General features: G+C 71.2%; 49 protein-coding genes, 1 tRNA gene, 1 pseudogene and 1 riboswitch (1 of these 52 only partly in view). Of the genes and pseudogenes, 26 read left to right on the top strand and 25 right to left on the bottom strand.

Annotated elements, in window-relative coordinates:
* Together ACT3SQ_RS08270 and ACT3SQ_RS08265 are read right to left on the bottom strand one after the other, a co-directional pair.
* Window positions 1–1199 carry the 5' portion of a S9 family peptidase gene (locus tag ACT3SQ_RS08270; RefSeq protein ID WP_441443987.1) on the bottom strand. It extends 928 nt beyond the left edge of the window, so only the first 1199 of its 2127 coding nucleotides appear in the window; it begins with the start codon at window positions 1197–1199; its stop codon lies off the left edge, out of view.
* A complete protein-coding gene (locus tag ACT3SQ_RS08265) occupies window positions 1196–3328 on the bottom strand; it encodes a prolyl oligopeptidase family serine peptidase (RefSeq protein WP_441443988.1) in 2133 nt (710 codons plus the stop codon). Before ACT3SQ_RS08265 ends, ACT3SQ_RS08270 begins: the two co-directional genes overlap by 4 nt.
* Window positions 3329–3850: 522 nt before the next feature.
* Here ACT3SQ_RS08265 and ACT3SQ_RS08260 point away from each other — a divergent pair.
* The 3 genes from ACT3SQ_RS08260 (at window position 3851) to ACT3SQ_RS08250 (ending at window position 5942) form a co-directional block, all read left to right on the top strand.
* Window positions 3851–4771 (top strand): helix-turn-helix domain-containing protein, encoded by a 921-nt coding sequence (locus tag ACT3SQ_RS08260; RefSeq protein ID WP_444601040.1) that lies wholly within the window; start codon window positions 3851–3853, stop codon window positions 4769–4771.
* Between the two features lie 160 nt (window positions 4772–4931).
* Complete coding sequence (locus ACT3SQ_RS08255) at window positions 4932–5792, top strand: universal stress protein (protein WP_441443990.1); 861 nt, start codon at window positions 4932–4934, stop codon at window positions 5790–5792.
* Window positions 5793–5856: 64 nt separating this feature from the next.
* Window positions 5857–5942: transfer RNA gene (locus ACT3SQ_RS08250), tRNA-Ser, on the top strand.
* Between the two features lie 113 nt (window positions 5943–6055).
* Here ACT3SQ_RS08250 and ACT3SQ_RS08245 read toward each other — a convergent pair.
* Window positions 6056–6337 (bottom strand): HPr family phosphocarrier protein, encoded by a 282-nt coding sequence (locus ACT3SQ_RS08245; protein WP_441443991.1) that lies wholly within the window; start codon window positions 6335–6337, stop codon window positions 6056–6058.
* Window positions 6338–6651: 314 nt separating this feature from the next.
* Complete coding sequence (locus tag ACT3SQ_RS08240) at window positions 6652–7506, bottom strand: hypothetical protein (RefSeq protein WP_441443992.1); 855 nt, start codon at window positions 7504–7506, stop codon at window positions 6652–6654.
* Window positions 7507–7578: 72 nt separating this feature from the next.
* Between ACT3SQ_RS08240 and ACT3SQ_RS08235 the strand changes: the two genes are divergently transcribed.
* Window positions 7579–8262, top strand: coding sequence for a TetR/AcrR family transcriptional regulator (locus tag ACT3SQ_RS08235; protein ID WP_441443993.1), 684 nt, complete (start codon window positions 7579–7581; stop codon window positions 8260–8262).
* 17 nt (window positions 8263–8279) lie between these two features.
* Here the strand turns inward: ACT3SQ_RS08235 and ACT3SQ_RS08230 are convergent, their stop codons facing one another.
* Window positions 8280–9638 carry a M20/M25/M40 family metallo-hydrolase gene (locus ACT3SQ_RS08230; protein WP_441443994.1) on the bottom strand — a complete coding sequence of 453 codons (1359 nt, stop codon included), beginning with the start codon at window positions 9636–9638 and terminating at the stop codon, window positions 8280–8282.
* Between the two features lie 187 nt (window positions 9639–9825).
* Between ACT3SQ_RS08230 and ACT3SQ_RS08225 the strand changes: the two genes are divergently transcribed.
* Window positions 9826–10695 carry a hypothetical protein gene (locus ACT3SQ_RS08225; RefSeq protein WP_441443995.1) on the top strand — a complete coding sequence of 290 codons (870 nt, stop codon included), beginning with the start codon at window positions 9826–9828 and terminating at the stop codon, window positions 10693–10695.
* Between the two features lie 24 nt (window positions 10696–10719).
* Here ACT3SQ_RS08225 and ACT3SQ_RS08220 read toward each other — a convergent pair whose 3' ends face one another.
* A complete protein-coding gene (locus ACT3SQ_RS08220; protein WP_441443996.1) occupies window positions 10720–11199 on the bottom strand; it encodes a SufE family protein in 480 nt (159 codons plus the stop codon).
* Window positions 11196–12110, bottom strand: a complete 915-nt coding sequence (locus tag ACT3SQ_RS08215) for a sulfurtransferase (RefSeq protein ID WP_441443997.1) — start codon at window positions 12108–12110, stop codon at window positions 11196–11198. Before ACT3SQ_RS08215 ends, ACT3SQ_RS08220 begins: the two co-directional genes overlap by 4 nt.
* 214 nt (window positions 12111–12324) lie before the next feature.
* On the opposite strand from ACT3SQ_RS08215, the gene ACT3SQ_RS08210 reads away from it, so the two are divergent.
* Window positions 12325–12747, top strand: a complete 423-nt coding sequence (locus ACT3SQ_RS08210) for a VOC family protein (RefSeq protein WP_441443998.1) — start codon at window positions 12325–12327, stop codon at window positions 12745–12747.
* Between the two features lie 259 nt (window positions 12748–13006).
* Complete coding sequence (locus tag ACT3SQ_RS08205; RefSeq protein ID WP_441443999.1) at window positions 13007–14353, top strand: alkaline phosphatase family protein; 1347 nt, start codon at window positions 13007–13009, stop codon at window positions 14351–14353.
* Between the two features lie 36 nt (window positions 14354–14389).
* Here ACT3SQ_RS08205 and ACT3SQ_RS08200 read toward each other — a convergent pair whose 3' ends face one another.
* The 3 genes from ACT3SQ_RS08200 to rlmC form a co-directional block, all read right to left on the bottom strand.
* Entirely contained in the window at window positions 14390–15493 is a 1104-nt protein-coding gene (locus tag ACT3SQ_RS08200) for an asparaginase (RefSeq protein ID WP_441444000.1), read from the bottom strand.
* Entirely contained in the window at window positions 15490–16188 is a 699-nt protein-coding gene (locus tag ACT3SQ_RS08195) for an SRPBCC domain-containing protein (protein WP_441444001.1), read from the bottom strand. The genes ACT3SQ_RS08200 and ACT3SQ_RS08195 overlap by 4 nt, the downstream gene beginning before the upstream one ends.
* Before the next feature lie 63 nt (window positions 16189–16251).
* Window positions 16252–17418: a 23S rRNA (uracil(747)-C(5))-methyltransferase RlmC gene (rlmC, locus tag ACT3SQ_RS08190; protein ID WP_441444002.1), complete on the bottom strand. Its 1167-nt coding sequence runs from the start codon at window positions 17416–17418 to the stop codon at window positions 16252–16254.
* 83 nt (window positions 17419–17501) lie between these two features.
* Window positions 17502–17618: riboswitch (SAM riboswitch) on the top strand.
* A gap of 29 nt (window positions 17619–17647) precedes the next feature.
* On the opposite strand from rlmC, the gene ACT3SQ_RS08185 reads away from it, so the two are divergent.
* The gene (locus tag ACT3SQ_RS08185; protein ID WP_444601039.1) at window positions 17648–18736 is read left to right on the top strand and encodes a hypothetical protein; all 1089 of its coding nucleotides are present in this window, start codon (window positions 17648–17650) and stop codon (window positions 18734–18736) included.
* 111 nt (window positions 18737–18847) lie between these two features.
* Here the strand turns inward: ACT3SQ_RS08185 and ACT3SQ_RS08180 are convergent, their stop codons facing one another.
* The gene (locus ACT3SQ_RS08180) at window positions 18848–19315 is read right to left on the bottom strand and encodes a DUF3817 domain-containing protein (protein ID WP_441444004.1); all 468 of its coding nucleotides are present in this window, start codon (window positions 19313–19315) and stop codon (window positions 18848–18850) included.
* 119 nt (window positions 19316–19434) lie between these two features.
* Between ACT3SQ_RS08180 and ACT3SQ_RS08175 the strand changes: the two genes are divergently transcribed.
* Complete coding sequence (locus ACT3SQ_RS08175) at window positions 19435–20082, top strand: GOLPH3/VPS74 family protein (RefSeq protein WP_441444005.1); 648 nt, start codon at window positions 19435–19437, stop codon at window positions 20080–20082.
* A 6-nt stretch (window positions 20083–20088) separates the two neighbouring features.
* On the opposite strand, the gene hrpB is transcribed toward ACT3SQ_RS08175, so the two are convergent.
* Window positions 20089–22689, bottom strand: coding sequence for an ATP-dependent helicase HrpB (hrpB, locus tag ACT3SQ_RS08170; protein WP_441444006.1), 2601 nt, complete (start codon window positions 22687–22689; stop codon window positions 20089–20091).
* Window positions 22690–22869: 180 nt separating this feature from the next.
* Here hrpB and ACT3SQ_RS08165 point away from each other — a divergent pair, with 180 nt between their 5' ends.
* Window positions 22870–25425, top strand: a complete 2556-nt coding sequence (locus tag ACT3SQ_RS08165) for a lamin tail domain-containing protein (protein WP_441444007.1) — start codon at window positions 22870–22872, stop codon at window positions 25423–25425.
* A gap of 28 nt (window positions 25426–25453) precedes the next feature.
* On the opposite strand, the gene ACT3SQ_RS08160 is transcribed toward ACT3SQ_RS08165, so the two are convergent.
* Window positions 25454–26023, bottom strand: a complete 570-nt coding sequence (locus tag ACT3SQ_RS08160) for a hypothetical protein (protein WP_441444008.1) — start codon at window positions 26021–26023, stop codon at window positions 25454–25456.
* A 73-nt stretch (window positions 26024–26096) separates the two neighbouring features.
* On the opposite strand from ACT3SQ_RS08160, the gene ACT3SQ_RS08155 reads away from it, so the two are divergent.
* Complete coding sequence (locus ACT3SQ_RS08155; RefSeq protein ID WP_444601038.1) at window positions 26097–26900, top strand: hypothetical protein; 804 nt, start codon at window positions 26097–26099, stop codon at window positions 26898–26900.
* Between the two features lie 7 nt (window positions 26901–26907).
* On the opposite strand, the gene ACT3SQ_RS08150 is transcribed toward ACT3SQ_RS08155, so the two are convergent.
* The gene (locus ACT3SQ_RS08150; protein WP_441444010.1) at window positions 26908–27564 is read right to left on the bottom strand and encodes a MerR family transcriptional regulator; all 657 of its coding nucleotides are present in this window, start codon (window positions 27562–27564) and stop codon (window positions 26908–26910) included.
* Between the two features lie 103 nt (window positions 27565–27667).
* On the opposite strand from ACT3SQ_RS08150, the gene ACT3SQ_RS08145 reads away from it, so the two are divergent.
* Entirely contained in the window at window positions 27668–28165 is a 498-nt protein-coding gene (locus tag ACT3SQ_RS08145; protein ID WP_441444011.1) for a DUF2306 domain-containing protein, read from the top strand.
* A 340-nt stretch (window positions 28166–28505) separates the two neighbouring features.
* Here ACT3SQ_RS08145 and ACT3SQ_RS08140 read toward each other — a convergent pair whose 3' ends face one another.
* A complete protein-coding gene (locus ACT3SQ_RS08140; protein ID WP_444501849.1) occupies window positions 28506–29171 on the bottom strand; it encodes a DUF4352 domain-containing protein in 666 nt (221 codons plus the stop codon).
* A gap of 214 nt (window positions 29172–29385) precedes the next feature.
* Here ACT3SQ_RS08140 and ACT3SQ_RS08135 point away from each other — a divergent pair, with 214 nt between their 5' ends.
* Window positions 29386–31188: a BCCT family transporter gene (locus tag ACT3SQ_RS08135; protein WP_441444013.1), complete on the top strand. Its 1803-nt coding sequence runs from the start codon at window positions 29386–29388 to the stop codon at window positions 31186–31188.
* Between the two features lie 93 nt (window positions 31189–31281).
* Here ACT3SQ_RS08135 and ACT3SQ_RS08130 read toward each other — a convergent pair whose 3' ends face one another.
* The 6 genes from ACT3SQ_RS08130 to ACT3SQ_RS08105 all read right to left on the bottom strand — a co-directional run bounded on the left by ACT3SQ_RS08130 (window position 31282) and on the right by ACT3SQ_RS08105 (window position 36950).
* Window positions 31282–32286: a bile acid:sodium symporter family protein gene (locus ACT3SQ_RS08130; protein ID WP_441444014.1), complete on the bottom strand. Its 1005-nt coding sequence runs from the start codon at window positions 32284–32286 to the stop codon at window positions 31282–31284.
* A 112-nt stretch (window positions 32287–32398) separates the two neighbouring features.
* Window positions 32399–33067: a hypothetical protein gene (locus tag ACT3SQ_RS08125; protein ID WP_441444015.1), complete on the bottom strand. Its 669-nt coding sequence runs from the start codon at window positions 33065–33067 to the stop codon at window positions 32399–32401.
* A gap of 35 nt (window positions 33068–33102) precedes the next feature.
* Window positions 33103–33978 carry a hypothetical protein gene (locus ACT3SQ_RS08120; protein ID WP_441444016.1) on the bottom strand — a complete coding sequence of 292 codons (876 nt, stop codon included), beginning with the start codon at window positions 33976–33978 and terminating at the stop codon, window positions 33103–33105.
* 54 nt (window positions 33979–34032) lie between these two features.
* Window positions 34033–34923 (bottom strand): WXG100 family type VII secretion target, encoded by an 891-nt coding sequence (locus ACT3SQ_RS08115; RefSeq protein ID WP_441444017.1) that lies wholly within the window; start codon window positions 34921–34923, stop codon window positions 34033–34035.
* A gap of 17 nt (window positions 34924–34940) precedes the next feature.
* Window positions 34941–36443, bottom strand: coding sequence for a glutamate--cysteine ligase (locus ACT3SQ_RS08110; RefSeq protein ID WP_441444018.1), 1503 nt, complete (start codon window positions 36441–36443; stop codon window positions 34941–34943).
* Between the two features lie 93 nt (window positions 36444–36536).
* A complete protein-coding gene (locus ACT3SQ_RS08105; RefSeq protein ID WP_441444019.1) occupies window positions 36537–36950 on the bottom strand; it encodes a DUF2695 domain-containing protein in 414 nt (137 codons plus the stop codon).
* A gap of 159 nt (window positions 36951–37109) precedes the next feature.
* Between ACT3SQ_RS08105 and ACT3SQ_RS08100 the strand changes: the two genes are divergently transcribed.
* From ACT3SQ_RS08100 to ACT3SQ_RS08065, 8 genes are all read left to right on the top strand, one after another.
* A complete protein-coding gene (locus ACT3SQ_RS08100) occupies window positions 37110–38342 on the top strand; it encodes an NAD(P)/FAD-dependent oxidoreductase (protein ID WP_441444020.1) in 1233 nt (410 codons plus the stop codon).
* Between the two features lie 33 nt (window positions 38343–38375).
* Window positions 38376–39215 (top strand): nucleotidyltransferase family protein, encoded by an 840-nt coding sequence (locus tag ACT3SQ_RS08095; RefSeq protein WP_441444021.1) that lies wholly within the window; start codon window positions 38376–38378, stop codon window positions 39213–39215.
* A complete protein-coding gene (locus tag ACT3SQ_RS08090) occupies window positions 39212–40498 on the top strand; it encodes a galactokinase family protein (protein ID WP_441444022.1) in 1287 nt (428 codons plus the stop codon). Before ACT3SQ_RS08095 ends, ACT3SQ_RS08090 begins: the two co-directional genes overlap by 4 nt.
* Before the next feature lie 115 nt (window positions 40499–40613).
* On the top strand, window positions 40614–41408 hold the full coding sequence (locus ACT3SQ_RS08085; protein ID WP_441445328.1) for a hypothetical protein: 795 nt from the start codon (window positions 40614–40616) through the stop codon (window positions 41406–41408).
* A gap of 152 nt (window positions 41409–41560) precedes the next feature.
* Complete coding sequence (locus ACT3SQ_RS08080; RefSeq protein ID WP_441445329.1) at window positions 41561–42898, top strand: DNA/RNA non-specific endonuclease; 1338 nt, start codon at window positions 41561–41563, stop codon at window positions 42896–42898.
* A gap of 62 nt (window positions 42899–42960) precedes the next feature.
* On the top strand, window positions 42961–43443 hold the full coding sequence (locus tag ACT3SQ_RS08075; RefSeq protein ID WP_441445330.1) for a hypothetical protein: 483 nt from the start codon (window positions 42961–42963) through the stop codon (window positions 43441–43443).
* Window positions 43444–43612: 169 nt separating this feature from the next.
* Entirely contained in the window at window positions 43613–44677 is a 1065-nt protein-coding gene (locus ACT3SQ_RS08070; RefSeq protein WP_441445331.1) for a hypothetical protein, read from the top strand.
* Window positions 44678–44830: 153 nt separating this feature from the next.
* Window positions 44831–45727 carry an aminodeoxychorismate lyase gene (locus ACT3SQ_RS08065; protein ID WP_441445332.1) on the top strand — a complete coding sequence of 299 codons (897 nt, stop codon included), beginning with the start codon at window positions 44831–44833 and terminating at the stop codon, window positions 45725–45727.
* A 180-nt stretch (window positions 45728–45907) separates the two neighbouring features.
* Here ACT3SQ_RS08065 and ACT3SQ_RS08060 read toward each other — a convergent pair whose 3' ends face one another.
* Complete coding sequence (locus ACT3SQ_RS08060) at window positions 45908–46864, bottom strand: sugar-binding transcriptional regulator (protein ID WP_441445333.1); 957 nt, start codon at window positions 46862–46864, stop codon at window positions 45908–45910.
* A gap of 124 nt (window positions 46865–46988) precedes the next feature.
* Between ACT3SQ_RS08060 and ACT3SQ_RS08055 the strand changes: the two genes are divergently transcribed.
* The 4 genes from ACT3SQ_RS08055 (at window position 46989) to ACT3SQ_RS08040 (ending at window position 49677) form a co-directional block, all read left to right on the top strand.
* Window positions 46989–47540, top strand: coding sequence for a PTS sugar transporter subunit IIA (locus ACT3SQ_RS08055; RefSeq protein WP_441445334.1), 552 nt, complete (start codon window positions 46989–46991; stop codon window positions 47538–47540).
* Window positions 47537–48010, top strand: coding sequence for an NUDIX domain-containing protein (locus ACT3SQ_RS08050; RefSeq protein ID WP_441445335.1), 474 nt, complete (start codon window positions 47537–47539; stop codon window positions 48008–48010). The genes ACT3SQ_RS08055 and ACT3SQ_RS08050 overlap by 4 nt, the downstream gene beginning before the upstream one ends.
* Window positions 48011–48073: 63 nt before the next feature.
* Entirely contained in the window at window positions 48074–48922 is an 849-nt protein-coding gene (locus tag ACT3SQ_RS08045) for an aldo/keto reductase (protein ID WP_441445336.1), read from the top strand.
* A 167-nt stretch (window positions 48923–49089) separates the two neighbouring features.
* Window positions 49090–49677: a PTS sugar transporter subunit IIA gene (locus ACT3SQ_RS08040; protein WP_441445337.1), complete on the top strand. Its 588-nt coding sequence runs from the start codon at window positions 49090–49092 to the stop codon at window positions 49675–49677.
* A 50-nt stretch (window positions 49678–49727) separates the two neighbouring features.
* Here the strand turns inward: ACT3SQ_RS08040 and ACT3SQ_RS08035 are convergent, their stop codons facing one another.
* The 3 genes and pseudogenes from ACT3SQ_RS08035 to ACT3SQ_RS08025 all read right to left on the bottom strand — a co-directional run bounded on the left by ACT3SQ_RS08035 (window position 49728) and on the right by ACT3SQ_RS08025 (window position 54403).
* The gene (locus ACT3SQ_RS08035) at window positions 49728–50705 is read right to left on the bottom strand and encodes a hypothetical protein (RefSeq protein ID WP_441445338.1); all 978 of its coding nucleotides are present in this window, start codon (window positions 50703–50705) and stop codon (window positions 49728–49730) included.
* 157 nt (window positions 50706–50862) lie between these two features.
* Window positions 50863–52341, bottom strand: coding sequence for an NAD-dependent succinate-semialdehyde dehydrogenase (locus ACT3SQ_RS08030; RefSeq protein WP_444599111.1), 1479 nt, complete (start codon window positions 52339–52341; stop codon window positions 50863–50865).
* A 90-nt stretch (window positions 52342–52431) separates the two neighbouring features.
* Window positions 52432–54403 (bottom strand): annotated as a pseudogene (locus ACT3SQ_RS08025) (glycoside hydrolase family 15 protein).
* A 51-nt stretch (window positions 54404–54454) separates the two neighbouring features.
* Between ACT3SQ_RS08025 and ACT3SQ_RS08020 the strand changes: the two are divergent.
* Window positions 54455–55948 carry a dihydrolipoyl dehydrogenase family protein gene (locus tag ACT3SQ_RS08020; protein WP_441445340.1) on the top strand — a complete coding sequence of 498 codons (1494 nt, stop codon included), beginning with the start codon at window positions 54455–54457 and terminating at the stop codon, window positions 55946–55948.
* Window positions 55949–56130 lie beyond the last annotated feature (182 nt).

Genomic DNA, 56130 nt, shown 5'->3' with positions numbered 1-56130 from the left:
AGCTGATAGCGCACCGTGCTCTGGTCCCAGTTCGGATTCGCGTCCAGCTCAACGGTGTCCAGCTCCCCGCCGTGGGTGATGTCGGCGGCCTCGGCGACCAGCAGCGACCCGTCGGCCGCCCGAGGGATCAGCCGTACGCTCGCGAGCCCGCCGCTGCGCAGCTCGAGAGCGACGAAGCTCGCGAAGGCCTCGACCGCGAGCAGGCGCTCACCGTCGGCCGCGACCAGCAGCTCCTCCCAGGCATCCGGCGCCGCGAGCGGCGCCTGGGCGAGGGCGAAGCCGCGGTGGCCGTCGTTGTGCACGATCAGGAGCCGGTCGCCGGCGTGCTCGACCCCGTAGTCCACCCCCTCGCGGCGCCCGCCTGCGGGCACGGGGGCCGCGGTCGGGTCGGTGAGGTCCAGCAGCCAGGCCTCGGTGGTGGAGGTGGAACCGGCCTGGATCACCAGGGTCGAACCGTCGCGCGAGCGGTCGAAGCCGATCATGAACCGCTCATCGGGTTCCTCGATGACCAGCACGTCCTCACTCGCGTCGGAGCCGATCCGGTGCCGCCAGATCTGGTGCTGGCGCCAGGAGTCGTCCACCCGGGCATAGAACAGCCACTGCTGATCGGCGGAGAAGGCGAGCCCGTAGCCGGCGCCCGTGACCGCCTCGTCGATGATCTCCCCGGAGGTGAGGTCCTTGACCCGGAGCGTGAAGCGTTCATCGCCTGCGGTGTCGACCGCCGAGGCGTAGAGGGTGTGGTCGGGGGACGGGGCCAGCCCGCCGAGCGAATAGAACTCGGCATCCTTGGCCTCGGCCTGCGCATCCAGGAGAACCTGCTCGCCCTCGAGCATCGCCCCCGGTTCGACCTGGGGCAGGGTGCCGGTATCGGCGACCCGCGTGAACTTCGGGTAATCATCGCCCGCCGTGGTGCGGGTGATGTACCACCAGTGGTCGCGGCGCACCGGCACGCTGAGGTCGGTCTCCTGGGTGTGGCCGATGAACTCCTCCACCAGCGTCGCACGCAGCCCCTCCAGATGGGCGGTGCGGGCATCGGCGTAGGCGTTCTCCGACTCGAGGTGGGCGATCACCTCGGGGTCGGTCTTCTCCCGCAGCCACTCATACGGATCCACCACGGTGTCGCCGTGAAAGGTCCGCTCGGTGGGGCGCTTGACGGGGGCGGGGGACGAAACGGGGGCGGTGGGGTGCTCCTTGGTCATTCCCCGAGGGTAGCCGCGCCCAGCTGGTCGAGGAGCCAGGCCACGCCTTCGACCCGGGGGTCGCCGGCGGAGCCCATGGTGGCGGTGGCGCGCAGCAGGATCGGTCGCAGGGCGGGATCGGAGGTGACCCGCTCGCGCAGCTGTGCGACCCAGATCGCGGCGCAGGCTGCCGGGACGTCCGTGCCCTCCAGCGCGGTCCAGGCGAAGATCGCCGGGTACTCGGTCTCACGGATGTTCTCCGCGGGGCTGTATCCGCGCAGGGAGCGATAGGTCGCCTCATCGCTCGCCGGATCGCCCCACTCCGCCCATTCCTCGAGCGTGAGCATCACCTCGGAATCCAGCAGGGTCTCCAGCGGATCCACCAGGGGGGTGCCGGCGACCACCGCCCGGAAGCGCTCCGGGGCACGGTTCGCCGCGGCGCCCACCAGCAGACCGCCGGCGCCGACGCCGACGGCACCCAGCCTGCCCTCGGCCGCCCAACCGGTCGCGACGAGATGATCCGCGCACGCCACGAAGTCGTCGAAGGAGTTGGCCTTGCTGAGCCCTCGGCCCTGGCGGTGCCAGTTCGGGCCCAGCTCGCCGCCGCCGCGCACGTGCGCCACGGCGATGACGACCCCGCGGTCCGCGACCGCCAGCGTCTCGAGCTGCAGGATCGGATCGACCGCGGTGCCGAAAGCTCCCTCGCCGTAGAGCAGGCAGGGGGCGGTGCCGTCGGCCGGGACGTCGCTCCGCGCGAACAGCGAGATCGGCACCCGGGTGCCGTCGGCCGAGGTCGCCCACAGCCGGCGCTCGACGTAGCGCGAGGCGTCGTAGCCGGGCAGATCGACGCGCAGCAGCTCGGTGCTGGCGCCGGTGTCCAGGTCGTGCTCGATGATCGTGGGCGGGGTGAGGAAGCTGTCCAGCCGGTAGCGCAGCGTCCGCTGATGCCAGTCCGGGGTGGGCTCCATGCTCACCGCATCCAGCTCGCCGCGGCGTCCCATCACATACATGCCGAGGATGTCGAGCGAGCCGTCGGGGCAGCGCGGAAGGATCCGCACCTCGGGGAGCCCGTCGCACCGCATCTGCAGGGCGACGGCGCCGGCGAAGGCCTCGACGGATTCGAAGTGCTCGCCGTCGCGAGCGGTCAGCAGCGCCGGCCCGCTCGGCAGCTTCCCCTCGGCGCCCAGAGGGACCTGGCGGAGAACGCTGCGGCGGCTCCCGCGCTCCTCGGTGATCACCAGCAGTCTGTCCCCGGCGTGCTCGACCACGGGATGCGCATTGCGGACCCGACCGGTCACCGAGCGTGGCGCTGTGCGGGGAGAGCTGAGGTCGACGAGCCACACCTCGCTGCCGGTCGGGGAGGAGGAGCGGATCAGCGCCGCGGAGCCGTCCCGTGCGCGGGACAGCGAGAGCTGTGCCCAATGGTCCCGTTCTTCGACCAGCACCGCGTCCTCCGCGGCCGGGGTGCCCAGCTGGTCGCAGAGGACCTGATGGCGGCGGCCGAGATCGTCGAGCCGAGTGTGCAGCAGGCTGCGGGAATCAGCCGAGAACACGAGATCCGGCCCGGCGCCGACGATCGAGCGGTCGACCTCCTCGCCGCTCTCGGCGTCGATGACGATGACGCGGCATCCGCCCAGCGAGGCCTCGGCCCTAGCGACCAGCCGATGGTCGGGAGAGATCGCGATGCCGATCGTCCCCACGCAGTCCTCGATCAGGATCTTCTCGCCGTCGAGAAGCCTGCCAGGGACGATCTGCGGGGTTCCGGAGGGGCCGCGCAGTGAGTCATGGTCCCGGACTCGGGAGAAGGTCGCGCCGTCGGCGGGATCTGCACGGTCGATGTACCACCAGCCGTCCAGCAGCACCGGGGCGGAGAGCTCGAGGTGGGGAGTGGGCTGATCGGTCCGGGCGGCGAGTTCGATGCGCAGCGCCTCGAGGTGGGCGGTGTGCTGGTCGGTGTACGCGTTCTCCGCCGCGAAATGGTCGATGACCTCGGGGGCGCGGGAATCACGGAGCCAGCGATAGGGGACGGGCGTGGTGTCGTCGAACAAGGTGCGTTCGAGGGCATGCGGGGCGGGGCGGGGCGGAGCGAAGGCGGATCTGTCCAGGGGGATGCGGGCGGAGTCCGTCGGGGAGACGGTGTGCTGAGTCATGGTGCGGCTTTCCTCTCGGGGTGGCCGTGTCGTCGAACTGCGTCACCCCACGGTCACGTCGGCCTCATGGATCGTGGTGTATCAGATGGCAGGCACCCTGCTGCGGCTCAGGGATCACGGGAACCGACGGCTCCGTCGCCGTACGGCATCGTGCAGGGTCGACTGCGCAGGGAGATCGGGTGCATGATGGAGCCACCCTTCACCGTGACGGTGGCTCGACGATGAGCCATCGTGGCCGGGGAGGGGTCGTAGCGCTGCGACCGGTTGAACTGGAGCTGCCGAGTGGCGAGCACACGGTGAGCCGGAGAGCCGCGCCAAGACGAGACTGCAAGATGCATCGCGCTCTGACCTTCCGTTCCACTCATTGCTGGGACTCGGGTGTGAGGTTCGTCATGAACGGTACGCTCAGGGTTTTAGAGGTTTGTAAGAAATGGTGAACGGCTGTCCGGACGAGCAGATTCGTCGAGGCCGGACGGAAGGTCCGAGAACGTCGGCGCGCAGAGGATGGGCGAGGAGGTGGCGATGGGCGAGGGCGAACGCTTCGCCTCCGTGCTGCGCGAGTCGATCGAGCAGAGCGGCCTGTCCCTGACCGTGATCTCCCAACGGCTGCGCTCCCGGCACCGCCCGGTGAGCGTCGCAACCCTGAGCAACTGGCAGTCCGGACGCAGCCTGCCCGGCGGAGAGCAGTCGCTGGGCGTGGTCGCGGCGCTCGAGGAGCTGCTGGGCAAGGCGCCGGACGCGCTCGCGGACCTGGTAGGTGCGCCGCGGCTGCGCGGACGATCCGTCCAGCCCGCCAGCTTCGTGGGCCGGGGCGGCCGCCGAGAGGTGTTCCATCGAGCGCTCGGCGAGCTGGGGTTCGAGGCACCGCAGCAGTACGCCCACGAACGGGTGTTCCACCAGCACGTCGTCATCGACTCGACACGCGAGGTGCAGAGGTTCGACTACCGACTGACCGTGCGTGCGCTCGAGTCGGGGACCTGCCGGCTTCCCGCAGTGCATCTGCTCGAGCCCTCCGACCCGAACGTGGCCCCCGAGTTCATCCCTCTCGAAGGCTGCACGGTGGGCCGGCGGGTCGTGTGGCCCGAGCACCGTGCCTACGGCGTGGAGCTGAAGGTGGACGGGATGTTCGACGCCGGCCAGGTGGCGACGCTCGCGTATCGCGTGGAGATGAAGGCGAAGGCCACCGACCTGACCGCGGCGATGTACAGCGTGCCTCGCCGTGCGAACGATGTGCTCCTCGAGGTCGAATTCCGAGGTGATCGCAAGCCGCTGGGGTGCGAGCGGTATCGGCGCACGGAGGCAGGGGAGTCGGTGACGCCGGTGCGGCTGGACCGTCGTGATCGACTCCAGGTCAGCGAGGCCCGCTTCGGCCCGGGCACCTTCGGGCTGCGCTGGGACTGGGGGGACCTCGACGACGACGAGGACGATGAGGGCATGTACTGACAGGTGCTGACCACCAGGTGCTGCCCGCCAGGTGCTTTCGCGAGCTGCTGCCCGCGAGGTGCGGACCGCGCGTTCCCTCGGGTCTCCGCTCCTCGTCAGGACGCAGGCGGCGGCGTACTGTGGAGTGACTGTCGGTGGGCCGCACAGGGAGGTGTGGGTCATGGTTCTGACCGGTTCGAACATCGTGGTGGGATACGACGACACCACCGCGGCGATGGCCGCCGTGCGCTGGGCCGCCGAGCTCGCGCAGAGCACCGGCTCGGGGGTGCATCTCGTCCATGCCTGGTCCTGGCCGCTGCTCGGGCAGGGGATGTCCGGCATCCCTGTGATCGATCCGGCCGGGCCCCGCAATCAGGCCAGGCGCCTGCTCGACGACGCTGCGGAGAAGGTCACCGCACAGTTCCCGGAGGTGCCGGTCACCGCCGAGCTGCTGGCGGGGATGCCGCGGGAGGTGCTCGCGGAGATCTCCGGCAGCACCGATCTGCTGGTCGTGGGCACCCGGGGCCTCGGCGTGGTGCTGGGTGCTCTGCTCGGCTCGGTGAGCCGCGGCATCCTCCATGACGCAGGCTGCCCGGTCGTGGTGATCCGCTCTGATCAGTACCGGGCGGGTCCTGTGCTCGCCGCCTATGACGGTTCCGAGGCGGCGGGCGAGGCCATCGATGTGGCTGCGGATCTCGCCGCGGCCTGGGGCTGCGTGCTCCGGGTGGTCCATGTCCAGATCGGGGGCCACGCTCCCTACGGCAGCGGGGCGGAGGCCTGGAGCGCAGGCAGCCGCTCGCGGGAGATGCTCGACGAGGGTGCGGCGCGAGCGGCCGCACGGCATAAGGGACTCGAGGTCCAGGCGCGGATGCTCGAAGACCGCACCGTGCCCGAAGGGCTCCTGGCTGCGGCGGACGGTGCCCGGATGCTGGTCCTCGGCCATCGCGGTCTCAGCCGCGGCCGTGTCGGCTCGACCGCGCAGGCGACCGTGCTGCATGCCACCGGCAATGTCACGGTGGTCCGGGGGACCTCGGACGAGTGATGTGACTCGCGTCCACGGGCGGCGGGTTTGAACGCACGGTGCCGTGGCAGTTAAGCTGTCCGACGGTAGCGTGTCCGAGCGGCCGAAGGTGCATCACTCGAAATGATGTGTGGTTCATAGCCACCGCGGGTTCAAATCCCGCCGCTACCGCTCTTGACCTGGAGATATGCCAGGTTCACGAAGGTCCCCGTCGGATTTCGACGGGGGCCTTCGTCATACCCGCGCCCCATCCTCGCGAGCATGCCCGCGAGGCGACTGCGTGATCAGCGGTCCCGGAACTCTTCGTCGAGATTGGTCTCCAGGAGGGATGCGAGCTTCTCGAGGGATTCCTCGGCGCCTTCGCCGTCGGCGCGGAGCGTGACCTCGTCGCCGTGGTCGACGTTCAGCGTGAGCAGCATGAGGATGCTGGAGGCCTTCACGGGGCCGCCGGCTGCCGTCTCGATCGTGACGGCGACAGGCTGCTCGCTGGCGGACTGGGAGAAGATCGCCGCGGGGCGGGCATGGAGGCCGCTGGTGCTCGCGACCTTCACGGTACGTGCTGGCATCGGGACGCCTTTCTCGACGTGGGACGACCCTCAGCGTAACGCCGCTCACCCGCCGACGGTGACTCGCCCATGGTTCGGCCGCTGTTCACCAGCTGTTCTGGTGACCAGAGAGAAACCTTACAGCCGACCAGAATTGGCCCGGACCGGGCGTCCGCCACGATTATCGTGAAGGGGAACCGTCAGGGGTGTCGGGCTCAGAAGCATCGGGGGAGCGCCGAGGGGGCGGCGGGAAGCGCGCCCAGGAAGGGCGCCGGGCCGCGCGTCAGGCCGAGCGTCGAGGAAGGGCTCGGGCACCGGGGAGCGCAGGGGGATGCTCACCGGGCGCCGCCGACTACGCCGGGGGAGTCGTATCCCGACATCCCCGGCGGCATGGTCTGGTCGCTGGTGGGGCCCAGGGCCGCGCGGCCGAGGTCGGTCAGCTCGAACCACGCGATCATGTCGGCGTCTGGTGTACGCCCGCCGATCGCTGTCCAGGTGGTGGCGATGTGCTCGATGATGTCCTGGGTCGGCAGGTTCCAGGGGGTGAAGCGGCCCGCGGTCACGAAACCGGCCCGGATCTCCTCACGGGCGATCAGCCGGGCCAGCAGCAGCGGTCCGCGCCGCTCGAACTCGGCATCGTCCAGCGCCCCCGCATTCGCGAGGACGGTGACCACATGCCCGGGATGCAGCCACTGCTCGCGACCCATCGCCAGCAGGCGCTCCTCGATGCCGCTGCGGGTGGACGCGGCGTGCTCGGCGAGGGCGGCAGGGGTGGCGTGCAGCGGCGGCCCGGCCGGGCGGGAGGTGATCTCGCCCTTGTCCGCGATCTGGAGCAGAGCCCCGCGCGGGGCCTCGAGCCTCCAGCGGGGGACGGTGCTCAGCCGCAGCGGGCCCTGCGGGCTCTGCAGGGCCAGCCTCAGGAGGCCGTCGCCGAGCAGCTCGGTGCCGTGGATCGCGGCCCCCACCAGACGGGGGTCTCGCAGGCCGACGGCAGCCGGGGGATCATCAGTCAGCGCGGGGCCGTCCAGCTGCTGGATCCGGGACTGCAGCACCCAGCCTCTGGCCGTGATGGTCCAAGTGCCGCGGGAGGCCACACGGGTGTGGACGATCGTCTGTCCCCGCAGTCCCTCCAGCAGCGGGTGGCCCTGCGGCGGGTGGTGTCCGGTCAGGCCGGACAGGAAGGAGCGCATGCCCCCATCCTGCCGCAGTGGTCGACGTATCGGTGCAGGCCCTGGACATCTTCTCGGGGCTACTATGGGCAGATGCCCAGCATGAGCGACCGCGCCCCGGATCCCCGACCGGCACGCACCAAGGCCGCGATCTTCGCCGCCGCCCGAGACCTCACCGCCCTCGACGGGGAGGTGACGGTCAATGCCCTCGCGAAGCGAGCCGGTGTCAGCCGGGCCGCGTTCTACAGCCACTTCTCCGGGCTCGATGACCTGATGGGTGCGATGCTCCAGCAGATGTTCGATGCCGCCTGGAAGCGCGGGGTCGTCTTCTCCCAGGAGAAGCAGAGCCTGCAGGACGCGGTGCAGTTCGGCTTCGGGATGTTCGTGGCCTATGTCGAGCGGCATCATGCATTCCTGCGCGGTGCGCTGGACTGGAAGTTCTCTCACCGGACCTTCATGATCCTGGTCGACACGATGACGAAGCTGCACGGGGAAGCCCTGACCCGCCTCGGCGATCGGGTGCCTGTCCGCCTGCGGACGGAGTCGGCAGGCCGCTCCATCGCGGGCTCGGCGCTGGCCCTGGCCGCGCAGTGGCTGGTGGAGACCGAGCAGCGGGCCACCGAAGGCGAGTCGCTCGACGCCACCTCCCTGCTGGAGACGGTCCTGGCCTTCGCGCCCAGCTGGTACACGGGGATCGGTCCGGAGGATCCGATCGCGGCGGCCGAGCTGCTCGCGCTGTGCCGCACCGCAGACCCGGACGACGCCCTCGAGGACTGAGCGTCTGAGCGGCCGGCTCAGCAGTCGCTGACCAGGCGCAGCAGGACCCTTGCGCCGAAGCGCACCGCGTCCACCGGCACCCGCTCGTCTACTCCATGGAACAGTGGGGCGAAGTCGAGATCGGCTGGCAGCTGGAGCGGTGCGAAGCCGTAGCCGGTGATCCCCAGCGCACTCAGCGGCTTGTTGTCCGTCCCCGCGCTCAGGGCATAGGGGAGCACCCGGGATCCCGGGTCCTCGGCCTGGATGGCGGCGGTCATCGCGTCCACCAGCGGTCCTTCCCGTGGCGAGTCGACCGAGACGCCGATGTGGTCCATGACCACCTCGACATGCTCCCCGACCAGCTCGTCCAGCAGTTCCAGCAGCTGCTCCTGGTGGCCCGGCAGGAAGCGGCAGTCGATGCCGGCCTCCGCGGTCTGCGGGATGACATTGACCTTGTAGCCGCTGTCGAGCATGGTCAGGTTCGCCGAGTCGCGCAGGGTGCCGGAGACGAAGTGGCGCGCCCCGCCGGTCAACGGCAGGAACGACTCGATGTCCTCTTCGTCCCAGCCCACCCCGGTGATCTCGGTGATCCCGTCGAACAGGGCCCGCACGCTGGCGATGAACTCGATCGGGAACTCGTGCTCGTCGATCGCGGTGATCGCGCGGGCGAGGCGCACGATCGCGTTCTCGTCGTTCGGGACCGAGCCGTGGCCGGCCCGGCCGTGGGCGCGCAGGCGCCCCCAGGCGATCCCCTTCTCGGCGGTCTGGACCAGGTAGGCGCGCACGTCCTGGCCGGTCTCCTTCTCGGGAAGGGTGATCGAGTATCCGCCCACCTCGCTGATCGCCTCGGTCATGCCCTCGAACAGCTCGGGGTGGTTCTCGACCAGCCACTGCGCGCCCCACACGCTGCCGTTCTCCTCGTCGGCGAAGAAGGCGAACATCAGGTCCCGGGGAGGGACCTGTCCGGTGCGGGCGAGATGGCGGGCGATCGCGAGCAGCATCGCGACCATGTCCTTCATGTCCACGGCGCCGCGGCCGTAGATCATGCCGTCGATCAGCTCGGCGGCGAAGGGATCCACCGACCAGTCCTCCGCCTTCGCGGGCACCACGTCGAGGTGGCCGTGGAGGATGAGCCCGCCGCGCGAGCGATCCTCGCCCGGGATCGTCACCATCACGCTGGGGCGGCCGGGCGCAGATTCGATGACCGTCGGCTCGAGCCCCACCTCGCGCAGCGCCGCGACGACGTGCTCCGCAGCTTCGGTCTCGCCCTTGCCCCAGGTGGCGGGGTCGTTCCCGCCGAAGTTGGTGGTGTCGATGCGGATCAGCTCGCGGGTGAAGCGGACCGCCTCGTCCTGCAGCGTGATGAGCTCGTCGGCGGTGGGGGCGGCGATCGGCATGCCGGGGTCCTCCTCGGGTCGGGTGTCCTCACCGTACTCGGCGGCACCCGGGCCGCGCGGAAGGGATCAGTCCTCGAGGCGGGCGGCCGGGAAGCCGGTGTCCGGCCGTTCCGTCTCAGGTCTCGGCCTCCGGCTCTGGCGTCCGTACGATGGGGACCTCACGCCTACTCCTCCAGGAGGTGCGCCCATGGTGCAGATCTTCACGTTCCGCGAACGGCTCGCCGCGCTGCCGGGCACGGTGCGCAGGCGCGCCGAAGCCTCGGGCGCCCGTGCTTCCCTGATCGCCGACGCGAGGGCGGTCGCGCCGGAGATCTCCCGTGATGCGGATGCCGGTCATCTGGAGCGGGCCGCACGGCGCCTGCTGCGCCGCGCTGCGAAGGATGAGTTCGCGCGGGAGGGCATCTCCCGGCTGCGTCTGCCCGACGGGACCAGCCGGGTGGAGCTGCGCCAGGCCGATGTGCCCGGGGATGCCGCCTTCCACGCTTTTGTGGAGGACGTGCTGAGCGCCGTGGACATCGCTCCCAGCCCGCTGGAGCGCGATGACGCGGTGGAGCTCCGCGAGGCGCGCGGTTCCTCCGATGCCTACGGCCTCTCGCCCGAGGTCGCCTCTGATCTCGCGTCGTTCCTGCTGGGCAGGGCCTTCGCGCTGCAGGATGGGGCGATCGCGCTCGACGACTATCTGGACGAGCAGGCCTCCCAGATCCGCGAGGACATGCGCACCGCCCTGGTGCGGCAGGTGCGGGTGCCGCTCGAGCTGAAGGTGGCGCGGGACCGGCATGCCCGGGTCGAGAGCGGCGAGGACGACGGGGACTTCGCCTCGCCGGCCGGCGGCCCCGGGGATGAGCACGCCACTGCCGAGGAGCGCGCCGATTTCAGCCGTCGGGCGCGATCGGCCTTCGAGTTCGCGCAGTCCGAGGCGGGACGCGCGGCTTTCGGGGTGCTGCGCTCGGGCGCGGAGCGCGCCGCGGGCAGGGCGTACGAACGGTACGGCCACCGCGGCACGACGGGCGGGGAGCAGAAGCCGCCGGGGGGCACGCCCCGCACCCCGCCGCTCTGATTCACTGCACAGAGCCTCGTCAGGTCAGAGGCCGGCCTTCACCGTGAGCTGGCGCTTGATCCGGGCGAGCATCCCGGCCATGCCGTTCAGCCGGAGCGGGCTGACCACCTCGGCCAGGCCCAGCGCGCCGGTGACCGTCTCCGGGGTGTCGAGCACCTCGCCGACGCTGCGGCCGTCCAGCGCCTCCGCGAGGATCGCTGCGAAGCCGCGGGTGGTCGGCGCTTCCGGCGGGGCGGAGAAGAACAGGCGCGCGGTCGCCTCGCGGCCCGTGCCCTCCACCTCGGTGATCAGGAAGATCGGTGACTGGCACTCCGGGACCGGCTCGAGCAGCTCGGGATGCTCGGCGTAGCGCTCCGGCAGGGCGGGCAGGCCGTGGGAGAACTCCAGCAGCAGCTGCAGCCGATCCCGCCCGGTCAGGGCGTGGAAGTCGTCGGCGATCTCCGCGAACGACTCGGGGAGACCTGCGCCGGACGCAGTGTCGGAGGTGGACGTGCCGTCGGTCATCGCGCGGGGACCTCGCCCGGCTCGGTGCCCTGCGCGATCGGCAGGCGCACGCCGTTGCCCCACTCGGTCCAGGAGCCGTCGTAGTTGCGCACGTTCTCGAAGCCCAGCAGGTAGGTGAGCACGAACCAGCTGTGCGCCGAGCGCTCTCCGATGCGGCAGTACACGATCGTGGGAGTTGAGGTCTCGAAACCGAGCTCTCCCTGGTAGATCGCCTCGAGCTCGGCGCGCGGCTTGAAGCGGCCATCCTCGGCGGCGGCGCGGGCCCACGGCACGGAGCGCGCGGTGGGGATGTGCCCGCCGCGCACGGTGCCCTCCTGCGGGTAGTCCGGCATGTGGGTGCGCTCGCCGGAGTACTCCTGGGGGGAGCGCACATCGATCAGCGGCCCGCCGAGGAAGTCCAGGACGTCCTCGCGGTAGGCGCGGATCGGGGCGTCCTCGCGCTCGATGACGGGGTAGCCGCTGGTGGGGGCGGGCTTGCCGTCCTCCGAGGTGGTCAGCTCTCGACCCTCGGCCTGCCAGGCCGCACGGCCGCCGTCGAGCAGGCGCACGTCCGCATGGCCGAACAGCTCGAAGACCCACAGGGCGTAGGCGGCCCACCAGTTGGACTTGTCGCCGTAGACCACCACGGTGGTGTCGCGGGTGATGCCGGAGGCGTCCATGAGCTTCGCGAAGCCCTCGCCGCCCACGTAGTCGCGGGTGACCGGGTCGTTGAGATCCAGGTGCCAGTCGATCTTCACCGCGCCAGGGATATGGCCGGTCTCGTAGAGCAGCACATCCTCATCGGACTCGACGACCACGAGCCCATCAGGGCGCCCGGCGGCGAGCTGGTCGGCGAGCCACTGCGTGGTCACCAGCTTCTCGGGGTGGGTGTACTCCTGCAGGGCAGGCGTGGGATCAACAGGAACGGTCATCAGTTCACCTTTCGACGGTCGATGGCGCGCGACATGTACCCCCAGTCTGTCACCGGAGCGCGGCCAATGGCGCACCGAGCCCTTCGCCCTCGGCGGACAGCCCTCGCCTCGCCCCCTTCGCTCGCGGCGGAGAGTCCATGCCGCATCTCCCTGCGCTCGGAGCGGGCAGCCCGCACCCCTTCCCATGCGCCCGTCCGGCTCCTACGGTGGGCGCATGGAGAACCCGGATCAGGAACCCGTCATCCCCCTGCTCGATGTCACCGTTCTGGACTGCCCCGACGCGCTGCAGCTCGCGACCTTCTACGCGAAGCTCATGGGCTGGCGCGTGGAGGAGGGCAGCGACTCCGACTGGGCCGAGCTGTTGCCGCCGACCGGCCGGATCTCGGCCGACGAGCCAGGCGGGCAGGCCACCCTCGCCTTCCAGCGCATCGACGACTACCAGCGCCCGACCTGGCCGGGTGGGGAGCATCCCCAGCAGTTCCACCTGGACTTCGCGGTCTCGGACATCGACGCCGCAGAACCGCGCGCACTGGCGCTCGGCGCTGTCGTCCACGATCATCAGCCCTCCGGATCGGGCGGCTTCCGGGTCTACCTCGACCCGGCGGGCCACCCGTTCTGCCTGTGCCGCTCCGTGTGAGTAGTTGCCTCCGGTGAGTGGCCGCCTCCGGTGAGTGGCCGCCTCCGGTGAGCGACCGCCCCCGGTGGGCGACCACTCCCGCGTGGGCCGGAGCCCTGACTCCGGGCCGTTCCACCTCCGGACGGGTGGAGCGGCCCGGGCGACGATGAACGGATCCGAGGGACCTGTTCCCGTCACGTTCACCGCGGCGTCCCCGGGGCGTGACCGGGTGCTCCTAGCGTGGGAGCGCTTCCACCCGCGCCGCCCCTGAGGAGTCCCCGTGAGCGATACCGTCCAGACCGCCCGTCCCGAGAGCCCCGCCCGCACCGCCCCCGATGGACGCCGCCGCCTGGTGGTGCTCTCAGTCGATGCGATGAGCGACGTCGACGTGCCCTTCGCCCGCACCCTGCCCAACTTCGCCCGCATCCTCGCCGGCGGTTGGGGCAGCGCCGAGGCGATCTACCCCACGGTGACTTACCCCAACCACACCGCGCAGACCACCGCCCGCACCGCCGACGGGCACGGCATCTACGCCAACGAGAAGGTCTCCCCGGGTGTCCGCGTGCCCGACTGGTTCTGGGACGCGCGCGACATCGCCAGCCCCACGATCTTCGACCTCGCGAAGGAGCAGGGTCTCACCACTGCGAGCGTGGGCTGGCCGGTCACCGGCTGGTCGCCCTCGATCGACATCGCGGTGCCGGAGATCTGGGACCGGGCCGGGCTCGAGCAGACCCTCGCCGTGCTGAGGGACGCCTCCACGCCCCGTGGGCGTGAGTACGTGGACCGCCACGCGGGCGAGATCAGCTGGGAGCGCAAGCAGGTCTTCGGCCGCTTCAACACCGCCGTCGCCACCGACATCCTCCGCACCGACCGCCCCGACGTGCTGTTCGTGCACCTGGTCGACGTGGACTCCGCACGCCACTCCACCGGCCGCTTCACCCCCGAGGTCAAGGAGGCATTCGAGCGCGTCGACGGCTGGATCGGCGAGATCCTCGACGCCCTCGAGGACGCAGGCATCGCGGAGGAGACCAACGTCGCGATCGTCTCCGATCACGGGCACGTCGAGGTGGGCCGCTGCTTCCGCGGCAACAACCTGCTGGTCGAGCGCGGCTTCGTGCGACTCGACGAGTCCGGGGACGTCAGCAGCTGGGACGCCTGGGTGCACGGCTGCGGGCTCACCGGCCAGCTGTATCTGAACCCTGAGGCCGACGAGACCACGCTCGAGAAGGTGCTCGCCCTGGTCGAGGACTGGGTCGAGGATCCCGAGATCCCCGTCGCGGCCTTCCACCCGCTGGCGGACATGACCGAGGACTACGGCTACGCGGGCCCCTTCCTCGGCGTGCTCGAGGGCACCAGCGGCACGAATTTCCAGAACCTGTGGGAGGGCCGCTCGCTGTACGGCCGCTTCGACGAGGACTACACCTTCCTCATCTCCCAGCACGGTCACCTGCCCGAGCAGGACATCCAGGCCGTGTTCGCGATGGCCGGCCCCGACATCGCCGAGGGCGTGCGCTTCCACCGCTGCACCGTCCCCGACGAGGCGGCGACCTTCGCCCATCTGCTGGGCCTGGAGTTCCCCGAGGCCGACGGCGCCGTGCTCGGCGAGATCCTGCGGGCCCGAGTCTGAGGGCTCAGCTCGCGCAGGCGCCGCGAGTCTGAGGATTCAGCTGGCGTAGGCCTGGAAGGACTCGCGGATCCGGTCCGGGCCGGCATCGTCGGCGAGGAGGACCTGCAGGAGGAGACGGGCCTGCGCCGGGGGCAGGAACCCTGTCATCAGCGCACCTGCCTCCAGCAGGTCCACCTCGCTGCCCGGGTAGGCGTAGTGGTGGGTGGAGGTGCCGCCCGCGGCGATGCGGGTCGCGACAGCCACGGGCGTGCCCGCCTCGAGCAGGCGGCGCAGGCGCGGCATCGCGGCGGGGGAGACGTGCCCCATCCCGACCCCGGCGATCACGAGCCCTTCCGTGGCGTGCGGCGGGAGGTGATCCAGCAGGGTGAAGTCTTCGTCCAGGCCCGCGGTCAGGATCGGGACCTCGGGGAACCGGTCCGGGGGCACGCTGTTCTCCCGGATGACCCGAGCGGCGCGGTCGAAGGGCCGGTGCAGCAGATGGAGGTCGCCCTCGTCGACCATCGCGAACGGCCCTGACGGGGCGGAGGCGAAGGCGGAGACGGAGCGGGAGGACGCCTTGGTGACCTGGTCCGCGAGGTGCACGTGGCCGTCGAACACCACCAGCACCCCCTGATCCCGGGCCGAGGGGGCTGTCGCTGCGCGCACCGCGTCGCGCAGATTCGCCGGGCCGTCAGCCCCCGGAACGCTCGCCGGCCGCATCGCGCCCGTGACCACGAGCGGTGCCGGGCGGTCCCAGTACCGGTTCAGCACGAAGGCCGTCTCCTCGAGGGTGTCGGTGCCGTGGGTGAGCACCACCCCGGCGGCGCCCTCGTCCACCGCGCGCCGGGCATGCTCGAGCACCTCGCGCAGATGCCGCGGGCGCACATCGGAGGAGGAGATGTTCGCGATCGCCAGAGCGGTCAGGTCGATACCGTCCACGAGCGTCCCGCGCAGGCGCTGACCGGCGGCCTCGTCCGGGACGGCATGCCCGCCGTCGGCCCCCTGGGTCATGAAGATGGTGCCGCCGAGGGTCAGCAGGGTGACGGCAGCTGTTTCCTGCGCCGTCGGCGCTGCCGGTGCTGCGTAACCGTCCTGCGCTGCCGCCACCGGTGCTGACGACCCGTCCGGTGCTGCCTGCGAGGGGTCCGACGTGCTGGTCACGACAGTTCCGGCTCCTCGCCCAGGTAGAAGGCAGCGGTGCGCACCGACGCCTTGCGGGCAGGCTTCTTGTCCGCCCCCGTGGCGGCGTGCGCCTCGAACCAGGCCTCCGCGGTCGAGCGGGTGAACGTCTCGCCCTCCTCAGAGCCGGCAAAGTCCCCGAGCTGGGGGATCAGGTCCACCGACGGGTCCTGCAGATGGAGCGCGAGCGCATAGAGCGCCGCATCCCAGCCGAGCCCGGTGGCTGCGGGGCCGAAGGTCTTCCAGTGGGCGTCATCCGGGACGGTGTGGCGCAGGGTGAAGCGGGATCCGGCGGGGGCTGCCTGGACTCCCTCCTCATCGGCACCTGCTGCTGGTGCTGCCTCTGCTGCGCCTGATGCGTCGACCGGGGCGACCAGCAGCTCCAGCTGACTGGTGCTCTTGCCGACGTCCCAGCTCAGCAGCAGGCGAGAGGGCTCTTCGACGGCGAGCACGGCGCCGCGGGTCTCCATATCGGGCAGCTCGTAGCGGCCGCCCTCGGTCACCTCGCCGCTCGCCCGGCCGAACCACACCTCGAGGTGCGAGCCGATGGTGAGGGCGGACCACAGCTCCTCGGGGTGCACCGGGAAGGTCTGTTCGAGCGTGACGGTGTTGCCGTCCGTGGAGAGGGTGACGGTGCGGGTGACGTCGGTCAGCTGGCTGGTGGGCGTGGCGGTCATGGGGCTCCTTCGAAGGCGATGTACAGGGCCCACTGTGTCAGGTCAGGTGGGGCCGGGTGGGTGTCAGGCCGGATCGGTGCGGCGCAGCCGCACGATGACCTCGGCGTGCTCGGTGTGCGGGAACATGTCCACGAAGCGGCCGGCGGTGATGCGCAGCGAGGGCATGGCGGCGAGGTCGGTGGCGAGGGTCGTCGGGTTGCAGCTGGAGTAGAGGACGTCGCGCACGCCGGAGTCCTCGAGCCACGTGGCCAGGCGCGGCCCCAGCCCGCGACGGGGCGGGTTGACGATCACGATCTCGGGCGGGCCCTCGGCGCCGGTGGCCGTCTCAATCGCCCAGCTGGTGGCATCCGCCGCGAGGAAGTCCGCTGCAATGCCCTGAGCGGCGGCGGCCTCGCGGGCCCCGTCGATGGCCTGCGCGGAGACCTCCACCCCGGTGACACGGGCGGCGGGGGCGGCCAGCGCCGCGTGCAGCGCGAATCCCCCGAGCCCGCAGTAGAGGTCCCAGAGCCGCGGAGATCCTTCGTGCGCGGCGGCGATCTCCGCGACCCACTCCGCAGCCTGGCGGTACAGCTTCCCGGCGACCTCGGTGTGGGTCTGGAGGAAGGACTGCGGGCGGGCGAACAGGGTGACGTCCCCGGTGCGCACAGCGATCGATGCGGCGCCGGCCAGCGGGATCTCCTGCTCGCCCTCGACCGCGGTGGTGTGGTCCGGATGGACGTTCGCCGAGACCGCGATCACGGAGGGGTGGGCTTCGAGCAGCCGGGGCAGATGCTCGCGGATCCGCTCGAGCGCCTGCTCGCTGCGCAGCACCAGCCGCAGCACATGCTCGCCGTCGGGCGAGGCGGTCACCAGCACGTTCTTGATCTCGCCGCGGCGACGGGCGACGTCATACGGAGGCACCTGTGCCCGCCGGATCAGCGCCTTGGCCCCCTCGAGCACCTCCTCGACCCCGTCCGGATAGAGCGGGCAGTCGCTGAGATCGACCCCCAGGGCCTGACCGGGCAGGGTGAGCCGAGGCTCCTGGGCGGTGCCGGCCACGGCCATCTTCCCGCGTGCCCGGAATCCGGAGTCGGCGCCGAGCAGCGGAGCGCCCCAGGTGGTGCCGGGGGACAGGAAGCGTGCGAGCAGCTGCTCGACGCGGTCACGGCCCTCGGCGATCTGGCGGGGGCGGGGGAGGTCCAGGAGGGTGCAGGACCTGCACTCACCGGACTCGAAATGATGGCACCGCACCCCAGGAGTCTACGAGGCATGGGGCAGCGGCAGGCGCCGGTGGGGGCTTCGACTGTCGGACCCCTCCGCTACCGTCGCAGGTGGGTCATGAGACGCGGCTGCACTTCTTCGACAGAGGCCGCGCGGCAACCGGAACCGAACTCGGTGCCCGTCGAGGAAGACCCGGCCGGAGAGCAGCCGCTCGTCCGGTCAGGCGGCCCGTGAGGGCCCACGTCGGAAGGCAGAAGACATGACTCGGGACAATGACCGATTGGACCTCGACCCCCTCGCCGAGACCTGGCGCGACCAGCTGATCGAGCTGGATTTGCCGGGCGTCGGCCCGATCACCGCGAGCGCGTACCCGCAGCTGCTGCTCGACGTGGAGCCCTCCGCGGACGGGAACGAGTTCACAGGCGGGAACGAGCAGGACCTCGAGAGAGGCGCCGATGAGGAGGAGGGGCTCGTCTATCGTCGGCGCCGCCCCACCACCCCGCCCGCACCGCAGATCGTGCGGTCCACGCTGCGGGATCGTCGACCGCTCGAGCTCGCCCACTCCTGGCTGGTGGTGCCGGCGCTGGGGCCGGTGCTGCCCACCCTCAGCCCGGAGGGCACGATCGTCGCTGATCTCAGCGGCGGCCAGGCACCGTTCGAGGTGCGCACGCAGCCGCCCGAGCAGCTCGCCCGACCCAGCCGGGAAGGAGCCCGGGCCGGTGCTCCCGTCGAGGGCAGGGCCCGTGCGGTCCGTCCGCCCGGGCTGAGCTGGTACCGCCGGCCCGCCGTGGCCGCCGCGCTGCGCCGCCGTGGCGGGCCGGTGGCCCTCGGAGCGCTGGTCGGGACCCAGCGAGACTGGTTCGAACCGGCCGCCGCCGCCCGCGAGGACCTGTTCGCCTCCCACCCGGATCAGGCGCTCGAGAGCGCCCTGCTGATCGCTGTCGAGCAGGGGCAGGGGGCGGTGCTGCGGATCGGGCCGGGCGGACTGGACGTGATTCCCACCGGTGCCGACCCTCGGGTCCCGGAGCTCGAGGGCCTGGACCTGCTGGTCACGGCCCGGCCTGCGCAGTGCCCGCTGCAGGGGCAGGACGGAGCAGGGCCCTGCCGGCCCCATGGCGGGCCCTGGATCCGGGCCGCGCATGCGGCACAGGTGGATTGGGAGGCACGGCGCTCCCAGGCGCTCTCCGTGCAGGGATGCGGGGTGTGCTTCGGAGAGGCTCTGCCGCCGGAGCCCGATCAGCCGCCGGTCCCGCGGCTCTCCCACCGCATGCCGGTGGCTCAGATCAGCCGCCTCCACCTGCGCGGCGGTGAGGTGGTGCGCATCGATCCGATCGTGCCTCCTCGCTGAGGCGGGCTCGCGGTGATCTGCTCAGCAGGACGCCTGCCCTGCGCTGCTCAGCAGCGCTTCACCTCTCAGCAGCGCTGGGCAGGTTGAACGAGCGCTGGGCAGGCTGATCGTTCAGGCGAACCACTCGGTGGGCGGGCCCAGGGAGAGCAGCACCGAGAACACGATCGCGACGCCGACGACGGCGATCAGCACTGCCGGGACCGGGTGGCGCAGCGCGAGGGAGACCAGGCGCTCCGGTGCCGTGCGGCCCCGCTCCTCGCGCAGCCGCCAGGTGTCGCTGAGCAGGCCGCGTCGCATCGCCGAGCGCTCGAAGGGCACCGTGAGGTAGGGGACGATCGCCGATCCGATGCCCAGCAGCAGATCCTTCAGCCGCCACTTCTGGTCGATCGCGACCAGCACCGTCACCACCCCGTAGGAGAGGAAGGTGAAGCCGTGCAGCCCGCCGCCGATGCGCACCAGCAGCTCGGTGGACTCCAGCACGTACTTCACGAACATGCCGGCCAGCAGCAGGGTCCAGGTGATCATCTCGGCGAAGGCGAGCACCCGGTAGAGGCGGGAGGGAGTCGAGAACAGGCGCATGGGGTCGATGGTGCCAGCTGGTGCTCGGGATCCGCTGGATGCGAGGCCCGACGAAAGGCGGACCCGCTGGTGGACGATCTGGGGTGTCAGGGCCGCGTGCCGAGCGTCACAGTAGGGGGATGGCGACGCACACCATCCCCGGAGAACTCTTCCTGCTGCTGACCAACGACGCGGGCCGCCAGGACTCGACCTCCTACCGGAAGCAGGCGCTCGCCGCCGCCGCGGTGGCGGAGCTGGCGCTGCGCGAGAAGCTCGCGCTCAGCGAGGAACGAGCGCCGAAGGTCCAGGTGCGCGACACCGCGCCGACGGGCCTCCCGGTGCTGGATCAGGCACTCGGCGCGCTCACCGAGCTCGACGGGAAGAAGGTCACCCACGTGATCTCCCACCGCACCATGGACCTCACCGAGGTGATCGGAGAGGGCTTCGCCGCCGTGGGTGCGGTACAGCGCAAGGACGGCTGGTTCACCACCAGCTGGCCGACCCACGACGACACCCTCGAGACGGCCCTGCGCGCCCGCCTCGCCGCCGCCGTCACCGATCCCGGGACGGCGAGCCTGCAGGACGGCATCCTGCTCGAGCTGCTGCGCGCCCTCGGCATCGCCCACCGCATTCTCAAGACTGACCTGCCGGACCTCTCCCGCCGCGAGCTCGACCAGCGGATCACGGCGCTGGACATCAACCACCCGGCGGCAAAGGCCGTCAAGAAGATCATGGAAGACATGACCGCCGTGTTGATGGTGACCACCACTGCGAGCATCGCGACCTGATCTCGTTCAGCGCCCCGCAGCGCGCTTCGTCCGCGCGGTCGCGGGCGCTGTCCACGGATCCTCCGGCCAGGGGTGGCGGGGATAGCGGCCGCGCATCTCCTTGCGCACCTCGCGGTAGGGCCCGTCCCAGAAGGAGCGCAGGTCGTCGGTGATCGCGAGCGGCCGACGGGCCGGGGAGAGCAGGTGGAACAGCACCGGCACCCGCCCCCGCACCAGGCGCGGCGTCTCGGCCAGGCCGAACAGCTCCTGCAGTTTGACCGCCACCACCGGGCGGCCGTCCTCGGCATCCGGCGCGGGATAGTCGATGCGAGCCGTGTTCCCCGACGGCACCGCGAGTCGCTCCGGGACCAGCTCGGCGAGCTCGGACGCCTCCGGCCAGGGCAGCAGCAGCCGCAGCCCGCCGGTGACATCGATGCCGGAGAGCTTCGTGGTGCGGGCCGAGAGCTGCGGGGCGAGCCAGGTCTCCAGCCTCTCCAGCAGGGAGGCCTCGTCCATCGCGGGCCAGGGCTCGCCGAGCTCGCGATGCACGAGCCCGAGCCGGGCACGCAGCGCCGTGGCCGGCTCGTTCATCGCCAGCCCCGCGAGGCCCCGGGCTCGCACCTCGGTGAGCACCGCGGGCAGCGTGTCTGCGGCGGTCGCGGTCACCGGGGTCGAGGTCAGCTCGATCGCCCCGAGCAGGCGTCGCTGCCGGGCCCGCACGGTCCCGCCCTCGAGGCGGGCGGTGCGCTCGGAGACCAGCAGCTCGGACCCGGCGAGGAAGGCGTCCTCCTCGCTCAGCGGTGCGGCGGCACGGATCACCGCTCCGGTGCCGTCGGCCGCGCGGCCCTCCGCCCGCTGTACCTCCCAGACGGCGAGCCAGTCCCGGCCCAGCAGGCCGCTGCCCTCGGGCAGCGCGGCCCGGGTGCCGGAGGCCAGGAGGTAGGAGCGGGACCCCTCGGCGGTGCGATGGGCGATCCGTTCGGGGCGGGCGAGGGCGAGGACGGCGCCGGCCTGGTGCGCCGCATCGGTGGCTGTGAGGAGCGGAGCGGCTCCGCGGCGCGGCTCGGCTCGGTGCGGCTCGCCGGAAGTGCGGGCGATGCGGGTGAGGCGGTCGCGTTCGCGGCGCCAGCGCTCGACGCCGGGCGCGCGACCGGAACGCAGGTCTGCGAGCAGCCGGGGCAGGTCCGCTCCCGTCGGCCGATGGTCGTCGGAGACGGCCGCGACCACCTCCGCAGCGGTGCGGGCCGCGTCCCTGCCCGGCAGGCGCTGCGCCCCGTCGACCAGCGCACGCGCCTCCCGCACCCCGACGGGCAGGCGGGCCACGCGGGTCCCGGAGGGGGTGGGCCTGCCCTCGTCATCGACCAGACCGAGGGCGTGCAGGGTTGCCTCCGCGGCGGCGATCTCCCCGGCGGGTGGCGGGGTCAGCAGCGGCAGGCCCTCCCCACGGGGTGTTCCCCAGCAGGCCAGCGACAGCGCCGCATCGGTGAGATCTGCCGAGGCGATCTCCGGCGGGGACTGCGCCGGCATCCCGGCCAGGTCGGACTGCGCGAAGACCCGCACCGCCGCGCCCGGGCCCTGCCGGGCGGCACGGCCCGCGCGCTGCTCGGCCGCGGCGCGCGAGGCGCTGACGGTGACCAGGCCCGACATATCCCGGCCACGGTCCCGCCGTACCTCCCGGGAGAGCCCCGCATCGACCACCAGATGCACCCCCGGCACGGTCAGCGAGCTCTCCGCGAGCGCGGTCGAGACCACGATGCGTGGCAGCTCACCGGGACGCCGACCACCGGTGGCACGGTCCTGCTGGCTGGCGGGGAGCCGGCCGTGCAGGGCGAGCACCTCCACCTCGCCTCCCACCAGGCCCTGCAGGCGGGCGACCACCTCGTCGACCTCCCGGGCACCGGGCACGAAGACCAGTGCATCGGTGCCGTGCTCCCGCTGTGCGCGGGCCGTGGTGCGGGCGAGATGGTCCAGGTACTCCCGTGTGATGCCACGGGCGTCGAGCCGCGGGGCAGGGGAGGGGGCATAGGAGACCGCGAGCGGATGCAGAGCGCTGGGGACCTCGACGATCGCCGCACCGTCCAGCACCCCCGCCACCGCCGCGGCGTCGAGCGTCGCGGACATCGCTCCGACCAGCAGGTCCTCGCGCAGATAGCGGGCCTCGGCGAGCATCCCCAGCAGCAGGTCGGTGTCCAGGGAGCGCTCATGGACCTCATCGAGCAGCACCGCGGCGACCCCGGGCAGCTCCGGCTCCGCGAGCAGACGCCTCAGCAGCACCCCCGGGGTCAGCATCTCCAGTCGCGTGCCGGCGCCCACCTCCCGCTGCCCGCGCACCGTGAAGCCCACCGGCCCGCCGAGCGTGGAGCCGTCGAGCTGGGCGATACGGCGCGCGGCTGCCCGGACTGCGACCCGGCGCGGCTGGGTGACCAGGGTCAGTCCCTCGGAGAGGTTCGCGACCAGCGGCGGCACCAGCGTGGTCTTGCCGGTGCCGGGCGGCGCGGTGACGACCATCGCGCCGCTGCGGGCCGCCGCCTCGAGCTCGCTCCGTGCGGCGGCGACCGGCAGCCCTGTGCCGATGGCGTCGAGGTCGAAGCGGTGCGGTGCGGGCGGGACGGTCGGCGGGACGGGCATCCTCCCATCATGCCGCGCCGGCGGGTGGGGGTGCTCCTCGGCTCTGCTCTCGGGCTCGCCCTCCTGGCGGCTCTCGGGCTCGCCCTCCTGGCGCCATCTCCCGGACATGCGCGCCTCGGCCGCCGTTCATCGCGCGCTGGTGGGATGCGCAGGCCCCCTCGTGATGACCCAGGAGTATCTGTGCGCCCCAGCCCTGCCCCCTCGCCGTCGGACGTCGCCGTCCGGCGTCCCACGCTTCACCGTCTCGGTGCGCTGACCGGCGCTCTCGCGTTGTCCGCACCACTGGTCTCCGCCGTCGTGCTCGCGCCGTCGGCCCCCGCGTTCGCCGCCCCGGCCGACGTGCAGATCTCCGAGGTCGAGTCTGATGACCCCGACGGCGGCGAGGACTGGGTCGAACTGGTGAACACCGGTGCCGGGCCGGTGGATCTCTCCGGCTGGTTCCTCAAGGACGACGACGATGCCCGCGACTGGACGATCCCCGCCGGCACCGTGCTCGTCGCCGGCGAGCACCTGGTCCTGGACCATGCGGATGCGGTTCCTGGCGGCTTCGACTTCGGGCTCGGCAAGGCTGACATCGCCCGGCTCTTCGCCGCCGACGGCACCACGCTGATCGATTCCCTCGCCTGGACCGAGCACGCGCCCACCAGCTACATCGTGATCGACGGCGAGGTCACCGCCTCCGCCGAGGTCACCAAGGGGTCGGCGAACTCCGGCCCGTACGTCCCACCGCCGGCCGCCGAGGAGCACCCGGACGCCGAGGCGATCCGCGTGACCGAGGTCGTCTCCGAGGGGGATGACTGGGCCGAGATCATGAACGTCTCGGACCGCACGATCGACCTCTCCGCCTGGTACCTGCTGGACGAGAAGGACCTCCCCGCCGAGGTCCCCGCCGTCGTGCCCGCTGGCACCGAGCTCGCCCCCGGTGAGCGCTACCTGTTCCAGGGGATGCCGTTCGGGCTCGGCAAGGGTGACCAGGCACGGATCTTCGCCCCGAACGGCTACCTGGTCGACGGCACGAAGTGGCCGGAGGACACTCACGCCTTCCCGTCCTGGCAGCGCTGCGGCGGGGGCGAGGGCGAGTTCGGCAGGAGCCACGTCGCGACCCCTGGGGCTCCGAACGCCTGCGGCGATGGGGTCATCAACGAGACGAACTCCAGCGGTGATGACTTCGTGGAGCTGAAGAATCTCGGCTCCGAGCCCGTGGACCTGAGCGGCCACCGGATCCTCGACTCCGACGACGAGCACGTCCACACGCTGCCCGCCGGCACCGTGCTCGCGCCGGGTGCGCTGCTGCTGATCACCGGCGACGAGCTCGGCTACGGACTCGGCGGTGAGGACCAGGTGCGCCTGCAGGACGCCGACGGCACGCTGCTCGGCCAGGTCTCCTGGACCGAGCACGTCACCGAGTCCAACGCCCTGTGCGACGGCGAGCACGTCCCCTCCCGGACCGCCACCCCGGGCGAGGAGAACGACTGCGGCACCGCCGAGCCCGTGGTCACCACGGCGCTGCCCACCGACGGGGACGTCACCGTCCTCGACGACGCGGGGGAGTGGGGCGAGGACCTCTCGGGTCTGGACCTGCAGATCCTCGAGGACGGCAGCACGGTGCTCTGGGGTGTCAACAACGATGCCGGCCAGATCTCGCGCCTGGTCCCGGCGCCTGACGGCACCTGGCAGCAGTCGGAAGGCTGGCCCACCGGCGGCAAGCACACGCTCTTCGCCGATGGCACCGGAGAGCCCGACGGAGAGGGCATCTCCGTGGGCGCGGACGGGCGGATCTACCTCTCCGTGGAGCGGGACAACGCCGCCAAGGGTGCCTCCCGCAACACCGTGCTCGCCTATGACACGAGCGCCGAGGGGGACGTGCTGACCGCAGCCTCCGAGTGGGACCTCACCTCCGTGCTGCCGGCGACCTCCGCGAACGGTGGCCTCGAGGGCATCGAGATGGTGCCTGCGAGCGCCTTCGCGCAGCTGGGCGCCGAGGTCCCGGTCGCCGAGGCCTACGCCTTCGTGGTCCTCGAGGACACCGGCGACGTCTACGCCCTCGCCCTGCAGGCCGGGGGCGACGCCGTGCTGGTGGCGACCCTGCCTTCTCCGCTGCCCGGCCTGATGGCACTGGACCATGACGCCGCCTCGAACACCCTGTGGGCCTTCGCCGACGAGGCCCTCGACGGCGTCTCCGTGCAGTACCAGCTCGGTGCGGCTCCAGTGGTCGCCTCCGCGGTGTTCGCCCGCGCCGACGGCATGCCCGCCCAGTTCGCGAACGAGGGCGTAGCTCTCGAGCCGACCGAGGTCTGCACCGACGGCGTGCGCCGGGCCTGGTTCGCCGATGACGCGGATACCGACGGGCACGCGCTGCGCGGGATCGGCCTGCTGGACCCGGCATGCGAGCGTGCGACTGAGGTGACGCCGGAGCCCGGTCCTGCCCCGGAACCAGGCGCGGGTGACGAGGCGGGCGACCAGGAGGGTGGCCAGGATGCTGATCCTGTGCCAGCACCCACGCCGAACGATGGCGGCGACCCCTCGGCATCTCCCGGGGCTGAGGGCGACCGTCCCGGGGCTGCGGCCCCGGGTGGCGCTCAGGTCTCCGTCAGCGCCGAGGGCGAAGCGGGCTCCGAGGGGGCGCGCTCGGGAGTGCTGGCCCGGACCGGCGTGAGCGCGGCGGCGATCGCTGCGACGGCGCTGGGTCTCGTGGCTGGCGGGTTCTGGCTGGTCCGTCGCTCCCGCCTGGCCTGAGCCCCGAGCGGAGGGTGCGCGGGGGCGCTCAGTCGATGAGGTCGAACTCGACCTGCTGGGTGTCCCCGCAGACGCTGGTGACGGAGATCGTCCACAGGTCGATGGTCACGCTCTCCCCGAGGGTGACCGCCTCGACCTCCCGCGGGCTGCCCTCACCGACGGTGGCTGCCAGCTGGGCGTCCTCGCCCTCGATGCCCACCACGTCGATGGTGAGCGTCTCCCCGGCGCGCTCCGGCAGCTCAGGCGTGGCCGTGCTCCCGACCTTCCCGAGGTAGGCGCCCTCACCCGAGCAGGCCGCCGGCGGGGCGAAGCCCTCAGGGGAGGGAGTGACCGGATACGGCTCCGGGGGAACTGCGGCCGCAGTCTGCCCGCCGCCATCAGAGGCACTCCCGCCATCAGAGGCACTCCCGCCATCAGAGGCACTCCCGGCATCGGTGGTGCCGCCGCCGTCGGAGGCTGCGGAGGGCGCGGAGGCGGGAGTCGGCTGTTCCGGGCCCGGCGCGCTCTCCCCGCAGCCGGCGGCGAGCAGCGTCACCGCGAACAGGGCCCCGGCGAGACGGGCGGCGGACGGACGGATGACGGTGGAGCGAGCAGGCACACGGATCCTCACGGAGGGCGACGTCGACGAGTGCAACGCTAGCGGACGGCTCCGGCATGCCACCATCTCAGGGGTGAGCACACCTCGACCGCGACCGACCCCCAAGATCCTGCGCGGGATCAGCGATCCCGCGCGGCGAGTGCGGCCGGTGGAATGGAGTGCGAGCGGACGGCCCCCCGGGAGCGAGACGAACCGGGTGAGCGAGCCGGCAGCGGATCAGGGCTCAGATCGGGAACGGGCCACGGCCGGGGAACGAAGCCCGTCGGCCCAGCTGCCGCAGCGCCGTGCCCGCACCGTCGAGCTCCCGCGCCCGGTGCCGAGCGCGCCGCCGGGCGCCGTGCACACGCTGAGCGCCGAGGACCCGCGCCCCGTGCCGCGGCCGCTGCGGATCACCGACGCGGACATCCGCTCCGTCGGGGTGGCCGGGCTGCCCTCGGAGCAGATCGTGCAGACGGTCGCCGATCCGGAGGACGCCTGGACCGCGGACGCCGGCGCGAGCGACCACTTCCTCCGCGCGGAGCTGGTGGTGCAGGTGCGCCGGGCGGACAACGCCGTGATCGGCCTGTTCTCGACCCGCTATGCACTGTCCGTGCGGCCAGCGGAGTACGAACCCGCCCTGGACATCGCCGAGGCAGCGGCCGGACCGAGCACCCGGGGTGGGCAGGGGACCCGCCACCCCACCTCTCGGCGCGAGCTGCTGCGCCGGATGGAGGGCGCGGGGTTCGTGGTCACCCCGGGCTCCACGCACGGCCGGGTCACCCATCCGCAGCATCCCGGGCTGGTGCTGCCCTTCGCCTCGACACCCTCGGACCGCCGCTTCACCCGGCATGCGGTCGCGCAGATCCGGCGCGTCTTCGGGATCGACCTGCGGCACTGACGTCAGCTCAGCCTGAGCCTCGGGCACGCAGGATGCTGTACGACGTGTGCCCGAGGGCGCGCAGCAGCTGGATCATCCGGTCGAAGGCGATCGCGCCGGCGACCGCCCGCATCACCTGCACGTCGTCGCTGACCTCCGTGCCGGGCTGCCCGGACTGATCCCGGATCGAGGCGATGTCGGCCCGAGCGATCTCGGCCATCGGCTCGGCGTAGCGGCGCAGCGTCTCGAGATCCGTCGGCATCCCCCAGCTCTCGAGCGAGCGCAGGAGCGCATCCAGCGCCCACCGCGGTGCGGTATGTGCATCCGGCCAGCCCAGGTGCGAGAGCAGCGGGGTGATCGACGGGTGCTCCAGGTGGCCCTCCGCTGCGGTGTCCGGTTCCTCGACGGGCAGGCCCAGGACGATCAGCTGGGCCGCGCCGAGTGCGCTGAGCAGCGTCTGCTCGGGGTCGTCCAGGATCGCGGTGAGCTGTGCGATGCGGGTGATCGGGGCCCCTGCGACCTCCCGCAGGACCTGGATCAGCTCGAGGCGCTCGAGATGGGCGGGCCCGTAGTCCTGCCGGGTCGCGGTGAGCCGCTCCCCGGCGGGAAGCAGCCCCGCGCGCCGGTAGTACTTGATCGAGGCGGTGGAGACCCCACTGGCCTCGGACAGCTCTGCCAACAGCATCGCAGGACCTCCGGGTCTGTGCGTCGTGGCGACCGTGGATAGTGTGCCGACCAGCAACTATCTTGATGGCGCGGCATGGGATAGCGGAACTATCGTGCACCCCATGGACGCCTTCACGCCAGTGATCACCCTGCATGCCCTCGCGGCCACCTACGTGCTGGTGCTGGGTCCGCTGCAGATCCTGCGTCGCCGCCGAGACCTCGCCCATCGGCTGGTCGGGGTCACCTGGGTGGCGGCGATCCTCACGGTGTGCATCTCGAGCTTCTGGATCGCGCCCGACGGCTTCTCGTGGTTGCACGGGCTGTCGATCTGGACCCTGGTGTGCATGGTCGTGGCGATCCTCGGGATCCGTGCCGGGAACGTGGGCGTCCATCGCGGCTTCATGATCGGCTCCTATCTCGGGACCCTCGCAGCCTTCGCCTTCGCCGCCCTGGTCCCGGCGCGGCTGATCCCGCAGCTGCTGCGCAGCGAGCCGTTGATCGTGGTGATCACCGCTCTCGGGGTCGGCGCCCTCGTGCTCCTCGTCCACGTCAGCGTGGTGCGGACGGCCGGGCAGCATCCGCAGCGCGCGCAGGGTGATCTCAGCAGCACCGGCGTCTGAGACCGACCGGAGATCTCCGCGGACGGCGCATCGCGGTCTCGGATGGCGCATCACGATCCCCGGACAGGAAATGTGTCTCAGGACAGAAAAGTGTCCCGGGACAGAAAAGTGCCCCGGCTCGTCCCCACGAGCCGGGGCCATCCCTTTCCCCCGCGCCCCCGGATTGTCGGAGCCTGCTTCCTCCTCAGTCGGCAGGTCCTCCGGTGACGCGTTGAGACCAGTAGACCCCGGCTTCCGGAAAAACCACTGGGGTGAGGCTGGTCAATCCCTGAGTGCGACGGCCGGCGATGCGTGATGTGCTCGTGGCCTGCGCGGGGACCGGTCCAGACCGGTCGGTCGCTCAGCCCACGGGGAAGCTGAGCTCCTCGCCACCCGTGCCCACCTCATCGGTGTAGCTGATCTTCTCGAGCACCATGTCCTCGGGCACATCCGCGTACAGCAGCGCGGTCGCCTCTTCGCCGGGAGCCACCTGCGGCCCCGAGGTCGAGAACGAGGCGTAGCGCAACGGATGATCGGTGCCCGCGTCGTCGTAGAAGCGGAAGTTCGCGCCCGCCAGGCCGATGTCCTCGGTGCCGTTGTTGGTGATGGTCACGGCGACGCCGATGAACTTCCCGTTCTCGGTCTCCAGGGTCTCGTCCTGGGTGTCCAGCGTGGCGCCCTCCGAGGGTGCGGAGACATGGATCGAGAACGAGGAACCCGCGCTCGAGGTGGGATCTGCCGAGGGATCGTCGCTGGGCGTCTCGATCGGGTCGTCGGTCGGATCATCGCTGGTGGGGCCATCCGTCGGATCATCGTCCGTGGTCGGATCCTCGGACGGGGTCTGGCTGGTGCTGGGACCGCTGGTGGGGTCCTCGCCGCCGCCGTCGCGGGAGAACAGCCAGAGACCGACGCCGATGACCACCACCAGGATCGTCACCAGCAGGAGGCACCCGCAGGCGACGCCGACGTACAGGCCGGTACGGCTCTTCTGCGGAGGCGCGCTCGGTGCTCCATAGGGGTTGCTCATGGTCTCCTCCGCGGTGGCGCTCAATGGAACTGCCCACGGTATCGGCCGGTTCGGCACCGCGCGATGGGGAGAACTCCCCCGAGTCCTGCAGCACCCCTGCAATACTGTCGCTCAGCCGGACAGGGTCTGAGACGGCAGAGCAGGGCCGCCAGGCAGGACAGTCCGGTCGACTTCACTCCCCACGACGCCTTCCCGCACCACGAGGAGACTGGCCATGCTGACCAGACTGCATGATGCGCTGCGACTGCGCACTTCACCCGTGATCTTCTTCGGCTCGGCGGCGGTCATCATCGCCTTCGTGGTCGGCACGATCGCCTTCACCGAGCCCATGGGCAGAGCGACCAACGCCGCCTCGGACTGGCTGCTGACGAACCTGGGCTGGTTCTACATCCTCGGGGTCACCGTGTTCCTGGCCTTCCTGATCGTCATCGCGGCGGGACGCTTCGGCCGCGTGAAGCTGGGGCCGGATGACGAACCGCCGGAGCACTCCGGCGGAGCCTGGTTCGCGATGCTCTTCGCCGCCGGCATCGGCTCGATCCTCATGTTCTGGGGTGTCGCCGAGCCGGTCAGCCACTTCGGCGCGCCACCGCGCGCCACCGAGCTCGGCATCGAGGCCGGTTCCCTGGCCGCCGCGCGCGACGCCATGAACTTCACCTATTACCACTTCACGCTGCACACCTGGACGATCTTCACCCTGCCGGCACTGTGCTTCGCCTACTTCATCCACAAGCGGAACCTGCCGCCGCGCGTGAGCTCGATCTTCCAGCCGCTGCTGGGTGAGGGTATCCACGGACCCCTCGGCAAGGCGATCGACATCATCGCCATCATCGGCACCGTGTTCGGCATCGCCGTCTCGGTGGGCCTGGGGACGCTGCAGATCAACGGCGGGCTGAACCAGCTGTTCGGAGTCCCCGAGAGCGCCGGCTGGAACCTCATCATCATCGGCGTGGTCTGCGGTCTCGCACTTATCTCAGTGTCGATGGGCCTGGACAAGGGCATCAAGGTGCTCTCGAACTTCAACATCGTCGTCGCCGTGCTGCTGCTGCTCTTCGTGCTGTTCGCCGGTGGTGCCACGCTGTTCATCCTCAAGGGCACCATCGAATCCTTCGGCAACTACCTGGTGGCGCTGCCGGAGCTCGCGCTGTGGAACGACACCTTCGCGAACACTGGTTGGCAGAACACCTGGACCGTCTTCTACTGGGCCTGGACCATCACCTGGTCGCCGTTCGTGGGCATCTTCATCGCCCGCATCTCGAAGGGCCGCACCATCCGCCAGTTCGTCGCCGGGGTGCTCGCCGTGCCCTCGGCCTTCTCCGTGATCTGGTTCGGCGTCTTCGGCTATGCGAGCTTCGACATCGAGCTCAACGGCGAGGGCGGGCTGGTCGAGCGGGTGGTCGAGGACGGGGACATCCCCGGCGCATTGTTCGCCTTCCTCGACCACTACCCGGGCGCGTTCGTCATCTCGGTGATCGCGATCATCCTGGTGATCATCTTCTTCGTCACCTCGGTGGACTCCGCCGCGCTGGTCACGGACTCGATGGCCAACGGTCACGAGGACTTCAACCCGCTGGGTCAGCGAATCTTCTGGGGCGTGGCGATCGCGCTGGTCACCGCTGCGCTGCTGGTGTTCTCGGGCTCCGACGGGCTGGAGGCTCTGCAGTCGACGATCATCCTGGTGGGACTGCCGTTCTTCATCATGGGCTGGTTCCAGATGTACGCCCTGCTGCGAGCCCTCCGCGAGGACGCCGGGGAGCTGCCGCCGATCCGCACCCGGGAATGGGCGCAGGTGCTGCCGCCGGAGGAGTACGAGCGCCGCGAGGAGGACGAGGAGTACGACACTGACGACTACGTCGTGGAGCCGACCTTCACCTCGGAGGTGCCGGTGATGAGCGACATCTACGAGGAGTCCGCCGAGGACGGCGCCGATCCGTCGGCGGTGGGAACCGGGACCCTGCCCTCGCGCACCGGCAGCGCGAGGGCAGAACTTCCGGAGCAGGGGCGGGACGAGTCCCGCTGACCGAGCTCCGCTGAGCGGCGGGAGAGCACGACGCAGAAGGGCCGACGCCCGCGAGAGCGGTGCGTCGGCCCTTCTGCGTGCCGGAGGCGCGAATCAGGAGGGATCGACCTGATGCTTGTCGGCGCTGCGGCGGTAGTACATCGCGAGCACGGCGCCGGAGAGGTTGTGCCAGATCGAGAAGATCGCGGCGGGCAGCGCGGCGGTCGGGCTGAAGGCGCTCGCGGCGAGCGTCGCGGCCAGGCCGGAGTTCTGCATGCCGACCTCGATGGAGGTGGTGCGGGCGGCGCGTTCGCCCTGGCGGAGGAGGCGGGCGGCCCAGTAGCCGAGCAGGTAGCCCACGCCGTTGTGCAGCACCACTGCGAGCAGCACGATGCCGCCGGCGGTGACGATCGCCTCGGTGGAGCCGCTGACCACGGCGATGACCACGAGCGAGATGCCGGCGACGCTGACCCACGGCAGCGCGGGCAGGATCTTGTCCACCAGCGTGCCGGCGATCAGCCGGATCACGAGGCCGCCGATGACCGGGATGAGCACCATCTTCACGATCGACATCGCCATCGCTCCGGCATCCACGGGCAGGTAGGAGCCCGCGAGCCACAGGGTCAGCATCGGGGTGAACAGCGGGGCGAGCAGCGTGGAGATGGAGGTCATCGTCACCGACAGGGCGGTATCGGCTTTAGCCAGGTAGGCGATGACGTTCGAGCTGGTGCCACCTGGGGCGGAGCCCACCAGGATCACGCCGACGGCGAGTTCCGTCGGGAGCTGCAGCAGCACGGCGATGCCGAGTCCGATCAGCGGCATGATCACGTACTGGGCGATGACGCCGATGAGGACCGGCAGCGGTCGCTTCACGACCAGGGCGAAGTCGGGCACCGTGAGGGTGAGGCCCATGGCGAACATGATGATGCCCAGGTAGATGCTGGTGAACTGCGCCAGCGACTGATCGACGCTCGGCACGAAGAAGCCGAAGGCCGCGGCAGCGAGGATCAGGGCGGGGAAGACGGTCACCGCGATGCGCGCGGAGCGGTCCTCTGAGGTGCGGGCGGTGGACGCAGCGGGGGGTCGCGTCTCCGTGGTCGAGGGGGATGGAGTGCTCATGCCCCGCATGGTATCGCCCGATGAGATGGCGTCCCATGATGTGGACCACCAGTTGCCGCGTGTGGATCACGTCACTCGAGCCTGCGGCACCGATCCGCGGTCCCGACCGCGGTCAGCGATACTCCATGCCGGGGATCTCCTGCCGCGCGCGGAGCCCGTTGCCGGGCAGCTTCCGCACTCCGTGCCGCAGGTACTCCCGGGCCAGAGGGGGAGGACATCCCGCCCGCTCGAGCCCGGCGCGCAGCTGATCGGCGATCTCTTCCGCTGCGGGGGAGGCGAACACGATGATCCCGCGTCCTGGGACCGGGGGCCGTGCGGTGCCGGAGAGCTCGGAGTCGCGGTCGGGGCCCAGGAAGCTGACGGCGTGGTCAGCCCCCGGCCCCAGGAAGAGGTGGGCGCTCGAGGGGCGACGGAAGCGACGGTCCCATGTCGGCTGGAGGCTGTCGATCCCCGTGTGCACGCGAAGGGTCGCCGGGTGGATCTCGGTGAACCGCAGCTCCCGGGGACGGCCTGCGAGGATGCTCCGCCCCACCACCACGCCGCCGGCATGTACATCCAGATGCGCAGAGCCGCTCCACAGCAGATATGCCGCCATGGCCGCGGTGATGATGACGCCGATGAGGGTGACGAGCAGCAGCTCCGGCAGCCTCCACACCCCGGCCACGACGAGCGTGACCAGGATGATCAAGGGCCCGACGCTCAGCCAGCCGATCGCCGCGAGGATCGGGACCCGCGTGCGATATCGCTGCAGCCGAGGGCCGAGAGAAGTCTGCTGTGCCATGGGAGCCGAGTATGGCATCGGGGCGCCGGGGAAGGTCACGCGGGGTCGGGCGCCGCGGCGTGCTCGCCGGTGATGAGCTGGCCCAGGGCATCCCGCAGCGACTCGGGCCCGACCTGCGCGATCCGGAGCACGGCGGAGTCATCCGGGGTGGCGGTGACGGAGTCGGCGACGACCACGTGCACGGCCTCGTCGGTGGCGTGGAAGGAGGCGCTGCGGGCCGTCGCGCTGTCGGGGGTCGAGGTGACGACCTGGGTGAGATGGCGGGTGCCCTCGGCGATTCCCGCGCCCCACTCCTCGGGCGGCGCTCCCGCGGAGACCTCCCGCATCTCCGAGTCTGTGGAGGCGACGCCTCGGGGGTCCACGACCCGCACGAGGCGTTCGCCGACTGCAGGCGTGGGCAGGACGGCGAAGGAGTGGAGACCCTCGGCGGTCACCGTCTCCTCGAGGGTTACCCCGACGCTCTGATGGTAGAAGTAGCAGCGCAGCTCCCGGGGTGCGTCCTCGACGTAGATCGTGCGCAGCGCGGTCGTCACCGCGACGGCGCTGCGGCGCAGGACGAGCGTCCCGGCGGTCGTGGGATCTGCGACCAGTGCCTCATCGGCGATCTCGGGCTCACGTTCCTCGAGCTCGGCGGCGACCGCCTCGGGGACCAGCTGGTGGCGACGCATCAGGATCCGTCGCACGCTCGCGGCACCGGCCTCGACCCCGCCGGGATGCTGCTCCGCCCAGGGCATCCACACCTCGGAGTCGGGGAGCCCGGTCTCCTGCAGGAGGACAGCGAGCTCCTCGTCCAGAAAGGATCCGAGCTCGACGCGCTCGCGCGTGCCGTCTCGCAGGACGGAGGCCGCGGCGCTCAGGGAGCGGCGGGTGTGAAGGGTGTCGTGATCGGTGGTGGTGTGCGGCGTGGTCATCTCTGCCTCGGGGTCGGGGTGGGAACGGTGGTGGGAACGGGAGGGTGGGGTTCGTCAGACGAGCAGGGGGTTCCAGCGCTTGGTGTCGAAGCCGTCGTTCATCGTGTCGGAGAACCAGTCGCCGACCTCGCGGCTCAGGTCGAAGTCGAAGAACTCCTCGCCTGCCCAGTCGGCGATCGAGATGACGTCGGCGACCAGTCCGATGCCGATGGTGACGGGGTGGGGGATGTACCCCACCAGTCCGGCGACGCCCAAGATGGCCTCGACCGGATCGTCGGCGTTGATGATCCCGTCGATCGTGAGGGGGATGTCGACGATCGGGATGAGCTTCGAGATCCGCTTGAATCCCTTGGATTCGAGCAGCCGGCCGAGCTTCTTGTCGAACTCGGCGCCGTTCCACCAGTTCTTCAAGCGGCTCCCACCCTCTCGGAAGGCGGGCCAGTCGATCCTGCCCTCCTTGAGCCCGTCCCAGATCGCCTGGGCGGTGTCCGTGAGGATCCCCCAGCCGGCCAGAAGCGTGCCGCCGAGGTCCTTGAGGGTCTCCCAGAGGCCGTCCTCGGGTTCCGAGACGTCGTCCTGTTCCTGCGCCTCGTCGCGCAGCTGGCGTCCCATCTCCTCGATGGCGGTGTAGAGATCGCGCGCCTCGTTCGAGATGCGCTCCCACTCCGCGTAGAACGCATCGGCGTCAGGCCCCTCCCAGGACGGACGGTTGAAGGCGAACATGCTGTTGCCGACGCGCTTGAACTCGTCCTCCATCGAGTCCGAGCCCCGCTCGAAATCGCGGTAGAGGTCCTGCAGCTGCTCGGTGTCCGCCCCCAGAACTCGCCCATGTCCGTATATCCCCCTGATGAACCCTGCGTGCGCCTGGTGCGCCCACTGCTGGTTCGCAACGGTAAGCGCGCCGAGCGGACGGCGCGATGGGGAGAGCTCCCCATCGGTCGCCACGGCGGGACGAGCCGGGTTCAGCCGCGCTGGCGGGCCGGGACCGGCCAGGCGTGCACCGGCTCGCCGGTGTCCACCGCGGACCGGTAGAGACGGGTCATCTCCGCCAGAGCCTCGGATCGTGTCGCACCGCGCAGCTCGAGCGAGGTGACGGTGTCGATCTGCCAGCGGGCGCCGTTGCGGCCGGTGCGGGCACGCTCGGAGAGGATGCCGTCATAGCGCTCGACCACGTCCGCATCCGCACCGAGGTTCCGCAGTCCCTCCATGGCCTGGGGTATCAGCTGCTCGAGCAGCAGATCCGCCACGCGCACCCTCCCCACCTTGGGCCACCGCACCCGGGCTTCGAGGCCCCACCGGGCGCACTGCTGGAAGGCCTCGGCGGCTTGCTCGAAGCTCATCCGGGACCACAGCGGCCGTCGCTCATGGACCAGCGAGTGGAGGATGCCGTAGAAGAACGCGGCATTCGCGGCCATGTCCGCGGGCGTCGGCCCCGCCGGCAGCAGACGGTTCTCGAGCCGCAGGTGCGGGAGGTCGACGCCGGGGTCGTAGATCGGCCGGTTCCAGCGCCAGACGGTGCCGTTGTGGAGCATGAGCTCATGCAGCCGCGGTGAGGAGCCCTCGGTGAGCAGGGGTTCCTCAGCCATCTCCCGCGACTCGGGGATCAGCGCCGGGAACAGCCGCACGTTCTCCTCGAAGAGGTCGAACATCGAGGTGATCCAGCGCTCGCCGAACCACACCCGCGGGTGTACGCCCTGGGTGGCGAGCTCGGGCGGGCGGGTGTCCAGAGCCTGCACGAAGGTGGGGATGCGCGTCTCGTGCCACAGCCGCCTGCCCAGCAGGAAGGGCGAGTTCGCGGCGAGCGCCACCTGTGGTCCGGCGATCGCCTGAGCGGCGTTCCAGGCGGCGGCGAACTGCTCCGGAGGGACCTGCAGGTGCAGCTGCATCGAGGTGCAGGCGGATTCGGGCGCGATCGAGTCGAACGTCGCGTCCAGGCCCTTGCCCTTCCCCTCGCCCTCGATGCTCAGGTAGATCTCTTCCCCGCGCGCTTCGAGGACGCTCTTCTCGAGCGCCTCGTAGCGGGCGCCCGGGGCGCGCCATTCGTCGCCCGAGAAGAGCTCCTCGGTGATGGTGGGCAGGTGCCCGATGGGGATCACCCGTGCGCCACGGGCCTGGGCGGCGGCATCTGCGCGGTCGATCTTCTCGGTCAGTTCGCGTTCGAGGGCGCGCAGCCCCTCACCCTGCGGGCGGGAGACAGGCAGGTTCGCCTCGAGGTTGTAGCGGCCGATCTCGTGGACGTAGTCCTCGTCGTCCAGATCCTCGAGCAGCAGATCGGAGATCAGGGCTGGAGCCATGGTGTCCGTCTGGGCGAGGTTCATCTCGAGCTCGACCCCGACGGTTCCCTCGTCCACGAACTCGGCCGTGTCCAGGAAGGTCTCGAAGAGGTCGAGGTTCCGACGCAGCTCCCGGCGGTAGCGCGTGCGCTGGGAACGGGTGTACTCGGTGCTGCCGATCTCGCGTCCCATGGTGACCTCCAGTTGGTGGCGGGATGATGGCGCTCATCCAAGCACGTCCGCACCGCGGGCACGTATGCAGATGGCTATTGTGATCGTCTCACCTCACCAGGGCCGGTACCGGCCCTGCCGTCTCCAGAGCGCGCAGGGCCGGGTCGATCCCGTCCGGGCACCCTGGCAGGCCGGCATCAGCTCGGGGTACTCGAGCTCGCCGGGATGGGCACGGCCGTCCTGGTCACGCTGGATCGTGCGCACCAGATGCTCATCGTGCAGGACGTACCCGTTCCAGAAGATCTCGCAGTCGCAGCCGGCGCCCACCTGGCGCAGGCGCCGCACCAGAGCGGTCGCCTGCGGCGCCCGCAGGTCTCGGTAGCGGCGGGCCCAGCGCAGCCCGCGACAGCCGTGCTCGAGCATGCGGAACACGTAGCACAGCAGGCACTCGGGCGGGACGGGGTCGGTCAGCTGAGCCGAGAGATCCCGCAGCATCTCCTCGGCCGCCGTCAGCGGTGTATCGGTCATGACGGCAGTGCACCATCGCAGCCGTCCGCAGCGCCGCGTCCGGGTTCGGGATGTGGATGACCAGGCGTTGTGGAGGAGAGGCCGGGGCCGGAGACGTTGCTGAAGTGACCGCTGCGGAATATCGTGGCAGCACCCATCCGTTCGGCGAAGGAGCCTGCGATGTCGGACCTCAAGCACCGCTACGACCACGTGATCATCGGAGGCGGCATCGCCGCGGACCGAGCGGCCCGGGCGATCCGTGAGGCGGACCCCGACGCCACCATCGCGATCCTCTCTGCGGATCCCCACGCTCCCGTCTACCGCCCGGCCCTGTCGAAGGCCCTCTGGCATGGCGAGGACCCCGATCCTCGCAGCCAGGAATTGCACACCGCGGAGGAGACCGGCGCCGAGCTGTTCACCGGCACCCTGGTCACCGAGCTCCTGCCCGCCTCCCACAGCGTGGTCACCGCCCGCGGGAACCGCACCCATTTCGGGAAGGTGCTGCTGGCCACCGGGGCCTCGCCCCGTCGGCTCCCGGGGCTTCGCGATGACCGGGTCGCCTACCTGCGCACCGTCGGGGATTACCGGCATCTGCGCCGGCTCGCGGTGGACGGTGCCCGCGTCGTGGTGGTCGGTGGCGGGTATATCGGCTCCGAGGTCGCCGCGGCGCTGACCCGCACCGGTGCTGCGGTGACCCTCGCCCATTCCGGAGAGCGGCTCCTGGAGCATCTGTTCCCCGCCTCGATCTCCGACCATGTCCAGCAGACCTTCACCGCGCACGGGATCACCATGGTGCCCGGATTCCGCCTGGCCGGAGTCGATGCCGGTGAGAAGCTCGTGCTGCGTGCGGAGGACGGTCGCAGCCTCGATGCAGATGTCGTCGTGCTGGGCCTGGGCGCGTCACTGAACACCACCCTCGCATCACATGCGGACATCGACCTCGAGCAGGGGGCGGTGGTGGTCGACCCTCAGCTGCGCACCAGCAAGCAGGATGTGTACGCCGCCGGCGACATCGCTCTGTTCGACGACCCGCTGCTGGGGCTGCGACACGTCGAGCACGTCGACCATGCCGAGGCCTCCGGCACCGTCGCCGGCAGGAATATGGCGCGCGCCCTGCTGGACGACTCGCTGGCGCCGGAGGAGTACTCCTATACGCCGCTGTTCTTCTCCGACCTCTTCGACGACGGGTACGAGGCGGTGGGACGACTCGACGCCGAGCTGGAGATGCGCGAGGTGTGGAATGCGGAGCGCAGCGCCGCGGTCGTGTACTACCTCGAGGACGGCGCGGTCGAGGGCGTGCTGCTGTGGAACACCTGGGACTCGGTGCCCCGAGCCAGCGACGTCATCGCCGCCTCACAGGAGGGCCAGCTCCCCGCGGACTCGCTCGAGGAGCAGATCATCCCGGGCGGCTGAGAACTCGGCGCAGTCCCCCCGTACACTTCCTGCGTGGCTGATCAGAACCAGGAAATCCCCGCAGATGCCCCCACCCGGGCCGTGATCCTCGCACGCGGGCTCGGCACCCGCATGCGCCGAGCGGACGACACCGCACAGCTCGATGAGCAGCAGGCCCAGGTGGCCGCCAGCGGGGTGAAGGCCCTGATCGACGTGGGTCGCCCCTTCCTCGACTACGTCATCTCCGTCCTCGCCGACGCCGGCGTCACGGAGCTGTGCCTGGTCATCGGCCCGGAGCACGACATGCTGCGCGAGTACGCCGCCCGCATCAGCGGCGGCCGGGTGAGCGTGACCACCGCGATCCAGGCCGAGCCTCGCGGCACCGCCGACGCCGTCGCCGCCGCCCGCGACTTCGCCGGAGACCAGCGCGTGATCGTGCTGAACTCCGACAACTACTACCCGCGCGAAGCGCTCGCCGCTCTCGCCGCAGCTCCCGGCAGCGCACTGGTCGGCTTCGACCGTGCCGCCCTGGTCCGGAGCTCGAACATCCCCGCCGATCGCATCCGAGCCTTCGCGCTGATTGCAGCCGATGCTGAGGGCCACCTGCGCGACATCGTCGAGAAGCCCGATGACGAGACCCTCGCCGCCTACGGTGAGGACGCCCCGGTCTCGATGAACGCCTGGCTGTTCACGCCCGCCATCTTCGATGCCTGCGAGCGCATCGAGCCGTCGGTGCGCGGGGAGCTCGAGATCATCGACGCCGTCCGCCTGCTGCTGGAGGAGGGAGAGGCGTTCACGGTGGTCCCCGCTGCGGTGGGTGTGCTGGACATGTCCTCCCGCGGCGACGTCGCCGCAGTCCAGGCGGCGCTCGCCGGGATCGAGGTGGCGCTGTGAGCGATGTGCTTGCACAGCTCGCCGCCGGGATCGAGGGGGATTCCGTCTCCTGGTTCGTGCCCGGCCGCATCGAGGTGCTCGGCAAGCACACCGACTACGCGGGGGGACGCTCACTGCTCGCCGCCGTCGACGCCGGCCACACCATCACCGCCACGGCCCGCCCGGATCGGGTGCTGACCGTGCACTCGGAGGTGGTGGGCAGCACCGTCACCGTCGACCTCGACCACCGCGAGGCACGCCCCGCCGGAGCCGACGGTCACTGGGGCGGCTATGTCCGCACCGTGGCCGACCGGCTCGATGCGAACTTCCCGGGCCGTCTGCGCGGCGCGGACATCACGATCAGCTCGACCCTCCCGCTCGCGGCCGGGATGTCCAGCTCCTCAGCGCTCGTGGTCGGGCTCGCCCTGACGCTGATCGACCTGGCCGACATCGCCGACGACGAAGCGTTCACCGCCGAGATCACGACCCCGGAGCAGCTCGGCGAGTACCTCGGCACCGTCGAGAACGGTCAGAGCTTCGGCGCTCTCGAGGGCTACCGCGGGGTCGGGACCTTCGGTGGCAGCGAGGACCACACCGCCATGCTCTGCGGGGTCCAGGACGCCCTGGTGCAGTACTCCTTCTGCCCGGTGCGGCACGAGCGCACCATCGCGTTCGGCCCCGAGCTTGCCTTCGTGGTCGCCGTCAGCGGGGTCGAGGCGGCGAAGACCGGCGCCGCGCTCGGCGCCTACAACCGCGTCTCCCTCGCCGTCACCGAGACGCTGCGCCGCTGGCGCGAGGACTCCGGGCGCGAAGATCGCACCCTCGCTGAAGCAGTCGCGAGCGGTCCCGCGGCGGTGGCCCGGCTGCGAGAGCTCACCGCGGAGGACGAGTACCTTCGAGGCCGCCTGAGCCAGTTCCTCACCGAGTCGGAGAGACTGATCCCCGCCGCCGCGGTCGCCCTCGAGGAGGGGGACCTCGAGGAGTTCGGCCGCCTGGTCGACGAGTCCCAGTCCGGTGCTGAGCAGGGCCTGCGCAACCAGGTGCCCGAGACGATCGCGCTGCAGCGACTCGCCCGCGAGCTGGGCGCCCATGCAGCGAGCGCCTTCGGAGCAGGGTTCGGGGGCAGTGTCTGGGCGCTGGTGCCGACGGACGGCGCCGAGGAGTTCGGGCAGCGCTGGCTGGAGGCCTACCGGGCCGCGCACCCGGAGCGCCAGGGCGCCACCGCGTCGGTCACCCGCCCCGGCGGCGCGGCCCGACGCCTTCCTGTCCTGCCTGGGCGACGTGCTGCGAGGGACGAGCGGTAGGAGCCCAGGCGATCTGGTCCTGCCTGGGCGACGTGCTGCGAGGGACGAGCGGTAGGAGCCCAGGCTCACCGGCACTGCCCTGAACCGGCCCGTTCCCGCGTGACACACTGAGCGTGTGAGCACGCCTATGAACTCCTCCCTGCCCTGGCCCACCGACGCCGAGGTGCTGCCGCTGGCCTCTGTGCGCCCGGTCCTGGACCGACTGGCCTCGCTGGTCAACATCTACGAGCAGGACGCCGCCGCGATCCCCGGCCTCGCCGTCACCGAGGAGGAGGTCTCGGCTGATCCGCCGCCCGCCCTCGAGCAGATCGCCGACGAGCTGGGCGGGGTGATCGTGCGCGGGCTGACGATGCTCACCCTCCAGATCGAGGACCGCACCGACGTGGGCCCCTACACCCTGCTCGGCGACGCGACCTCCTTCTACCCCCTGTACGAGACGCCGGAGGCGGCCGTGGTGCTCGCCCTGGACCCGGATGGCACGCCCGGCGCGGTCTACGGCATCGGCGAGGACCTCGCCCTGCAGCTGGCCGCCCCCGACCTCGGCGCCTATCTGGTGCGCTTCGCCGATGCGCTCGAGGCCACCCTCGTCACGCTCGCCGAGCGGGGACCGGTCGCGGAGGATTCGAAGGATGCCCGCACCGACGCCGCGGAGCAGCTGATGGACGAGCACCTGTTCGCCGAGCTGCTGGGCATGACCGAGCTCGCCGAGGGCGTCGAGGTGCCCCTGCAGGACCCTGCGGCCTCGGGTCTCTCGGACCTGCCGGTCGGCGCGCTCGCCGTCGCCGATCTGCGTGAAGCACCGGTCGGCGCGCGCGTGGACCTGATGGAGCTCGAGGTGCCCGGTGACCCGCTCGAGACGCACGTCGCCTGGAGCCGGCACGGCCGCGTGATCGCGGTGCTGGGAGGCTGAACTCCGCGGGCGGCCAGGTTCGCCCTGGCCGTCCGGTGGCGCACCGGTGAACTCTCGGCGCCGCCACGCCTGATGGGGAGAACTCCCCATTCCCGCGGCACGACGCCGCTCCGTAGCGTGAATGCCACGTGGCCACGAGCGGGGGAGATGACGTGACCGGTTTCTGGGGAGCAGACACCGAGGTGCTGCGGCAGACGGCCGGCGCTCTCGGCGGCGGCAGCGAACGGATCGACGACCTCGCCGCTCGGCTCGGCGCGGTGATCGACGCCGTCCACTGGGTCGGGCCGGATGCCGAGTCCTTTCGCGCGGACTGGAGCGGTCAGGTGCGCCCGGGACTGCTCGCGCGCGTCTCCCGGCTCCGGCAGCAGGAGCGAGAGCTCGATGCGCATGCCTGGGAACAGGACGAGACCTCCTCCGCCGGAACCGCCGGAGGTGGCGGCGTGGGACGAGAGGGGCCTGCGGGCAGGGGAGGAGGCCGGGACGCGGCGCCGCCCGTCGTATCCCCACCACCGCCCATATCCCGCACCGACCTGCTCCGGGGCGCCGGAGCCTCCGCCGCCGTCGGCACCATGGCGACCCTCGCTGCCGCAGATCTCCGGCTGATGGCCGGGGGCGTCCCGCCGACCATGCATGCCAAGACCGCTGGGGCTGCGGTGAACACCCTGGACGTCTCCGCGGCGGTCGGCGAGAGCGGGCTCGCCTTCCCCGACTCCGGCATGGAGCTCATTCCACCGGAGACCGCCTCCACCGTCACCGTGGACGGTGACCATGAACTCGCCCCGGTCGCGGACGACGAACCGTTCGGCCTGGACGCGGACGGTGCCCCGCTCGACCTCTCCCCGGACACCACCTACGACGTGGGAGACCACGGCACCTATTACACCGACGGCGAGGGCCGCATCACCTACATCGAGGCCACTGGCGGGGGAAAGGAGATGAACCCCAACCTCCGCGAGGTGTTCCCCGACGCGACGTATCACGTCAACGACTCGACCTTCTATCGCACCGATGAGCTGGGGCGCACCGAGCACATGTACGTTCCCGACGTCATCGTCGACCGCGAGATGTCTCGGAGCCAGTCGATCCAGTCGAAGATCGCCGAGCGCTGGGACATGGCCGGGGACGGCACCTCCGAACCGGTCGAGTTCAACGCCGGGCACATGCTGGCCCGCCAGCTCGGCGGCATCCGCGAGGAGATCAACTACACCCGGCAGTGGGATGAGGTGAACCAGGCCCGCAGCGGGGCGGAGACCATCTACTCCTTTGAATCGCTGATGGCCGACGGCATCGCCGACGACGGCAGCTCCTACTCGTACGAGACCCGCGTGACCTGGGGCGAGGAGCAGCCCGAGGGCGTCAGCCCGGAGCAGGGCAGCGAGCCCTGGGAGTACGTGCCCAGCGGCTATGACGTGCGGATCCACGAGAACGGCGAGCAGATCGTGGAGGAGCACCTGCCCAATTATCCTGACGGAGCCCGCTTCCCCGGCTGACACTCCTGACCGGCACTCCTGAACGACACTGCGAACCGACCCGTGTGGAGGAATCTCCGTTGATGACCCAGACCCCGCCTCCGTCCGACTCTCCGATGGCACGCCAGGGCGCTCTCGTCCATGACCTCGCCGGGGTGCTGCTGAGCTCGCTCGAGCTCTCCGAAGACTGGGCTGCCGTCGCAGCAGCCTTCATCCCTCACGGCGAGGAATGGGCCGGCCGGCTCGTGATCACGGACCGCGACGGAACCACTGGCGGAGGCGATGCCGCCTTCGCGACCGACTCGCAGATCACCCTGCTGCTGGATGCTCTCCAGCAGGCCGCCGCTGAGCAGGAGCAGGCCTTCGTCTCCCTCCGGCTGGAGGCGAGCCGCAGCCCGCAGGAACCGGAACGGATCCGGCTCGAGACGGACATGAACTACGACCGGGACCCCGGCAGCTTCGACGGGCGCGGGGGGATCGACACGGCCTACGCGCACCTGCTCGCCGCCCGCGTCGGCGAGGGTCGCCTGCCCTCCTGGGTGCGGGAGCTGCTCAGGGGCTCCTGACTGCTGTGCGAGCACGGCCTGTCCGCTACCTGCTCTCGGGCATCGGTGCAGGCCGGAGCATGGGTAGTCCTCCCCATGGCCCTCGGGTCGGGGAGTCATTACCGTAGGACCGACAAGTGGGGGATCCGGCGCGGCCGGTCATGGGGATGAAGAAGGGGACCGGCGGCTGATGAACGCATTCTGGGGCGCGGACACCGAGGCTCTGCGGACGATGGGGACGGTGTACTCGCGCCGAGCGGAAGCGCTCGCTGACCTCGAGGCCCTGCTGACCTCGAGCATCGAGAACATCGAATGGATCGGAGAGGACGCCGATCGCTTCCGTGCCGATTGGTCCGGCGTCGTGCGTCCTTCCCTGCAGGACCAGGAGGTCGAGCTGCGCCAGCGGGCGCGCCGACTCGCCCAGCATGCCGACGAGCAGGAGGCCGCCTCCGCACCGGACGGCCCCCTCGGCGGATTCGGCGGCGGGTCCGGGGGCGGCGGATGGTCGAGCCCCGGAGAGTTCCTGCGCGACCTGCTCGGGATGGTGGAGGACGCGCTGCGCGGTACGGGCCCCGGTCGGGGCGGCCCCTTCGCGGAGCTGCTGCGCGAGGTGCTCAGCACCCCGGAAGGGTGCGCGGCGTTCCTGGGCGCCTTCCTCGGCAGCCTGCTGGGTGGCCTGCTCGCCGACATGATCCGCAGCGCGATCGGGATGGGTCTCGCGCTCGAGGGCCTGCTGGCCGGGCTCGGCCTCGCCGGCGGTCTCGGAAACCTGATCGGAGAATCCGGTCAGATCACCCCGCAGGATTCGTTGCTCTCTGACGAGCCCGCCGCGCTGGGGGGCGCTGGCGGTGAGGACTCCGCAGGTGGGGACGCCGCAGGTGAGGACTCCGCTGCAGGGGGCAGCGGTGGCGAGTCCGCGGGCGGCTCCGGCAGCGGTTCCGGGTCCGGTGGCGCATCAGGCTCGGGCGGCGGCTCCGGTGGCGGCGGCGCGGGCGGGGAGTCCGGTACCGGTGCGGAAGCCGGGGTTGAGGGGGCCAGCGAGGGAGCGCCGGCTGGTGACCGCTCGGCGGGTATTCAGGCTCTGGAGAACGGTCCTGCGCAGAGCGCGGGCTCCGGACCCGCCGGACGCATCACGAACGACGGGGAGCAGGGGCCGCGCTCCCTGCTCGAGCGGCTGCTGGAGATGCTCGGCGACGCGCTCGACCCGGGTGCTGCCAGCGGTTCCGTGATCGGCGACCGCATCGGGCACTCCTGACCCATCGGGGTCCGCACGACCTCTCGGCGCCATGGCGGCCCGTTGGCCCTGGCGCAGCCTCTCGGCCCCGGCGCAGCGTGCCCTCCCGGTCGGGGGTCTACCCTGGACGGACCGCCTCCACCCCCGTGAGGCCCCCCGATCAGGAGCCGTGACATGACCACGACCAGCCCTTCTCCCGCTCCGGTCCTCGTCCTCGTCCCGGGTGCCACCGGCGCCCCGACGGACGGCGGCGCCCGCTTCCACCTGGCCGACGCGACCGTCCCACAGCTGTCGGTCACCGACCTCGTCGCGACCCGCGGCGATGGCGTCTTCGAGACCATCGGCGCCTTCGACGGCGTGCCCGTGAACGTCGGCCCCCATCTGGCGCGGCTCGCCCGCAGCGCCGCCCAGGTCGAGCTGCCCGCACCGGACCTCGCCACTCTGTCCGAGGCTGTCGACGCCGCGATCGCCGCCCATGATCCGGTCGCCGAGCTGAGCGTGCGCGTGATGTACACCCGCGGCATCGAGGGCGTCGGCGTCCCCACCTGCTGGATCCACGCCCGTGTCTCCGACGACTGGACCCCGTACCGGGCCGGGATGCGGGTGGCGGCGCTGGACCGCGGCCTGTCCACCGCCGTCGCCGGGACCAGCCCCTGGCTGCTGCCCGGCGCGAAGACCCTCAGCTACGCCGTGAACATGGCCGCCGTGCGCGAAGCGAAGCGGCGCGGCGCGGCCGATGTGCTGTTCGTCGCGAGCGACGGCTATGTGCTCGAGGGACCCACGTCCACGCTGCTGGTGCGCCGCGACGGGCAGTTCCTCACCACTCCGGCCAGTGCCGGTGTGCTCCCCGGAACCAGTGTGAAAACGCTGTTCGACTGGCTGGCCGAGCATGAGGGCGCCGCAGTGACAGAGCAGCTGATGACCGTGGAGGACGTGACCGGCTCCGACGGTGCCTGGCTGCTGTCCTCGACCCGGCTGGCCGCCCCGATCACCCACCTCGACGAGGCCGAGCTGCCGGTGGACCACGAGCTCACCGCCCGCTTCGAGCACGTGCTCAAGGGACAGGCCTGACGCCGCTGCGCTGCCACCGCCCGGCGCTGCCGCGGCGCGCTGTCCGTCCTGCGCTGCCGCGGCCCGCCGCCCGCCCTGCGCTGCCGTAGCGCGCCACCAGGATCGGCCGATTCCGAGCCAGAAATGGCCGGATCTGGCTCGGAATCGGCCGGTCCGGTCCGGTCCGGTCCGTCAGCACGTTCAGGCCCGGGCCAGCACCTCGCGGGCGAGGTCGACGTCGAACACCGCGGTGTCGATCGCTCCGCTGCGCAGCACTCCGAGCACCCCCTCCGCCTTCTCCGCCCCGGCGGCCACTCCCAGCACCTCGGGGATCCGCAGCAGCTCCGAGAAGGTCACCGCGAGCACCCGCTGATCCGTCGGCGCCCCCAGGGGCACTCCGTGCGCGTCGATGAAGCGCCCGCAGACATCACCCACCGGCTGCTGGGCCTCGAAGACGGCCCGCTCGGAGTCGCTCAGCCGCATCAGCTCGAGGACGTGCGGGGAGGAATGCACCCCGTGCGAGCCGATGCCCACGAGCGCGAGCTCCACCTGCGCGGCCGCCGCCAGCACCCTGCCGATGCTGGACTCGGCGCGCAGCGTCGCCACCGTGGTCGCAGATTCGAGCACCGCCGGGGCGTAGAGGGTCTGCGGCGTCGCCCCCAGACGGGAGGCGAGCACCTTCAGCACGGAGTCCCCGGAATCGAACTGGTCCAGTGCGCTGTGCCCGCCCACCAGCGGCAGCACCGCCGGAATGGGCCGCAGCTGGAGGGTCTCCAGCTGCGTGACCACGTTCTGGACCGTCCGCCCCCAGGACACCCCGATGCTGCGCACGCCCGCCGCCCGCTCGGCGAGCATCGCGGCACCCTCGCGAGCCACGGACTCCATCGCCGTGGCCCGCGGGGCGGAGACCACATGCACCGCACGGAGGGAGAACGCGGCCCGCAGCGCCGCCTCGAGGGCCTCGTCACGGCGCGGCGGACCCTCCGGGTCATGGATCGTGATCTCCACGATCCCGCGGTCCCGCGCCTGGGTGAGGATCCGCGAGACGTTCGAGCGGGACAGCCCCAGCTCCTGCGCGACCTCCGTCTGTGATCGACCCTGCTCGTAATAGAGCCGCGCCGCCCGCACCACGACGGCGGAGTCTCGAGGGGCAGGCATGGGCACTCCTGGTCATATGGGGTTGGCGGCGCGCGCAGGACGCGCCCGGCCGGATCAGCCCAGGGTACGCAGGCGGGCGGCGGGAAGGTGCCAGAATCAGGGGGTCGCCACCCGGGGAGGAACCATGAGCACAGATCCGACGCCGCCTGCGGCCGAGGGGCCCGCCACGCCCCTCGTCCTGACCGTGGTCCTGGCCCACCTGGACGTCTCCGACAGCGAGGACGTGCTTCTCTCCCTCGCGGGCCGGCTGCTGGACGCCGGGGCGGTCACCGTCGACTTCCCCGAGGCGCTGCGCACCCGGGAGCGGACCTATCCCACCGGCCTGCCCACACCGATCCCCACCGCGATCCCGCATGCCGATCCGCAGCACGTGGTGGCGCCGGGACTCGCGGTGGCGACGCTCGCCCGCCCCGTGACGTTCGGGGAGATGGGCACCCGCGAGGGCACCGTCGAGGTGCGCCTGGTGGCGATGCCGCTGCTCACCGACACCCGTGAGCATCTCGCAGCGTTGCAGCAGCTGATGGGCCTGCTCAGCGACGAGACCGCCGTGCAGGACCTGCTGGATGCCACCGATGACGAGGAGCTGCGCCGACGGTTCGAGCTGCGCTTGGCGAGCATCCTTCCGCCCGGGCATCAGGCCCCGCCCGCCAGCGGGAATGAGGGGGCCGGCGCATGAGCTCCAGGACTCCCCGGGTGGCCGTGAAGGCGCTCATCGTCCGGAACCGGCAGGTTCTCATGAACCGCTACGTCCACCCCGCCGGGCACGAGATGTTCGAGCTGCCCGGCGGCGGCCAGGAGCACGGCGAGGACCAGCCCACCGCCCTGATCCGAGAGTGCCAGGAGGAGATCGGTGCACGCGTCGAGGTGCATCAGGTGGCCTGCCTGTACGAGTTCATGACCGAGCGGAGCGTGCGCGACGACTCCCCGATCGCGCCCTTCCATCAGGTCAACGTGGCCTACTGGTGCGGGCTGGCCGAGGGGGAGGAGCCCGGCGAGGGCACCGCTCCGGACGGCCGCCAGGCGGGCACTGCCTGGCTGCCGTTGGACCGCCTCGGCGGCTACGACGTGAAACCGCCCGCGCTCGCCCGCTGGCTCGAGTCCGACCCCAGCGACCGGCCGATCTCCCTGGGAGTGAGCCGGGCCTGAGCCGCTAGTCTGGAAGGGCTGACCTACGCGGCCACCTGCCGTGCCCCCAGAGCAAGGAGCATCATGACCACCTCGCCCAGCATCGCCTTCCGTGACGGCCGCTCGATCCCACAGCTCGGCTACGGCGTGTGGCAGGTCGAGAACGCGGTCGCCGCGGAGGTCGTGGTCAGGGCCCTCGAGGCCGGCTACCGCCACGTGGACACCGCCCGCGGCTACAACAACGAGGCGGGGGTGGGCCAGGCCCTGAAGGCCTCCGGCCTCGCCCGCGACGAGGTGTTCGTGACCTCTAAGGTCCCCAATCAGGACCAGGGTCGCGACAAGACCCTCGCCTCCTTCGACGCGACGATGGAGGATCTCGGCCTCGAGGAGCTCGACCTCTACCTGATCCACTGGCCCGCCCCCTCCAAGGGCCTCGCCGTGGAGACCTGGAAGGCGCTCGTGGAGCTGCAGGAGCAGGGCCGGATCCGCTCGATCGGGACCTCGAACTTCCGAATCGAGGACATCATCGCGCTCGAGTCCGAGACGGGTGTGCTGCCGGTGCTCAACCAGATCGAGCTGCACCCGTACCTCCACCAGTCCGAGCTGCGTCAGTTCCATGCCGGCAAGGGCATCGTCACCCAGTCCTGGTCACCGCTCGGTCAGGGCGGCGGCGAGCTCGAGGATCTCGTCATCACCCAGATCTCCGAGGCCCATGGCGCCACCCCCGCGCAGGTGCTGATCGCCTGGAACCTGGCCCTGGGCAACGTGGTGATCCCGAAGTCCGTCACCCCCGAGCGCATCGACTCGAACTTCGCCTCCCTCGAGCTGACCCTCACCGAGGACGAGATCGCGCAGATCAACGCGCTGGACAAGGGTGCCGGCGCCCGCCGGGGCCCGAACCCTGATGAGTTCGCCGGGCACCAGGGCGCCTGAACCGGCGCCCTCCGGGCAGGACGCGCACTAGGATCTGGGGATCCTGCTGCGGCCGGCGCCGGGACAGGACCGGCGTCGGGACAGCGCAGGATCGACAGCCCACCGCACCTCACCGTTGAGGTCGTGGAGCAGGCAGAGCGCAGTGTGGCGCATGAAGGAGCCGGAGCATGAACGAGGACAGCGCCGACGGCGCCCCTGCTGACAACGCTGCTGCTGACAGCACGGCCGACCCTGCCGTTGACATCGCCGCCGTTGACAGCACCGCTGGTGACAGCACCGCGGAGGTGTCGCTGGGCGGTGCGACCGTTCTGCCCGGCGCCGCGATCGTCGGCCTCGAGGCAGACGATGCTCCCGTCGCGCTGAGGGCGCTGTCCGCCCGGCTGCGGGAGATCGGCGCGGTCACCGACTCCTTCGAAGCCGCGGTGCTGCTGCGCGAGGCGAAGCAGCCCACCGGCCTGCCCACTCTGGTGCCCGCGGCGATCCCGCACACCGACCCGGAGCATGTGCTGACCCCGGGTCTCGCCATCGCGATCCCGCGAGACCCCGTGGCGTTCGGTGAGATCGGCTCGTCCGGGGAGCGCACCATCTGGGCGGAGCTGATCGTCATGCTGGTGCTCTCCGACTCGCACAGCCAGCTCACCGCGCTCCAGGACCTGGTGGCCCGGCTGCAGGAGCCCGAGGGTGTGCGCGAGCTGCTCGCCGCGACCGATGACGCGGATCTCGAGCGCCGCGCCCGGGAGTGGCTCGCGGGCTGAGGCGCCGGGGTGCTGCGGCTGCTTCGCAGAGGCCGACCGCACCGGGGCGATCAGCGCAGGTCAGCCGGGCCCGAGAGCTCGGCGGCCTCCTCGGCGGAGCCGCGCCGCTCGGCGCGCTTGTCGTCCAGCTCCTGCTGGTGATCCTGCGTCGAGGACTGGGTGCTCATGGTGCGAGCGGCCGGAGCCAGCTCGGCGAACTGACCGCTGGCTGCGCCGCGGACCCGGTTGTCGGCTCCGGTGGGCGCCGGGTCGTTGCCCGAGCCGGTCAGGTCGCCGCGGATGATGTTGTCGGTGACGTCCACCCCGTCGGTGCTGTCCGAGATGGTGAGGTCTCCGCCGAGGTAGTTGGGGTCCTCGCAGTCGATGAGCGCGCCGCCGGTCCCGATCTGCACGCCGGCGTTGCCGGTGTAGGTGGCCGCGCCGTCGACCTCGCTGCCGCACAGCGCGGTTCCCTCGGCGGCGCTGGTGACGGTGAGATCGCGGGCGACGGTGGAGTCGAGGATATCCGTGTAGAGGGAGTTCTCACTGGTCAGGTGACCGCCGACGGTCACCGTCTGCAGATGCACGAGTCCCTGGGCCACGGTGACGCGGCCGTCGATCGCGGTGTCATAGGAGTAGAGGAAGGGCTCAGCGTCCTCGGCCGCCCGGCCCACGTAGCTGCCGCCCACGGTGGAGGCGTCGAGGTATACGCCGTATCCGCCCCGGGAGACGATGTTGCCGCCGATCTCGGCGCCGGTCCCATCGAAGTAGCCATCAGCCTGCACGACCACCCGCTCGGCGACCGAGGTGTCGGTGACCAGGAGATCGCCGCCGGCCTGGACGCGGACCTCGCCCTCGATGGTCACGTCGGTCAGGACGCAGGAGGAGTCCTTGGCGACGACGAGGTCGCCGGGGACGGTCACGCCCGATGCCTCCCCGTCGCAGTAGGTGGTCAGGGCAGCGCTTGCGCTGCCGGCGCCGAGCGCGAGGCTGGCGGAGGCGAGGGCCATGGTGGACAGGGCAACTGCGGATCGGGAGATGGTGCGCACGTCGAGCTCCTTGTGTCGCCGCGCCCGGCTCTGGACGGAGGCGGGGGTCGTTGATGGGACCTTCCGGCACGACCGTAGCGACTCGCGAGCCCTGGTGCAATCGATTGCTGAAATCTCTGTCGCCGACCTCCGACGAGCGGGCCGACGTCCTACCAGTTCACAGCGGCAGGCGCACGTAGGTGGTCTCGAGGAATTCGGTGAGGCCCTCATGGGAGCCCTCACGGCCCAGCCCGGACTCCTTGACCCCGCCGAAGGGGGCCGACGGATCGGAGGCGACCCCGAGGTTCACCGCGACCATCCCCGATTCGAGCCGGCCGGTCACCGCGGTGATCTCGCGGAGATCCTCCGCGATGACGTAGGCCATCAGCCCGAACTCGGTGTCGTTCGCCGCGGCGGTCATCTCCTCGACGTCATCGAGCACGGTCAGCGGGGCCAGCGGCCCGAAGATCTCCTCGCGATGGATCCGCGCCTCGCGCGGCACGTCGGTGAGCACGGTCGCCGGGAAGAAGAAGCCCGGACCCTCGCTCCGGGTGCCCCCGGTGAGCACCCGTGCGCCACGGTCGACCGCGTCGGCCGTGAGCTCCTCGACCTTCTCGAGCCCGGCCTCGTCGATCAGCGGGCCGAGGGTGGTCCCCGCCTCCGCGCCCGGGCCGAGGACCAGCTGCTCGGTGCGCTCGACCAGCTTCGCGGTGAACTCCTCGGCCACCGAGGAGTGGACGTAGAAGCGATTCGCGGCAGTGCAGGCCTCACCGTTGTTGCGGAACTTCGCGAGCATCGCCGCCTCCACCGCGGTGTCGACGTCTGCGGAGGGCAGCACCAGGAACGGGGCGTTGCCGCCCAGCTCCATGGAGGTCTTCAGCACGTGCTCGGCGGATTGCGCGATGAGGGTGCGGCCCACGCCGGTGGAGCCCGTGAAGGACACCTTCCGCAGCCGGGGATCAGCCATCAGCGTGGAGGACAGGCCCTTCGAATCGCTCGTCACCACGCAGTTCACCACCCCGTCCGGGACACCCGCCTCGGCGAGGATGGCCATCAGCGCGAGCGAGGTCAGCGGAGTCTTCTGGGCGGGCTTGAGCACCACGGTGCAGCCGGCCGCGAGCGCCGGGGCGATCTTCCGGGTGCCCATCGAGAGCGGGAAGTTCCACGGAGTGATCAGCAGGGTGGGGCCGACGGGCCGGGCGACCGTCACGATCGCGTGGTCTGCGGCCGGGGCGTGGCGGAAGCGGCCGGGCAGGCGCACCGCCTCCTCGCTGAACCAGCGCAGGAACTCCGCGCCGTAGGTGACCTCGCCATAGGCCTCCGCGAGCGGTTTGCCCATCTCGAGAGTCATCAGCGCCGCCAGGTCATCGGCCCGCTCGTGGCACAGCTCGTAGGCGCGGCGCAGGATCTCCGAGCGTTCCCGCGGGGTGGTCGCGGCCCAGTCCTCCTGGGCGGTGTGCGCCGCTTCGAGGGCCTGCATGCCGATCGCTGCGGCGTCGGCGTCGACGACCTGCGTGAGTGCCTGGCCGGTGGCCGGGTCGATCACCTCGAGCGAGGGCGTGCCGCCGAGGAAGCTGCCGCCTACGAAGGAGCTGCGCGGGGTGCGCTCGAGCAGCTCGGTGATCGTGGCGGGGGTGAGGGCAGGGCGGTGGGTCATGGGGTGCTCCTCCTGTGGTCGTCGGGGGTCCTTCCCAGTCTGCACCCGCCGTGCGAGCGTTCGCCGACCGTCCGGCCGGGCGCCGCCCGGTCAGGCGCGCGCCACGGCCAGAGCATCCACGGCCCGGATCAGTCCCAGATGGCTGAAGGCCTGGGGGAAGTTCCCGGCCATGCGGCGGGCCCCGGTGTCGTACTCCTCGGCCAGCAGGGTGTCGAGCAGGGCTTCGGCATCGGCCGTGCGGCCGGAGGAGGCGTACTGTTCGACCAGCCAGAAGCAGCACACCAGGAAGGGATGCTCATCGCCGGGCAGGCCGTCCTGGCCCTGGGTGCGGTAGCGCAGGATCAGCCCGTTCTCCACGTGCAGGTCCTGCTCGATCCGCGCGACGGTGGCGAGCACGCGCGGATCATCCGCCGGCAGGAACCCGGTGTGCGGGATCTGGAGCAGAGAGGCGTCCACCTCGGTGGAGTCGTAGGTCTGGGTGAATGCGCCGTCGGGGCCGACGCCGCGGGTCAGCACCTCCTCGCGCACCTGCTCCCGCAGCCGCTCCCAGAGCGCCAGATCCTCGGCGCTCGCCGGCAGGTGATGGCGGCGCACCGCATCGATCGCGCGGTCGAACACCGCCCAGACCATCACCCGGCCGTGGGTGAAGAAGGCGGGCTCCCCGCGCATCTCCCAGATACCCTGATCGGGCTCGTCCAGGCGGTCGATGGTGAAGCGCACGAGCGCCTTCTGCAGCGGCCAGGACCACTGCGTCTCCTCGACGCCGGCATCGCGCATCATCGCCAGGGCGATCATCACCTCGCCCACCACGTCGGCCTGGAACTGACCGGCGGCACCGTTGCCGATCCGCACTGGCGCGGATTCCTCGTAGCCGGGCAGGTGCGTAAGCTCCCGCTCCAGCAGGTTCCGGTCCCCGGTGATCGAGTACATGATCTGCAGCCGCTCGGGATCCCCGGCGATCGCGCGCAGCAGCCATTCCCGCCACCCGGCGGCGGCGTCGACGTGCCCGTGGGTCAGCAGCGCCTCGAGCGAGAGCGCCGCGTCCCGCAGCCAGCAGCCAGCAGAAGCGGTAGTCCCAGTTGCGCACCCCGCCGAAGTCCTCCGGCAGGCTGGTGGTGGCCGCGGCGACGATCCCGCCGGTGCGGCGATGGGTCAGGGCCCTCAGCACCAGCAGGGAGCGGGCCACCGGCTGGGCATGCTCCTCATCGACCCGCACCTGTCCCAGCCAGCCCGTCCACTCCGCGATGGTGCGCTCGAGCTCTCTGCGGGTGTCCTGCACCGGAGGCACCTCGAGCCAGGAGGGGAACCAGGTGAGGACCCAGGCGGTCTCCTCCCCGGCGCCAAGGCGGTGGCGTCCCTGATGGGAGCGGTTCTCTCCGGCGGTCAGCGCCGGTCCGTGCAGCGCGATCCCGTCACCGCCGGCGATCGCGATCAGCACCTTCTCCCCGGCGACATCCTCGCCCCGGCGCACCCAGGGCGCTGCCAGCCCGTATTCGAACCGGATCTTCAGTTCCTGGACCACCTCGACCTCGCCGCCGGTGCAGCGCACCAGGCGGACCAGATCGGCGTGATCCTCGGTGTCACCGCGCAGGGACCCCGCAGAGCCGGGGGAGGAGCCGGACGCAGAGCCCGAGGCCTCGCCCTCGTCGTCGCGCTCGTCATCGGGTTCAGCGTCTCTCTGGTCGCCGTCCTGGTCCCCGTCCTCGTACTGGTCCGCCGGTCCGGTGCCTGGCAAGGCCGAGTCGGAGCTCTCCGCCTCGGGGGTGGAGGCGTCGCCTCCGGCGACCGGCATGAATTCGGTGACCGTCGCCGTGCCGGTGGGGGAGCGCCACGTGGTCTCCAGCACCATCGTGCCGGGAAGGTAGCGGCGTGAGAGGACCTCGCCGTCGGCGATGCGCAACGACCAGTGCCCGTGCTCCTCCGTCCCCAGCAACGAGCAGAACAGTGCGTCGGAGTCGAAGCGCGGCAGGCACAGCCAGTCGATATCCCCCTCGCGCGTGACGAGCGCGGTGGTGCGCTGATCCGAGAGCCGGGCGTGGTCTTCGATGAGGGGTGCAGCCATGCTGCCAGTCCATCACGGCGGGGGCGGATCGGGGAGGTCTACGATGGATTCATGGCTCCAGCGCAGCGCACCGCCCAGACCCTCTCCTTCGACATCCTGGTGATCGGCTGGGGCAAGGGAGGCAAGACCCTCGCCGCCACGCTCGGGGCCGCGGGCCGACGGGTCGCGGTGATCGAGCAGTTCGAGTCCATGCACGGGGGCACCTGCATCAACATCGGCTGCGTGCCCACCAAGACCCTGATCCACGACGCCGAGCAGCGACGGGACGGCGAGGACCCCCAGCAGTTCTGGGCCCGTGCCGTCACCCGCCGCGACACCGTGGTGGGGAAGATGCGCGAGGTCAACCATGCGATGCTCGCCGATCTCGACGCCGTCACCCTGATCGACGGCCGGGCCCGCTTCACCGGCGAGCGCACCGTCGAGGTCACCGGCGGGGCGGACAGCCTGGCCGTGACCGCGCCAGTTGTCATCGTGAACACAGGCGCCTCTCCGGTACGTCCGGACCTGCCCGGCCTCGACTCCGCACGGGTGCATGACTCGACCTCGCTGCAGCATGTGGACCCCTTCCCCGCCCGCCTCGTGATCATCGGCGCCGGACCGATCGGACTCGAGTTCGCCTCGATGTTCGCGGGCTACGGGGCCGAGGTGACAGTGCTGAACCGTCGCGAGCGGCTGCTGCCCGGAGAGGACGCGGACGTCGCCGGCGAGGTCGCCGCCGTGCTCGAGGGAGACGGGATCACCGTGCTGAACTCCGCCTCGGCGCAGGCGATCGAGGATGGCCCGTCCGGCGCCACCGTGGTGGCCGACGGCGGGGGACACGAGCAGCGGATCGAGGCCGACGCGGTGCTGCTCGCGACCGGCCGACGCCCCGCCACCGATGGGCTGGGGCTCGAGGCCGCGGGGATAGAGACCGACCAGCGCGGCGCGATCACCGTCGACGAGCACCTGCGCACCAGCGCCGAGGGCGTGTTCGCGATCGGGGACGTGCACGGCGGTGAGCAGCAGACCTACCTGTCCCTCGACGACTTCCGGGTGGTGCTCTCCCAGCTGACCGGCGAGGGGAACCGCAGCACCTCCTGGAACAGCACTTCCGGGAGCAGTGCGCCCTGGAACAGCACCTCCGGGAGCAGCGCGTCCGGGGGCAGCGCGTCCGGCCGCACCACCACCGACCGCATCGCGGTGCCGACCACCATCTTCCTCACCCCGCCGCTCGCGGCCGTCGGCCTCACCGAGACCGAGGCGCTCGCCGAGGGGCGGAAGATCCTGGTGGCGAGCCAGCAGGTCGCGACCATCAAGGCGATGCCGCGCCCGAAGGCGGTGGCCGATCCACGAGGCCTGGTCAAGATCGTGGTCGACGCGGAGACCGATCAGATCCTCGGCGCGCGACTGTTCCACGTCGACGCCCAGGAGGTCATCAACCTTCTCGCGCTCGCGATGCGCACCGGCACCACCGCGACCCAGCTCAAGAACGGGATCTGGACCCACCCCTCCTCGACCGAGGCGCTCAACGAGACGCTCGGGCAGCTGGCACCGCTGCTGGGCTGAGCGCAGCCAGGGTCGGGAAGACGCGAGGTGCGGCGCAGTGAGGCGCAGTGCCGTGCTGAGACCTGATCTGGTGCTGACTCCTGATCGAGTCGTGAGAAGTGTGCAGTTCCGGGGTCGCTAGCCGCACGGAACTCACGACTGGGTGGGCAGGAGGCGGCTCCGCGAGCAGGGCCGCCCGGTCC

The sequence above is a fragment of the Brachybacterium sp. AOP42-C2-15 genome (genome assembly GCF_052377065.1).
Lineage (GTDB): Bacteria > Actinomycetota > Actinomycetes > Actinomycetales > Dermabacteraceae > Brachybacterium.
Note: the sequence above shows the minus strand (reverse complement) of the source record. Positions and strands in the feature narration are given on the sequence as shown.

Excerpts from the sequence above, each read along its gene's own strand:
- hrpB (WP_441444006.1), bottom strand. The coding sequence starts at position 22,689 with ATGCCCGTCCCGCCGACCGTCCCGCCCGCACCGCACCGCTTCGACCTC.
- ACT3SQ_RS08070 (WP_441445331.1), top strand. The coding sequence starts at position 43,613 with ATGAACGCATTCTGGGGCGCGGACACCGAGGCTCTGCGGACGATGGGG.
- ACT3SQ_RS08075 (WP_441445330.1), top strand. The coding sequence starts at position 42,961 with ATGACCCAGACCCCGCCTCCGTCCGACTCTCCGATGGCACGCCAGGGC.
- ACT3SQ_RS08110 (WP_441444018.1), bottom strand. The coding sequence starts at position 36,443 with ATGGGACGCGAGATCGGCAGCACCGAGTACACCCGTTCCCAGCGCACG.
- ACT3SQ_RS08130 (WP_441444014.1), bottom strand. The coding sequence starts at position 32,286 with ATGAGCACTCCATCCCCCTCGACCACGGAGACGCGACCCCCCGCTGCG.
- ACT3SQ_RS08055 (WP_441445334.1), top strand. The coding sequence starts at position 46,989 with ATGAGCACAGATCCGACGCCGCCTGCGGCCGAGGGGCCCGCCACGCCC.
- ACT3SQ_RS08140 (WP_444501849.1), bottom strand. The coding sequence starts at position 29,171 with ATGAGCAACCCCTATGGAGCACCGAGCGCGCCTCCGCAGAAGAGCCGT.
- ACT3SQ_RS08230 (WP_441443994.1), bottom strand. The coding sequence starts at position 9,638 with ATGCCGATCGCCGCCCCCACCGCCGACGAGCTCATCACGCTGCAGGAC.
- ACT3SQ_RS08175 (WP_441444005.1), top strand. The coding sequence starts at position 19,435 with ATGGCGACGCACACCATCCCCGGAGAACTCTTCCTGCTGCTGACCAAC.
- ACT3SQ_RS08065 (WP_441445332.1), top strand. The coding sequence starts at position 44,831 with ATGACCACGACCAGCCCTTCTCCCGCTCCGGTCCTCGTCCTCGTCCCG.
- ACT3SQ_RS08105 (WP_441444019.1), bottom strand. The coding sequence starts at position 36,950 with ATGACCGATACACCGCTGACGGCGGCCGAGGAGATGCTGCGGGATCTC.
- ACT3SQ_RS08195 (WP_441444001.1), bottom strand. The coding sequence starts at position 16,188 with ATGACCGCCACGCCCACCAGCCAGCTGACCGACGTCACCCGCACCGTC.
- ACT3SQ_RS08245 (WP_441443991.1), bottom strand. The coding sequence starts at position 6,337 with ATGCCAGCACGTACCGTGAAGGTCGCGAGCACCAGCGGCCTCCATGCC.
- ACT3SQ_RS08240 (WP_441443992.1), bottom strand. The coding sequence starts at position 7,506 with ATGCGCTCCTTCCTGTCCGGCCTGACCGGACACCACCCGCCGCAGGGC.
- ACT3SQ_RS08020 (WP_441445340.1), top strand. The coding sequence starts at position 54,455 with ATGGCTCCAGCGCAGCGCACCGCCCAGACCCTCTCCTTCGACATCCTG.
- ACT3SQ_RS08135 (WP_441444013.1), top strand. The coding sequence starts at position 29,386 with ATGCTGACCAGACTGCATGATGCGCTGCGACTGCGCACTTCACCCGTG.
- ACT3SQ_RS08185 (WP_444601039.1), top strand. The coding sequence starts at position 17,648 with ATGACTCGGGACAATGACCGATTGGACCTCGACCCCCTCGCCGAGACC.
- ACT3SQ_RS08225 (WP_441443995.1), top strand. The coding sequence starts at position 9,826 with ATGGTGCAGATCTTCACGTTCCGCGAACGGCTCGCCGCGCTGCCGGGC.
- ACT3SQ_RS08215 (WP_441443997.1), bottom strand. The coding sequence starts at position 12,110 with ATGACCGTTCCTGTTGATCCCACGCCTGCCCTGCAGGAGTACACCCAC.
- ACT3SQ_RS08220 (WP_441443996.1), bottom strand. The coding sequence starts at position 11,199 with ATGACCGACGGCACGTCCACCTCCGACACTGCGTCCGGCGCAGGTCTC.
- ACT3SQ_RS08050 (WP_441445335.1), top strand. The coding sequence starts at position 47,537 with ATGAGCTCCAGGACTCCCCGGGTGGCCGTGAAGGCGCTCATCGTCCGG.
- ACT3SQ_RS08040 (WP_441445337.1), top strand. The coding sequence starts at position 49,090 with ATGAACGAGGACAGCGCCGACGGCGCCCCTGCTGACAACGCTGCTGCT.
- ACT3SQ_RS08150 (WP_441444010.1), bottom strand. The coding sequence starts at position 27,564 with ATGCTGTTGGCAGAGCTGTCCGAGGCCAGTGGGGTCTCCACCGCCTCG.
- ACT3SQ_RS08265 (WP_441443988.1), bottom strand. The coding sequence starts at position 3,328 with ATGACTCAGCACACCGTCTCCCCGACGGACTCCGCCCGCATCCCCCTG.
- ACT3SQ_RS08045 (WP_441445336.1), top strand. The coding sequence starts at position 48,074 with ATGACCACCTCGCCCAGCATCGCCTTCCGTGACGGCCGCTCGATCCCA.
- ACT3SQ_RS08210 (WP_441443998.1), top strand. The coding sequence starts at position 12,325 with ATGGAGAACCCGGATCAGGAACCCGTCATCCCCCTGCTCGATGTCACC.
- ACT3SQ_RS08255 (WP_441443990.1), top strand. The coding sequence starts at position 4,932 with ATGGTTCTGACCGGTTCGAACATCGTGGTGGGATACGACGACACCACC.
- ACT3SQ_RS08235 (WP_441443993.1), top strand. The coding sequence starts at position 7,579 with ATGCCCAGCATGAGCGACCGCGCCCCGGATCCCCGACCGGCACGCACC.
- ACT3SQ_RS08030 (WP_444599111.1), bottom strand. The coding sequence starts at position 52,341 with ATGACCCACCGCCCTGCCCTCACCCCCGCCACGATCACCGAGCTGCTC.
- ACT3SQ_RS08145 (WP_441444011.1), top strand. The coding sequence starts at position 27,668 with ATGGACGCCTTCACGCCAGTGATCACCCTGCATGCCCTCGCGGCCACC.
- ACT3SQ_RS08120 (WP_441444016.1), bottom strand. The coding sequence starts at position 33,978 with ATGACCACGCCGCACACCACCACCGATCACGACACCCTTCACACCCGC.
- ACT3SQ_RS08260 (WP_444601040.1), top strand. The coding sequence starts at position 3,851 with ATGGGCGAGGGCGAACGCTTCGCCTCCGTGCTGCGCGAGTCGATCGAG.
- ACT3SQ_RS08060 (WP_441445333.1), bottom strand. The coding sequence starts at position 46,864 with ATGCCTGCCCCTCGAGACTCCGCCGTCGTGGTGCGGGCGGCGCGGCTC.
- ACT3SQ_RS08125 (WP_441444015.1), bottom strand. The coding sequence starts at position 33,067 with ATGGCACAGCAGACTTCTCTCGGCCCTCGGCTGCAGCGATATCGCACG.
- ACT3SQ_RS08100 (WP_441444020.1), top strand. The coding sequence starts at position 37,110 with ATGTCGGACCTCAAGCACCGCTACGACCACGTGATCATCGGAGGCGGC.
- ACT3SQ_RS08180 (WP_441444004.1), bottom strand. The coding sequence starts at position 19,315 with ATGCGCCTGTTCTCGACTCCCTCCCGCCTCTACCGGGTGCTCGCCTTC.